At 33.7% G+C, this 57,671-nt stretch carries 47 protein-coding genes, 4 tRNA genes and 2 pseudogenes (1 of these 53 running past the window's edge); 14 read left to right on the forward strand and 39 right to left on the reverse strand.

Annotated elements, in window-relative coordinates:
- The first annotated feature begins 464 nt into the window (after positions 1 to 464).
- Positions 465 to 1,907, forward strand: a pseudogene (locus FNW38_RS11140) (alpha-amylase).
- Between the two features lie 191 nt (positions 1,908 to 2,098).
- Positions 2,099 to 3,688 (forward strand): peptide chain release factor 3, encoded by a 1,590-nt coding sequence (locus tag FNW38_RS11145; RefSeq protein ID WP_143386198.1) that lies wholly within the window; start codon positions 2,099 to 2,101, stop codon positions 3,686 to 3,688.
- 416 nt (positions 3,689 to 4,104) lie between these two features.
- On the opposite strand, the gene FNW38_RS11150 is transcribed toward FNW38_RS11145, so the two are convergent.
- Positions 4,105 to 5,631 carry a RagB/SusD family nutrient uptake outer membrane protein gene (locus FNW38_RS11150; RefSeq protein WP_143386197.1) on the reverse strand — a complete coding sequence of 509 codons (1,527 nt, stop codon included), beginning with the start codon at positions 5,629 to 5,631 and terminating at the stop codon, positions 4,105 to 4,107.
- Between the two features lie 18 nt (positions 5,632 to 5,649).
- Positions 5,650 to 8,673 (reverse strand): SusC/RagA family TonB-linked outer membrane protein, encoded by a 3,024-nt coding sequence (locus FNW38_RS11155; RefSeq protein WP_185963130.1) that lies wholly within the window; start codon positions 8,671 to 8,673, stop codon positions 5,650 to 5,652.
- Between the two features lie 392 nt (positions 8,674 to 9,065).
- Here FNW38_RS11155 and FNW38_RS11160 point away from each other — a divergent pair.
- Positions 9,066 to 9,737 (forward strand): annotated as a pseudogene (locus FNW38_RS11160) (IS256 family transposase); the annotation flags it as partial.
- A 157-nt stretch (positions 9,738 to 9,894) separates the two neighbouring features.
- Here FNW38_RS11160 and FNW38_RS11165 read toward each other — a convergent pair.
- The 21 genes from FNW38_RS11165 to FNW38_RS11265 all read right to left on the reverse strand — a co-directional run bounded on the left by FNW38_RS11165 (position 9,895) and on the right by FNW38_RS11265 (position 32,430).
- On the reverse strand, positions 9,895 to 14,055 hold the full coding sequence (locus FNW38_RS11165) for a hybrid sensor histidine kinase/response regulator transcription factor (RefSeq protein ID WP_144064848.1): 4,161 nt from the start codon (positions 14,053 to 14,055) through the stop codon (positions 9,895 to 9,897).
- A gap of 247 nt (positions 14,056 to 14,302) precedes the next feature.
- Positions 14,303 to 14,662 (reverse strand): hypothetical protein, encoded by a 360-nt coding sequence (locus FNW38_RS11170; protein WP_143386195.1) that lies wholly within the window; start codon positions 14,660 to 14,662, stop codon positions 14,303 to 14,305.
- 342 nt (positions 14,663 to 15,004) lie between these two features.
- Complete coding sequence (locus FNW38_RS11175; RefSeq protein ID WP_143386194.1) at positions 15,005 to 15,316, reverse strand: DUF3467 domain-containing protein; 312 nt, start codon at positions 15,314 to 15,316, stop codon at positions 15,005 to 15,007.
- Positions 15,317 to 15,319: 3 nt separating this feature from the next.
- Positions 15,320 to 19,627, reverse strand: a complete 4,308-nt coding sequence (gene rpoC, locus FNW38_RS11180) for a DNA-directed RNA polymerase subunit beta' (protein WP_143386193.1) — start codon at positions 19,625 to 19,627, stop codon at positions 15,320 to 15,322.
- Between the two features lie 287 nt (positions 19,628 to 19,914).
- On the reverse strand, positions 19,915 to 23,727 hold the full coding sequence (gene rpoB / locus FNW38_RS11185; protein WP_143386192.1) for a DNA-directed RNA polymerase subunit beta: 3,813 nt from the start codon (positions 23,725 to 23,727) through the stop codon (positions 19,915 to 19,917).
- 123 nt (positions 23,728 to 23,850) lie between these two features.
- Positions 23,851 to 24,219, reverse strand: a complete 369-nt coding sequence (rplL, locus tag FNW38_RS11190; RefSeq protein WP_143386191.1) for a 50S ribosomal protein L7/L12 — start codon at positions 24,217 to 24,219, stop codon at positions 23,851 to 23,853.
- A 91-nt stretch (positions 24,220 to 24,310) separates the two neighbouring features.
- Complete coding sequence (gene rplJ, locus FNW38_RS11195; RefSeq protein WP_073203487.1) at positions 24,311 to 24,823, reverse strand: 50S ribosomal protein L10; 513 nt, start codon at positions 24,821 to 24,823, stop codon at positions 24,311 to 24,313.
- Positions 24,824 to 24,845: 22 nt separating this feature from the next.
- Positions 24,846 to 25,535, reverse strand: coding sequence for a 50S ribosomal protein L1 (rplA, locus tag FNW38_RS11200; RefSeq protein ID WP_143386190.1), 690 nt, complete (start codon positions 25,533 to 25,535; stop codon positions 24,846 to 24,848).
- A gap of 13 nt (positions 25,536 to 25,548) precedes the next feature.
- Positions 25,549 to 25,986 carry a 50S ribosomal protein L11 gene (rplK, locus tag FNW38_RS11205; protein ID WP_066082293.1) on the reverse strand — a complete coding sequence of 146 codons (438 nt, stop codon included), beginning with the start codon at positions 25,984 to 25,986 and terminating at the stop codon, positions 25,549 to 25,551.
- Between the two features lie 68 nt (positions 25,987 to 26,054).
- Complete coding sequence (gene nusG, locus FNW38_RS11210) at positions 26,055 to 26,606, reverse strand: transcription termination/antitermination protein NusG (protein WP_039109060.1); 552 nt, start codon at positions 26,604 to 26,606, stop codon at positions 26,055 to 26,057.
- A gap of 10 nt (positions 26,607 to 26,616) precedes the next feature.
- The gene (secE, locus tag FNW38_RS11215) at positions 26,617 to 26,814 is read right to left on the reverse strand and encodes a preprotein translocase subunit SecE (RefSeq protein WP_039109059.1); all 198 of its coding nucleotides are present in this window, start codon (positions 26,812 to 26,814) and stop codon (positions 26,617 to 26,619) included.
- Positions 26,815 to 26,832: 18 nt separating this feature from the next.
- Positions 26,833 to 26,903, reverse strand: a tRNA-Trp gene (locus FNW38_RS11220).
- A 58-nt stretch (positions 26,904 to 26,961) separates the two neighbouring features.
- Positions 26,962 to 28,149, reverse strand: coding sequence for an elongation factor Tu (gene tuf / locus FNW38_RS11225; RefSeq protein ID WP_143386189.1), 1,188 nt, complete (start codon positions 28,147 to 28,149; stop codon positions 26,962 to 26,964).
- 59 nt (positions 28,150 to 28,208) lie between these two features.
- Positions 28,209 to 28,280: transfer RNA gene (locus tag FNW38_RS11230), tRNA-Thr, on the reverse strand.
- Positions 28,281 to 28,347: 67 nt separating this feature from the next.
- Positions 28,348 to 28,428 (reverse strand) — tRNA-Tyr (locus FNW38_RS11235).
- Positions 28,429 to 28,460: 32 nt separating this feature from the next.
- Positions 28,461 to 28,534, reverse strand: a tRNA-Thr gene (locus FNW38_RS11240).
- Between the two features lie 91 nt (positions 28,535 to 28,625).
- Positions 28,626 to 28,928 (reverse strand): ribosome hibernation-promoting factor, HPF/YfiA family, encoded by a 303-nt coding sequence (hpf, locus tag FNW38_RS11245; RefSeq protein WP_143386188.1) that lies wholly within the window; start codon positions 28,926 to 28,928, stop codon positions 28,626 to 28,628.
- Positions 28,929 to 28,962: 34 nt separating this feature from the next.
- On the reverse strand, positions 28,963 to 29,859 hold the full coding sequence (locus tag FNW38_RS11250) for a tyrosine-type recombinase/integrase (RefSeq protein ID WP_144066689.1): 897 nt from the start codon (positions 29,857 to 29,859) through the stop codon (positions 28,963 to 28,965).
- A 70-nt stretch (positions 29,860 to 29,929) separates the two neighbouring features.
- Positions 29,930 to 30,124, reverse strand: a complete 195-nt coding sequence (gene rpsU / locus FNW38_RS11255) for a 30S ribosomal protein S21 (protein ID WP_035670421.1) — start codon at positions 30,122 to 30,124, stop codon at positions 29,930 to 29,932.
- Positions 30,125 to 30,385: 261 nt separating this feature from the next.
- Positions 30,386 to 31,528: an acyl-CoA dehydrogenase family protein gene (locus tag FNW38_RS11260; RefSeq protein ID WP_143386186.1), complete on the reverse strand. Its 1,143-nt coding sequence runs from the start codon at positions 31,526 to 31,528 to the stop codon at positions 30,386 to 30,388.
- Between the two features lie 17 nt (positions 31,529 to 31,545).
- Complete coding sequence (locus FNW38_RS11265; protein WP_143386185.1) at positions 31,546 to 32,430, reverse strand: ComEA family DNA-binding protein; 885 nt, start codon at positions 32,428 to 32,430, stop codon at positions 31,546 to 31,548.
- A 314-nt stretch (positions 32,431 to 32,744) separates the two neighbouring features.
- Between FNW38_RS11265 and FNW38_RS11270 the strand changes: the two genes are divergently transcribed.
- Complete coding sequence (locus tag FNW38_RS11270; RefSeq protein ID WP_143386184.1) at positions 32,745 to 34,196, forward strand: amino acid permease; 1,452 nt, start codon at positions 32,745 to 32,747, stop codon at positions 34,194 to 34,196.
- 76 nt (positions 34,197 to 34,272) lie between these two features.
- On the opposite strand, the gene FNW38_RS11275 is transcribed toward FNW38_RS11270, so the two are convergent.
- The 8 genes from FNW38_RS11275 to FNW38_RS11305 form a co-directional block, all read right to left on the reverse strand.
- Entirely contained in the window at positions 34,273 to 34,500 is a 228-nt protein-coding gene (locus FNW38_RS11275; protein WP_131916712.1) for a PspC domain-containing protein, read from the reverse strand.
- Between the two features lie 47 nt (positions 34,501 to 34,547).
- Positions 34,548 to 35,849 (reverse strand): DUF2851 family protein, encoded by a 1,302-nt coding sequence (locus FNW38_RS11280; protein ID WP_143386183.1) that lies wholly within the window; start codon positions 35,847 to 35,849, stop codon positions 34,548 to 34,550.
- 176 nt (positions 35,850 to 36,025) lie between these two features.
- Positions 36,026 to 36,508: a 3'-5' exonuclease gene (locus FNW38_RS11285; protein ID WP_143386182.1), complete on the reverse strand. Its 483-nt coding sequence runs from the start codon at positions 36,506 to 36,508 to the stop codon at positions 36,026 to 36,028.
- 54 nt (positions 36,509 to 36,562) lie between these two features.
- Complete coding sequence (locus FNW38_RS11290; protein WP_449404046.1) at positions 36,563 to 36,706, reverse strand: hypothetical protein; 144 nt, start codon at positions 36,704 to 36,706, stop codon at positions 36,563 to 36,565.
- A gap of 42 nt (positions 36,707 to 36,748) precedes the next feature.
- A complete protein-coding gene (locus tag FNW38_RS11295) occupies positions 36,749 to 37,189 on the reverse strand; it encodes a hypothetical protein (protein WP_143386180.1) in 441 nt (146 codons plus the stop codon).
- A 150-nt stretch (positions 37,190 to 37,339) separates the two neighbouring features.
- Complete coding sequence (locus FNW38_RS17495) at positions 37,340 to 37,504, reverse strand: hypothetical protein (RefSeq protein WP_185963131.1); 165 nt, start codon at positions 37,502 to 37,504, stop codon at positions 37,340 to 37,342.
- 135 nt (positions 37,505 to 37,639) lie between these two features.
- On the reverse strand, positions 37,640 to 39,001 hold the full coding sequence (locus FNW38_RS11300) for a pyridoxal-phosphate dependent enzyme (RefSeq protein WP_143386179.1): 1,362 nt from the start codon (positions 38,999 to 39,001) through the stop codon (positions 37,640 to 37,642).
- Between the two features lie 218 nt (positions 39,002 to 39,219).
- Positions 39,220 to 41,178 (reverse strand): putative porin, encoded by a 1,959-nt coding sequence (locus FNW38_RS11305; RefSeq protein ID WP_143386178.1) that lies wholly within the window; start codon positions 41,176 to 41,178, stop codon positions 39,220 to 39,222.
- Positions 41,179 to 41,354: 176 nt separating this feature from the next.
- Between FNW38_RS11305 and FNW38_RS11310 the strand changes: the two genes are divergently transcribed.
- Positions 41,355 to 42,014 carry a ribonuclease HII gene (locus FNW38_RS11310; protein WP_143386177.1) on the forward strand — a complete coding sequence of 220 codons (660 nt, stop codon included), beginning with the start codon at positions 41,355 to 41,357 and terminating at the stop codon, positions 42,012 to 42,014.
- 227 nt (positions 42,015 to 42,241) lie between these two features.
- Here FNW38_RS11310 and lipB read toward each other — a convergent pair whose 3' ends face one another.
- The 3 genes from lipB to FNW38_RS11325 are packed head-to-tail and all read right to left on the reverse strand — an operon-like array spanning position 42,242 to position 44,465.
- Complete coding sequence (lipB, locus tag FNW38_RS11315; RefSeq protein ID WP_143386176.1) at positions 42,242 to 42,940, reverse strand: lipoyl(octanoyl) transferase LipB; 699 nt, start codon at positions 42,938 to 42,940, stop codon at positions 42,242 to 42,244.
- 10 nt (positions 42,941 to 42,950) lie between these two features.
- Positions 42,951 to 43,700: a hypothetical protein gene (locus FNW38_RS11320; protein ID WP_143386175.1), complete on the reverse strand. Its 750-nt coding sequence runs from the start codon at positions 43,698 to 43,700 to the stop codon at positions 42,951 to 42,953.
- A 33-nt stretch (positions 43,701 to 43,733) separates the two neighbouring features.
- Positions 43,734 to 44,465 carry a hypothetical protein gene (locus tag FNW38_RS11325; RefSeq protein ID WP_143386174.1) on the reverse strand — a complete coding sequence of 244 codons (732 nt, stop codon included), beginning with the start codon at positions 44,463 to 44,465 and terminating at the stop codon, positions 43,734 to 43,736.
- Between the two features lie 207 nt (positions 44,466 to 44,672).
- Here FNW38_RS11325 and lysS point away from each other — a divergent pair, with 207 nt between their 5' ends.
- From lysS to FNW38_RS11340, 3 genes are all read left to right on the forward strand, one after another.
- A complete protein-coding gene (gene lysS, locus FNW38_RS11330) occupies positions 44,673 to 46,382 on the forward strand; it encodes a lysine--tRNA ligase (RefSeq protein WP_143386173.1) in 1,710 nt (569 codons plus the stop codon).
- Between the two features lie 111 nt (positions 46,383 to 46,493).
- The gene (locus FNW38_RS11335) at positions 46,494 to 46,730 is read left to right on the forward strand and encodes a hypothetical protein (RefSeq protein WP_143386172.1); all 237 of its coding nucleotides are present in this window, start codon (positions 46,494 to 46,496) and stop codon (positions 46,728 to 46,730) included.
- Positions 46,712 to 47,023, forward strand: coding sequence for a type II toxin-antitoxin system RelE/ParE family toxin (locus FNW38_RS11340; protein ID WP_143386171.1), 312 nt, complete (start codon positions 46,712 to 46,714; stop codon positions 47,021 to 47,023). Before FNW38_RS11335 ends, FNW38_RS11340 begins: the two co-directional genes overlap by 19 nt.
- 35 nt (positions 47,024 to 47,058) lie before the next feature.
- Here FNW38_RS11340 and FNW38_RS11345 read toward each other — a convergent pair whose 3' ends face one another.
- From FNW38_RS11345 to FNW38_RS11360, 4 genes are all read right to left on the reverse strand, one after another.
- Positions 47,059 to 48,030, reverse strand: a complete 972-nt coding sequence (locus FNW38_RS11345) for a transporter (protein ID WP_143386170.1) — start codon at positions 48,028 to 48,030, stop codon at positions 47,059 to 47,061.
- A gap of 4 nt (positions 48,031 to 48,034) precedes the next feature.
- Entirely contained in the window at positions 48,035 to 49,072 is a 1,038-nt protein-coding gene (locus FNW38_RS11350; protein WP_143386169.1) for a cytochrome-c peroxidase, read from the reverse strand.
- A 169-nt stretch (positions 49,073 to 49,241) separates the two neighbouring features.
- Positions 49,242 to 50,039: an MbnP family protein gene (locus tag FNW38_RS11355; RefSeq protein WP_143386168.1), complete on the reverse strand. Its 798-nt coding sequence runs from the start codon at positions 50,037 to 50,039 to the stop codon at positions 49,242 to 49,244.
- A 112-nt stretch (positions 50,040 to 50,151) separates the two neighbouring features.
- Complete coding sequence (locus FNW38_RS11360; protein WP_235890190.1) at positions 50,152 to 50,526, reverse strand: hypothetical protein; 375 nt, start codon at positions 50,524 to 50,526, stop codon at positions 50,152 to 50,154.
- A 409-nt stretch (positions 50,527 to 50,935) separates the two neighbouring features.
- Between FNW38_RS11360 and FNW38_RS11365 the strand changes: the two genes are divergently transcribed.
- The 5 genes from FNW38_RS11365 (at position 50,936) to nadB (ending at position 55,185) form a co-directional block, all read left to right on the forward strand.
- Positions 50,936 to 51,499: a murein L,D-transpeptidase catalytic domain-containing protein gene (locus FNW38_RS11365; protein ID WP_235890191.1), complete on the forward strand. Its 564-nt coding sequence runs from the start codon at positions 50,936 to 50,938 to the stop codon at positions 51,497 to 51,499.
- 167 nt (positions 51,500 to 51,666) lie between these two features.
- The gene (locus tag FNW38_RS17765; protein WP_235890192.1) at positions 51,667 to 51,870 is read left to right on the forward strand and encodes a hypothetical protein; all 204 of its coding nucleotides are present in this window, start codon (positions 51,667 to 51,669) and stop codon (positions 51,868 to 51,870) included.
- 8 nt (positions 51,871 to 51,878) lie between these two features.
- Entirely contained in the window at positions 51,879 to 52,541 is a 663-nt protein-coding gene (locus FNW38_RS11370) for a pyridoxal-dependent decarboxylase (protein ID WP_235890193.1), read from the forward strand.
- 176 nt (positions 52,542 to 52,717) lie between these two features.
- Positions 52,718 to 53,647, forward strand: coding sequence for a quinolinate synthase NadA (gene nadA / locus FNW38_RS11375; RefSeq protein ID WP_143386166.1), 930 nt, complete (start codon positions 52,718 to 52,720; stop codon positions 53,645 to 53,647).
- A complete protein-coding gene (gene nadB / locus FNW38_RS11380) occupies positions 53,647 to 55,185 on the forward strand; it encodes an L-aspartate oxidase (RefSeq protein ID WP_144064846.1) in 1,539 nt (512 codons plus the stop codon). Before nadA ends, nadB begins: the two co-directional genes overlap by 1 nt.
- A gap of 107 nt (positions 55,186 to 55,292) precedes the next feature.
- Here the strand turns inward: nadB and FNW38_RS11385 are convergent, their stop codons facing one another.
- Positions 55,293 to 57,107 carry a hypothetical protein gene (locus tag FNW38_RS11385; protein WP_143386164.1) on the reverse strand — a complete coding sequence of 605 codons (1,815 nt, stop codon included), beginning with the start codon at positions 57,105 to 57,107 and terminating at the stop codon, positions 55,293 to 55,295.
- A gap of 230 nt (positions 57,108 to 57,337) precedes the next feature.
- On the opposite strand from FNW38_RS11385, the gene FNW38_RS11390 reads away from it, so the two are divergent.
- Positions 57,338 to 57,671, forward strand: the 5' portion of a protein-coding gene (locus FNW38_RS11390) for a hypothetical protein (protein WP_143386163.1). The gene runs 38 nt beyond the window's last position; only the first 334 of its 372 coding nucleotides appear in the window; the start codon lies at positions 57,338 to 57,340; its stop codon lies off the right edge, out of view.

The raw sequence follows: 57,671 nt of genomic DNA on the forward strand, positions 1-57,671 counted from the left end.
GTACAATCTGTGGGCTAATATTTATGCTTTATAAATGTACAAACGACGAAAATTATATTCGAAATGATTTTAGTCCGCATTACGGATAGTCATATTTTATTTAATACAGAAAAAATGATTAAACAATGACCTCAAAAAGCTACTAAAATTCTCATTTTAAGGACCGTATTCAAAAAGTTTTCAACACTACAACGTTTTCGCAAAGAATTAAAAGAGCTCCCATGTGGGTCGCGTAAGAATTTGCATAAATTAGCTAAAAAAGTGCCATTTTATATAAAAAATGAGTATAAAAATAAATTTATGTTATTTTTTTAATTCATTTATTTCGATTTTAATAAAAACAAAATTCATTTCAAATTTCACAACAAGCAGATAAACAAAAAATCAACCCTAGAATTTAAATCGCATTCTATTTTTAATTGCTACTATTATCTAACCTATATCTAACCTAAATTATTCATTTTATGAAAAACCAAAATTTTAAAATTTATCTATTATCCGCTTTACTCGTTGGCTTGTACTCGTGTAATTCAAATGACGATCTGGCAACCGATTCCGCAGCAGCAGCCTCACAATTCAAAGTAATTGACGTAACCCATCATGATGGACATCCATTCAACACTGGAAAAACGACCACTTCTGTCACAGGAAAGTATGTCGCAAATCCTGGGGGAGGCGTTATGATGCAGGCTTTCTACTGGGATGTCCCAGCAGGTGGAAACTGGTGGAATACCATCAATACCAAAGTAACGGAATGGTCGAATGCAGGTATTGGATCTATTTGGCTTCCTCCAGTATCAAAAGCACAAAATGGAGCATTTTCCATGGGATATGATCCTACTGATTATTTTGATTTTGGTGATTACAATCAAAATGGTTCTGTAGAAACCAGATTTGGTTCCCGTACCGAATTGGAAAGTCTGATAACCAAAGTACATACTGAAAACATGCAAGTATATGCTGATATTGTAATTAATCACAATAGTGGCGGCCAATTAGAAAACAATCCCTTTACAGGAACACAAACTTGGACAAATTTTACTGGTGTAGCTTCAGGAAAATTCCCTAGAACCAGCGCTGATTTTTATAAAAACTCCTATGCCAATAATGACGAAGGAGCTTTTGGAGGATTTCCAGACTTAGCGCATGTTGTACCAAATGTACAAGATTGGCTTTGGAAAAGAGCAGATGGCGTGGGAAAATATTATAAAAACACCATGCATTTTGATGGCTGAAGATTTGACTACGTAAAAGGTTTTGGTCCTTGGGTAGTGAAGGATTGGAATACCAATGTTGGCGGCTTCTCTGTTGGAGAATATTGGGATTCAAACGTAAACACATTGGAATGGTGGGCGAATAATGCCAATAGTTCAGTTTTTGATTTTGCTTGTTATTATAAAATGAACGACGCATTTGACGGAAACAACCTTAATCTTTTGAATGATGACATGATGTGGAAAAGAAACCCGTACAAAGCGGTTACTTTCGTTACCAACCACGACACCGATGAAATTTGGAAAAAAGAGTTAGCCTATGCTTATATTTTAACGCATGAAGGGTATCCTACTATTTTCTACAGAGATTATGAAGAATGGTTGAATAAAACAAAAATGAACAACCTAATTTGGATTCACAATAACAAAGCTACAGGAACCACTTCTATTTTATATACCGGTACCGATGAATATATCGCCAGAAGAAATGGCTATAATGGAAATCCAGGATTAATAGTTTATATTAATAACTCATCAACTTGGCAAGAAAGATGGATTCAGACGAACTGGGCTAATGCCCAAATCAAAGATTTTACAGGTAATTCAACTTGGTTTCCTACAACGCAAGGAGACACATGGGTAAAAATTCAGTGCCCTCCAAATGGATACTCCGTTTGGTCGATTAACATGTAAAATATAAATACTCTAGAGGCTGTCCGAAAAGACAGCCTTCTTTTTTATCAGTCATTCAATCTTTAGTAATTCCAATATTGATTCAAAATTTACCAGAAAACCATTCTCATAATTCACATAATCAATTAAGAGTATACTATTTTTTTAATTGGCATTTATAAATAGTACTTTTGCAAGCTATTTATATAAATATGGGCTTTTTAGAAGAAATACAACGCAGAAGAACTTTCGGGATTATCTCACATCCTGATGCCGGAAAAACAACACTTACAGAGAAACTCCTCCTTTTTGGTGGTGCTATTCAAGAAGCGGGTGCTGTAAAAAACAACAAAATCAAGAAAGGTGCTACCAGTGACTTTATGGAAATTGAACGCCAAAGAGGAATTTCGGTTTCCACATCCGTTTTGGCATTCAATTATAAAGACAAAAAAATAAACATACTCGATACTCCCGGACACAAGGATTTTGCTGAGGACACTTTTAGAACCTTAACAGCTGTTGACAGCGTTATTGTTGTAATTGACGTTGCCAAAGGTGTTGAGGAACAAACAGAGAAATTAGTAGCAGTTTGTAGATTGCGTAAAATTCCAATTATCGTATTTATTAATAAATTAGATAGAGAGGGAAAAGATGCTTTTGACTTAATGGATGAAGTGGAGCAAAAACTGGGCTTAACCGTTACTCCGCTAAGTTTTCCTATAGGAATGGGTTATGATTTTCAAGGAATTTATAATTTATGGGAAGAAAACATCAACTTATTTAGTGGTGACAGCCGCAAGAATATCGAAGAAACAATTGCTTTTTCAGATGTTAAAAATCCAGAATTAGAAAAGATTATTGGTGAAAAACCAGCATATAAACTACGTGAAGAATTAGAACTGATAGATGAAGTATATCCTAAATTTGATCGTCAGGATTATTTAGACGGGAAATTACAACCTGTATTTTTTGGTTCGGCATTAAATAATTTTGGAGTAAGAGAATTATTGGATTGTTTTGTTGAAATTGCTCCATCACCAAGACCTAAAGAATCAGAAACACGATTAGTTGATCCGAAAGAAGAAAAAATGACTGGATTTGTTTTTAAAATCCATGCCAATATGGATCCAAAACACAGAGACCGTTTGGCCTTTATAAAAATTGTTTCGGGAACTTTCGAAAGAAACAAACCCTATTATCACGTTCGTCAAAAAAAGAATTTAAAATTCTCCAGTCCGAATGCTTTCTTTGCCGAAAAGAAAGAAATCGTAGACATCTCTTACCCTGGCGATATTGTAGGTTTGCATGATACTGGAAATTTCAAAATTGGAGATACTTTGACAGAAGGGGAAATCATGAGTTTCAAAGGAATACCAAGTTTCTCTCCAGAGCATTTCAGATATATTAATAATGCTGATCCTATGAAAGCCAAACAACTTGACAAAGGAATTGATCAGTTGATGGACGAAGGTGTCGCGCAGTTATTTACACTGGAAATGAACAACAGAAAAATTATTGGAACTGTTGGTGCGCTTCAATATGAGGTTATTCAATATCGCTTAGAGCATGAATACGGCGCAAAATGTACGTATGAAAATTTCCCGGTTCACAAAGCATGTTGGGTGAAGCCAAATGATCCAAAAAGTGATGAGTTTAAAGAATTTAGAAGGATTAAACAAAAATTCTTAGCACATGATAAATACGGGCAATTGGTATTTCTAGCTGATTCAGATTTTACCATTCAAATGACACAGAATAAATATCCAAACGTTAAATTATATTTCACTTCGGAATTTGATTAAGGTACTTATAAAAAAAATGTCTATTCCTGAGAAAGTGATACCGGGTTAATAAAAAATAAAAGTACAATTTTAAAGAGGCTGTCCAAAAATAGACAGCCTCTTTAAAATTGTATTTTTATCTTCATTTTAGGAAACAACTCGATATGTCTCCGCCTTTGTATTGTGAAATAATATCAGGAATCTCTATTTTTTCAACTACAGAATTTATCAGTCTTGCCGAATGATTTTCTGGAATTAAAACATTTAAATCTAAATAAAAAAAATATTTATTGATGAACAGAATGGGATTTAAATACAGCTTGCATTCTCAGTTTTTATAATGCCTAAAAATACAAAATCCAACCATTTTATAAAAAAACTGCCCGAAAATCACTTTTCGGGCAGCCACCATTAACAAACAAACTTAACAAATTATATTAATAACCTGGATTTTGATCTGCACTTGTTAGCGCTTTATTTTTAGCAATTTCTGATGCAGGAATTGGATATAAATTATTTTTAGAAGTATATCCTTTACTTGATAACTCTGCAGTAGCTCTTCCCCATCTAACTAAATCCCAAAAACGCTGTCCTTCAAAAGCTAACTCCAAGAATTTTTCATTTACAATAGCGTTAAACAAATTCGCACCTGTTAAGGACGAAGACACATCAGCTAATCCAGCTCTATTTCTAATTTTGTTTAATTCTATTCTCGCTTTGTCATCTTGACCTTCCTTATTATAAGCTTCGGCTGCAAGCAACAATACTTCAGCATATCTAAATAATCTCAAGTTTGTACCATAATTTAATGCTGCAACACCACCACTGCTTGTTTCTGAAGTACGTGCAGCATATTTTGTTCTGATACCTCCTTCATAGTCCCAAGGGGTGCCAGTTAAACTTCCCCCAAATGCATTAAGTTCCGCTTCACTCATTACTGTAGCTGCTTTACGATTTACATCTCCTGCAGTATCAAAAGCATTTAATATTTTTGCTGTTGGCAAGTTAAAGCCCCATCCATTTCTCAATCCAGTACCTGTCAAATTAAAGTAACCATCACCACGAGCACCCATTAATTGTATAAATATGTTACTTTCAAAACGACCACCAATAGTTTGATTACTCCAATCGTAACCTTTTGTAGTAATAAAACCTACTTCGAATAAAGACTCTTTTCCAAATTCTGAATCTTTTAACCAAACTTTTGAAACGTCTGATTCTAAACCATGAGCGGGATTATCTATTACAGCTTTTAAATAAGGAATTGCTTCTAGCGTTTTTCCTTCAAAAACCAACACTTTCCCTAATAATGCTTGAGCAGCCCCTTTTGAAACTCTAAAATTATGTTTAACCGCGGTTTTATCCGGCAAACCAGCAATAGCATCAGTTAAATCAGCTTTTATTTGAGTATAAATTTCTGCTCTTGTACTTTTTGGTTTAGCAAAAGCTTCAGCGCTAATTGTTGTGGGATTTTCTAAACGCAAAGGCACATCACCCCACATAGTAGTTAGCTCAAAATAACACCAAGCTCTCATAAACTTTGCTTCAGCAATTGCAAAGGTCTTATTGCTTAAGTTTCCTGCTTCAACGTTCTCTATAATAGTGTTTGCAAGTGCAATTGTTTTATATTCCTTATTCCAAACAGCTTCCAAAGAGGGATTAGAAATAGATATATTTGCATAATCATCAATTTCTTGTAATTGTTTTTGATCTGTTGCATTACCACCACCGGCATTAGCCTCATCACCTGGCAGTACTTTAATAAAAAAAGCTGAATGAAAGGCCGCATTATTATTAAATTGTACAAGGTCATACAATCCAATTAAAGCTTCTTCCGTATTACTTTCACTATTAAAGAAAGTTGTACTCTCCAGCACACCTACCGGAGCAACCTCCGTAAAATCTGAACTACATGATACAGTCATAAAAAATATAACCATAACACTACATATTATTTTTTTCATATTTAATGTTTTATTTTATTAAAATTCAAGTGATAAACCAAGTAATATTTTAGCAGCTATTGGATAAAATCCTCTATCTACCCCTATACTATTATCAGAAAAACTTCCTGCTTCAGGATCCAAACCATTATATTTAGTAAAGGTAAAATAGTCGTCTAAAGACACATAAGTTCTTAGTTTTTTCAATTTCAATTTATTAGAAACTTCACTAGAGAAATTATATCCTAATTGAATTTGTTTAATTCTCATATAAGAACCATCTTTTACTATTAAATCAGTATCATATGCAGATGTTGCATATTGCGCAGCAGGATAAGACGCAATATCTCCTGCCTGTTGCCATCTACCTGTAAAAAATTCAATTGGTTTATTGGTGATCGGTCTTGAAGTCTGGTGGTAAGCTTCAAAAATATCATTCCCTTGCGTACCTTGAAATCTAATGTTTAAATCAATACCTTTATATCCAAATTGAATATTTCCTCCATAAAGAATATCAGGGTGAGGAGAACCGATTTTTGTTTTATCGTTTGATGTAATTCCAGATACACCATCGGTGTCTACAATATTTATTTTTCCTGTTGCAGGATCTATACCGTCAGTTTTGTATCCATAGAAATACCATAATGGTAATCCTTTTTGAAAACGAGTTACACCGTCATTGTTTTGTGGTGCAAGTGCGCCTATTATAAAACCATTATCACCTACATAATTAATTTCGGTAACTTCATTATGCAAGGTTGACAAATTAAGGTCTATACCATAACTAAAACCACCCACTGTTTTATCACTGTACCCCATTTCAAATTCAAACCCTTTATTTTCTACTGTTCCAGCATTAATAGAAGGAACTCCTACACCTAAAGATGGAGGTGCAATGATATTTCCATTTACAAGAAGTAAATTTTTAGTTGTTTTAACATAATAGTCAGCTGAAAAATTTAGCCTACTATTTAATGCTCGTAAATCAAAACCTAAATCCAATTGTTCAGAACGTTCCCATTCTAAATTAGCATTTGGTAAATTCCCCGGAGTAATACCACTTACGCCTTCGTAAACAACTGGAACTGTTGTAGCGACTTCTGTTGCAACAGTTTGAAATATTAAGCTGCTTATGTAAGTACTTAAATTGTTATCACTACCATTTTGTCCCCAACTAGTTCGTAGTTTTAAATAATCAATTTTCGAGCCTTCTCCCCAAAAATTTTCTTTAGATACTAACCAACCTGCAGAAGCTGCAGGGAATAACCCCGATTTTTTTGAAGTCGGAAAATAACTAGAGGTATCGTTACGCAACGAGCCTTCTAATAAATATTTACCCATATAATCATATGAAATTCTTCCAAAAACTGAGCTTCCTTTTTTTTCAACAATACTACCACCAATTACATCATTATCTCGGTTTGCATAGTCAAAGTATGCAAATTGGTCTGTTTGATCATGAATTTCCGATCCGCGTAAAGAATAAAATGGACTCTTAGTTTTCTCAGATGAATACCCCAATAATCCTGTTATATTATGATTTCCAAATTCTTTAGTGTAGCTCGCAAAATTTTCCCATAACCATTTTGAACTTCTTGAAATCTGATTGGTTAATGTTACAGTAGAATTTTGAGCTTCTGACGATACAACCCAAATAGGACTCCATCTATTATCAAACGTATTTGTTCTTTCATATCCGAATCTAGACGTAAATGATAAACCTTCTGCTAAATTCAATTTAGAATACACCGATGTTAAAATTTTATCCGTATCAATACCTCCTCTAAATCTGAAATTTGCAGATGCCACAGGGTTGACAGCCTCACCCGTTGCATAAGTTGGGTATCCGTAAACATTCCCTTTACTATCTGTCATAGCTGTTCCTGCAGCTACTCCATCTAAAGCTCTTTGTGGTAAAGTTCCTGTATAAATTACTGGCGTTAATGGATCTATAACTAAAGCATTAGTTACAACTCCACGTGTTGAATCATCTTCAGCAATTGGTGAAGACCCTATATTTGAATAGGTTATATTAGAACCTATTTCTAGCCAATTATTGACTTGACTTTTAAGATTAAGTCTTCCTGTAAATCTTTTATAGTTTGAATTCTCTCCAACAACTCCATCTTGATCCATATATGAGCTTGAAAAATAGTAAGACGTTTTCTCGTTAGCTCCAGAGATACTTAAATCATGCCTTTGTGTAGATGCATTTTGAAAAATTTCATCTATCCAATTTGTATTAACACCGTTATCAACTACATGGGTTCTTCCTGCCTCTTGGAAATAGGTTACAAATTGAGACGCATTCATCAACTTCATACCAGTCCTAACTGATTGAGTTCCTAATTGCGTGCTGTAACTAACTACTGCTTCTCCAGGCTTACCTTGTTTAGTTGTAATAATGATAACTCCATTTGCTCCTTGTGTACCATAAATTGCAGAAGATGCTGCATCTTTTAAAACCTCCATGTTAGCAATGTCATTTGGAGAAATATTATCTATAGAACTTACTTTCATTCCATCAACAATATATAATGGATCTGAATTTCCATTAGAACCAGCGCCTCTAATTCTAACTTTAGAACCAGAACCTGGGGCCCCAGAAGAAGAAACAACGGTAACACCTGATGTTTTACCCTGTAACACGGACTCAACACGTGCTGATGAAGAATTTTGAATATCAGCAGAACTAATACTAGAAATTGCCCCTGTTACTAAACTTTTCTTTTTAGTACCATAACCGACAACTACTACTTCATTTAATTCAGCTGAATCATCTTCCAACAATACATTAATTGGAGATTTCCCTTTGTAATTAATCTCTTGGGATTTAAAACCTACAAAAGTGAAGACTAAAACATCTCCATTCTTAGCATTGATTTTAAAAGCCCCATTAAAATCTGTTTGTGTTCCTACAGCAGTACCTTTAACCGATACATTAACACCTGGAATAGGACCTGTTTTATCGGATACAGTACCCGATACTGATTGAGCATAAATAATACTTCCAAATAATAAGAATACTGGAAGTATTAGTTTTTTTAGCAGTTTGTTTTTCATAAAATATTTTTTTTGGTTAGTTTTAGCACTATGAGATTTAATTTAAAAAAAAGGATCAATGTGAATAATTAAAAAGTGCAATGAGAGCATCTAAATAGTAGTATTTCAACAAATTAATTCAATTTAGAAAATTTAAATTCCATAGTTTGACAAATCAAAAGAAAATACAAGAATTTAAATATCAATTTTAAAGCAAAGACTATAATTTTTAAAGCTATTACGCATTTAATTAACCTTTAAGCGATATTTTTATAAACGATGCAACAATTTTTATAGTCTTAAATTCCATTTTAACTATAAAATATCCCTTTGCAAACGACCTTCTATGATATTTCGATCCTATAATTGATTTATTTACATATCCAATAAACCATTAGAAGACCTTTAATTAATTGGTTTGGATGGATGGCATTGTTTTTAAAGTTAGAGAAGGCTCAAAAGTCATCAACAAAACCATCTTTTTAACCTTAGGCCCCAACAGAAAAGGATAAAAAAGAAGATTTGGGGATGCGGCTCGGCAAATACGAAAGCAGCAGTTTTTGGATGAGTATCTTAACCGATTTAAAAGCTTGTGTTGTTGAAGACAGAAGTGTTTTTCCGAAATCCCAAACACAAATATGCGTGGTTCATCAAATTAGAAACGTTTGTAAACACATTGCTTGGAAGGACCGTAAGCAATTTACTGCCGATATGAAACTATCATACGCTCCAACCAACCAAACAAGCCGCAGAGCTGGCTTTAAAAGATTTTACCGACAAATGGGAAAATAAATATTTTTATGCTCTCAAATCCTGGCACGATAACCGGGAGGAGCTAGCGGTATTTTTTGACTTTCCAATTGTAATCCGAAAAATCATTTATGCCACAATTTAATTGAAAATCTTACTGGTAAAATCCGAAAATACACCAAAAACAAATTGTCATTCCCCACGGATGAGGCAGTTCTAAAATCAGTATTTTTTTGGCTTTAAGAGAAGCAACCAAAAAATAGTCCATGCCCATTCAAAATTGGGGAATTGTTTTAAACCAATTTACCCTTATATTAAAAAAAAAGGCTCCGATTATAAAATCGAAGCCTGACTTTTTAACTTACACACTTTTGGGGAGAGCGTCGTTTTTATTACATATCCATTTCAACTTACACACTTTTTGGAATAGTGCACTTGGTGGGTTTAAAAATGAGGATTCTACACTGATTTTCTAATCGACTAAACCAATCATCAGAGCTCGTTTTTTTTGATTTTAACATCTGTAGGTAATATTCCAAAGTAACTCTTAAAGCATTTTGTAAAATAAGAAGGAGAAGAAAATCCAGTTTTATAACATACTTCGCTTATACTTACATTGTCCTTTTCTAAAATTTGTTTTGCTTTTTGAAGTCGAACATTTCTTAAAAACTCATTAGCGGTCTGGTTGGTGAGCACTTTAATTTTTCTATAAAACTGGCTTCTACTCAATTTTAATTGAGTTGCAAGTGATTCTACATTTAAATCCGGATTACTTATATTCTCTTTAATATAGTTTAACACTTTCTCAATAAATTCTTTATCTAAGGATAATGTTTTAATTCCCTCAGGCACTTCACTAATTAAACTAAAATATTTATTAAAAATTAACTGCCTGCTGGTTATTAACTGGGACAAGCGCAACCTTAACAACCTCATATCAAAAGGTTTAACCATATAAGCATCTGCACCCACTTCAATACCTTCTATTCTATCTTCGATTTCAGTTTTGGCAGTAAGCATTAATACAGGAATATGACTTGTTCTTAAATCTCTCTTTATATTTTTACAAAAATCGAACCCATCCATTTCTGGCATCATGACATCTGTTAATATAATATCCGGAAGGAACTCATTAGCTAAATCAATTCCACTTTTTCCATTATTAGCAACTAAAACCTTGTACTCATTTTCAAGTTCTTTTTTTAAATAATCTCTAAGTTCGTAATTATCTTCTACTATTAACAATGTATATTTATGTAGATTTTCATCTATATCAATTCCCTTTTCTATTTCAAGATATGTAAGTGCTTGTTTCTTTTTAACTTGAACCTCTATACTATCTAAAAGTATTTCATTATCATCAAAATGAGACTTGCCCATTGGCAATATAATTGTAAAAGTAGTTCCTTCTCCTACTTTACTGTCAACTTCAATTTCGCCTTTATGTAACCTAACAAAATCTCGAACCAATTCTAAACCAATTCCTGTACCTCCGTAATAACTTTTATTTAAATTTTCAACTTGATAAAAACGCTCAAATATTTTTTCCACTTCTCCTTTTTCAATGCCCGGCCCCGTATCAGAAACAATAATCTCTACCGCTTTTACCCCCTCAGTTTTACTTACTAAAGGTAAATGGAATAACTTATCCGTTGATTGAAGGTTGATATTGATTGTCCCACCATTTGGTGTTACCTTAATAGCATTTGATAGGATATTGAAAATAATCTTTTCCAACATATCTGCATCACTCCAAATTGATAGATCTGCTACATCTGAATCTAGATCAAATTCTATTCCTTTGATAGATAATTCTTCTCTAAAATGGATTACAACATCTTTAATAAAATCCACTAAATTTAATTTCACAGCTTTAACCTTTAATTTATTTGATTCAAGTTTTTTAAAATCTAATAGCTCGTTTATCAACCTATAAAGTCTATTGGTGTTTTTATGAACAATATTAAGCTTTTCTTTTGTTCGTGTTGCGAGGTTTAAGGTATCATCTCTAATAATATCGTCAATAGAGTTCATAATTAAGGTAAGAGGTGTTCTTAATTCATGGGATATATTAGTAAAAAACTGAAACTTTTTTTCATTTAAAGCCTTTTCTTGCAATCTTTTATTTTGTTCTAGAATTATTTCTTTATTTTTATTCAACCTAATAAGCATCATCTTATTAAAATAATAGCCCCCCAAAAGCAACAAAACAACATAAGAGAACAAAGCCATATTTGACTTCCACCAAGGTGGTAAAACAGTTATTTTTAGTTCTAATATTTCTTTATTCCATTTACCATCACTATTGGCAGATTTTAATTTGAATATATAATTACCCTGTTCCAAATTTGTATAAGTGGCACTTCTTAATCTACCAACATAATTCCATGATTTTTCTAAACCTTCAAGATAATAAGCATATTGATTCTTTTCGGGTCTTGTATAGTTAATGCCTGTATATTCAATAGTAAATACAGATTGGGTATTATTTAAAGTAATACTCTTCGTTTCACCAATAACACTTTGAAGGGGCGACCCTTTCTGATTGGTCGTAACCGTTTTATTAAATAACTTAAAGCCTGTTAAATATAACGATGGTAAAACATTATTAACTATAATATTTGAAGGGTTGAAATAATCTAATCCAAAATAATTACCAAAATAAATGATTCCTTGTTCATCTCTAAAAGTAGCATTTCGGTTAAAATCATTAGAAAGGAGTCCATCATTTTTTGTAAACCTAGTAAACGTATTGGTTTTAACGTCTAATCTTGCAACCCCTGAATTTGAACTTAGCCAAATATTCCCTTCTAAATCTCCAATAATACCCACTATATTATCGGCTTCTAAACCATTTAGTTTGTTATACCATTTAAAACTATCTGTTTTACCACTGTATTTACACAAACCAGCACCTTTTGTTCCAATCCATATTGAACCGTCTTCTCCTTCATATAGTGACCAAATAAAGTTAGCTTTCGCATAATTTTTAAATTCTTTAGACATCCTATTAGCCATAGATACAATAGAAAACGTATTCCCTGCTAACTTTTTAATCTTAAACAAACCTATATTTGTTGTCGCTACCCAAAGATTACCTTTTTTATCAACCAATACTTTAGACACATAACTATCTGAAATACCATATTTTAAAAATGGCCCTGATCTGTAATTTATAAATTTTCCTGTATCCGGATTGAACGAATGCAGACCTTTATCCCGACTAGCAAACCAAATAGTTCCTTCTAAATCTTCCGTAATACTTATAATATTATTGGAGGTTAAACCTCCACCTGAATTCTTTACAGTGAAATTAATGAATTTTTTATCGCCATTCTTTAAAAAATATACCCCTCCGTTCCAAGTACCAGCCCATATATTTTGTTTACTGTCAATAAGTAATGCTTCAACATAATTATTGGTCAGTCCCGAAAACACCTTATTTTCTGTAGAACCAATATGAGTATACTGACTCGATTTAGGATCAAAAACATCAATACCTCCTCCATCCATAGCTATCCAAAATCTATTAAAACGATCTTTTACAATAGCAGTAACAGAGCTTATTTGTAATGAATTAGGAATACCAGGTATACTTTCTAGATTTTCAAACTTATCATATAACTTGTCGTAAACACCAATTCCTGCATTATAATACCCCATCCATATACGTTCATTACGATCCAAAAATAAAGACCAAATAGAATTAGATAGAATGTTTTTTCTTTCGGATTTGCTTGATAGATAATGATTTAAAATTTGCCCATTGGAATCAATATGAAATAACCCTTCATTCTCCGTACCACACATTAAGGTTTTGTCGGGTAAATTAATAATTGATAAAAGACGATTTTGTGAAATTTGAAAATGATTTATCTCTAATAGATGATCTTTACTATTATCATTGCTCTTAATTTTAAATAAGCCTGTAGACATAGTTCCAATCCATATATTATTTTTTTCTATTAATAAACATTGAATAGGGTCATTAATGGACTTAATCCCTTCTTTATTTTTAAAAACAGAACGTCTAAGTGTATTTGTTTTAGCGTCAAACTCTTTAAGACCTCTATCAGTTCCAGCATATACCTTTCCCTTAGAATTTACCTTAAGCGCATTTATCGTAATAGTTGAAGTTAAGTTAGATTCTTGACATAATATTTTTTCAACCTTAAAATTATTTAAATCCATCTTGAATAATCCTAGTTCTAAAGTACCAATAAATAAGTTCCCCTTCTTATCTCCTATCAAACTCTTAACCACTACATTTCTTTTATCTTTTTTGAATTCAGATAAAAGAATTCTTTTAAAACAATCATTCTTGTAGTCGTATAAGTTGAGTCCTTCGTCTGTACCAAACCATAATCTGTTCTTATTGTCAAGATAAGAACAATTGATAGTATTATTACTTAATGAGGTAGGATCGTTTGGTTTAAATTTATATGTCTTGTAATCACTACCGTCAAATTTATTTAATCCAGCTCCACCGGTACCAAGCCAAATAAAACCGTAATGGTCTTGAATTATTGTAGGTACGCCAATTTGGGAAATGCTTTCTTTTATATTAACAAATCTATACTTTTCAATTGGTTTTTGAGACCAAATAGCTATGGATAACAACACTAAATAACAAACAAAAAAATTTTTTTTCATATTACAACACCCCTTTTTCAAACTAAATATAGCTAAAATTACCACTTTAAATTTTATAAATCATTTAAATTATAGTAACAAATTAAAATTATTATCTTTAATGACTATTTTAGTCTATTAACTGTATCAATTATTTAGGCTAGACAAATTAAATTGTGTATCGCTATTTCAGGACGGGACACATAAAAAAAACGCTAACTTATTAAAGTTAGCGTTTTTTTTATGTGGGTTAAAAATCAATTTAATCTTAAGTTAATGAACTCTCTAAATTTACTGCTTTTTTCAAAAAAGCTTTAATTAACAATCTATTTGGAGCCATTCCTGAAGTCATAATTTGTTTCTTTGTGTTCATTCCCTCTGTTGAAATCGTACCGTTAGGATCTTGTTTTGAACCCATGAACCAAAGCACAAAATTCATATTATTAGAAGAAGTACTTGTTGAAACATTTTCTTGTTTTGTATTACCGTTAACTTCAATTGTAGTTATATCAACCACATTTTTTGTAGCTTGAGCAAAAACAGAAGTATTTGATACTAAAATAAAAACAAACAAAATGACACCGTTCATAACGGATTTTTTATTTGATTTTAAAGAAAAATATTTCATAACAATTTGTTTTTATTAAATTTAATAAGATGTTTCCCTTATTCTTAGACGAAACTAAATCATTAAATTTTCAATAAAAAATATTTTCGATGAAGCACCTTAATAATCGTTTAAAGCACAAATTTGTTATTCATGCATGAGATTTAATGGTCAGTTACTATCAATTTGTAAATAAAATTTAAAAAATAAAAATTGTGTGTTATAACAAGGACAATAGGGACTACAAAAGAAGAAACCATATAAATTCCCTATTATTGATTTTAAAAAAACAATAGTAATATCCAAATTTACATTTTGATAAAATAAAAAAGGCTCCATTTCTGGAGCCTTTTTTAAAGAATATTATGCTTGACCCGCAGGACCAAAATTAAGCGGAATTGGTGCTTGTTCAGTGTCTTTTATTTCGCCATTAGCGACTTCAAAACGGTGAATGTTTTCTCCAATTGCTTTCAACAATCTTTTAGCATGTTGTGGTGTCAAGACAATTCTTGATTTTACCTTAGCTTTAGGAATACCGGGCATGATGCTTACAAAATCTAAAACAAACTCTGATGAAGAGTGATTTATTATTGCCAAATTGGAATAAATTCCTTCGGCAATTTTTTCGTCTAACTCAATGTTAATCTGTTCTTGTTGTTGATTTGAATTACTCATATCTTAATAAATATATTCCTCTTTGTTAGCCATCATATCATTGTAATCTTCTTTTGAACCTACAATCGTATTGTCATATTCTCTCATACCTGTTCCGGCAGGGATTCTATGTCCTACAATTACATTTTCTTTCAATCCTTCTAAGTAATCGATTTTACCTGCAACAGCAGCTTCGTTCAATACTTTAGTCGTTTCTTGGAAAGATGCGGCAGATATAAACGATTTTGTTTGAAGTGATGCTCTTGTAATACCTTGTAAAACTGGTGTTGCAGTTGCAGTAACAACATCACGAGCTACAACAAGATTTTTATCTGTACGTTTCAAAAGAGAGTTTTCATCACGCAACTCACGAGGCGTAATAATTTGTCCTTCTTTTAAAGCACTAGAATCTCCAGCATCTTCAACTACTTTCATACCATATAAGTTATCATTTTGAACGATAAAGTCTTTAGTGTGAATTAATTGATCTTCTAAGAATAAAGTATCACCTGGATCTTGCACTCTTACTTTACGCATCATTTGACGTATTACTACTTCAAAATGTTTGTCGTTGATTTTTACCCCTTGTAAACGGTATACTTCTTGAATTTCATTAACCAAATACTGTTGAACAGCTGCTGGTCCTTGGATTCTTAAAATATCGTCCGGAGTAATTGCACCATCAGATAAAGGCACCCCTGCTCTTACGAAGTCATTTTCTTGAACTAGAATTTGGCTTGATAATTTAACCAAGTATTTTCTAACATCCCCAAATTTAGATTCGATAACAATCTCACGGTTTCCTCTTTTGATTTTTCCAAAAGAAACAACACCATCGATTTCAGAAACAACAGCTGGGTTTGAAGGATTACGAGCTTCTAACAACTCTGTAATTCTAGGTAAACCTCCTGTAATATCTCCTGATTTAGAAGAACGACGTGGAATTTTTACCAATACTTTACCTGCTTTAATTTTCTCACCGTTTTCAACCATCAAGTGGGCTCCAACTGGTAAGTTATAAGAACGAATTAATTCATTGTCTTTACCGTAAACCAATAAAGTTGGAATTAATTTTTTAGCTCTAGATTCAGAAATTACTTTTTCTTGGAAACCAGTTTGCTCATCAATTTCAACCATGAATGATTGACCTTGCTCTAAATCTTCGTAAGCAATTTTACCAGTAAACTCAGAAACGATAACTCCATTATATGGATCCCATTTACAAATCACGTCTCCTTTAACAACAGACTGACCGTCTTTAACGAAGATACTAGAACCGTAAGGAATATTATTTGTACTTAATAAGATACCAGTTCTTTCATCGATTAATTTCAATTCAGATGAACGAGATACTACAATATCAACTGCATTACCTTCACTATCTTCCCCTTTAACCGTTTTTAAATCTTCTATTTCTAGTTTACCATTAAATTTGGTAACAATACTAGACTCTTCAGATATACCACCCGCAACCCCACCAACGTGGAATGTACGTAATGTTAACTGTGTACCAGGTTCTCCAATAGATTGTGCTGCAATAACACCAACTGCTTCACCTCTTTGTGTCATTTTACCAGTAGCTAAATTTCTACCGTAACATTTTGCACAAATACCTTTCAACGCTTCACAAGTCAATGGAGAACGAACTTCAACTTTCTCGATAGGAGAAGCATCAATTGCTTTCATTATAACTTCAGTGATTTGCTGTCCAGATCTAACTAAAACTTCACTGGTTAAAGGATTAATTAAGTCTTGTAATACAACACGTCCTAAAATTCTTTCTCCAAGAGATTCAACTATTTCCTCATTCTTTTTCAATGCTGAAACTTCAACACCTCTTAATGTACCACAATCTTCGATATTAACAATAACATCTTGAGATACATCATGCAATCTTCTTGTTAAATATCCTGCATCGGCCGTTTTCAAAGCTGTATCCGCAAGACCTTTACGCGCACCGTGAGTAGAGATAAAGTACTCAAGGATAGAAAGACCTTCTTTAAAGTTAGAAAGAATCGGGTTTTCAATAATTTCACCACCACCAGCAGTAGATTTTTTTGGCTTGGCCATCAAACCACGCATACCGGTTAACTGACGAATTTGTTCTTTGGAACCCCTCGCTCCAGAATCAAGCATCATATACACTGAGTTGAAACCTTGTTGGTCTTCTCTAATGTTTTTCATTGCTAACTCTGTAAGTTGAGCATTCGCTGAAGTCCATACATCAATAACTTGGTTGTAACGTTCGTTATTAGTGATAAGACCCATGTTATAATTAGCAGAAATACCTTGAACTTGTTCTCTGGCGTCTGCAATTAATTTTGGTTTTTGATCTGGAATTCTAATATCTCCAAGAGAGAATGACAAACCACCTTTGAAGGCAAATTTGTAACCCATGTCTTTCATGTTATCCAAGAAAGCCGCAGTTGTAGGTACATCAGTAGAACTTAAAACGTGCCCAATAATGTCTCTAAGGTTTTTCTTAGTCAATACATCATTGATATATCCAGCTGCTTCCGGTACTACTTCATTAAATAATACACGACCAGCAGTTGTTTTGATGATTTGGTAAACCAACTCACCTGCTTCATTAAAATCTTTTGCTCTAATTTTCACAGAAGCATTCAATTCTAATCTACCTTCATTCAAAGCAATATTTACTTCTTCAGCAGAATAAAAAGTGATTCCTTCTCCTAAAATTTTAAGCTCAGGAGTAGACAAACGTTCTTTGGTCATATAATATAGACCCAAAACCATATCTTGAGAAGGTACCGTAATTGGAGCTCCATTTGCAGGGTTCAGAATATTGTGAGAACCCAACATTAATAGTTGTGCTTCCAAAATAGCTTCTGGTCCTAATGGTAAGTGAACTGCCATTTGATCCCCATCAAAATCCGCATTAAATGCAGTACAAACTAAAGGGTGCAATTGGATTGCTTTTCCTTCAATTAATTTTGGTTGGAATGCTTGGATACCTAATCTGTGCAAAGTAGGAGCACGATTCAGTAATATTGGGTGACCTTTGATTACATTTTCAAGGATATCCCAAACTACAGGCTCTTTCTTATCTATTATTTTCTTAGCTGATTTAACCGTTTTTACAATTCCTCTTTCTATCAATTTACGGATAACGAAAGGTTTGTACAATTCTGCTGCCATATCTTTTGGGATACCACATTCAGATAATTTCAATTCAGGTCCAACAACAATTACCGAACGAGCAGAATAATCCACACGTTTTCCAAGTAAATTTTGACGGAAACGCCCTTGTTTACCTTTAAGGGAATCAGATAATGATTTTAATGGTCTATTTGATTCTGTTTTTACTGCAGAAGCTTTACGCGTATTATCGAAAAGTGAATCTACAGATTCCTGCAACATACGTTTTTCGTTTCTTAAGATAACTTCTGGAGCTTTAATCTCCATTAATCTTTTCAAACGGTTGTTACGTATAATTACACGACGGTATAAATCATTTAAATCTGAAGTTGCAAAACGACCTCCATCAAGAGGCACAAGTGGACGTAATTCTGGTGGAATAACTGGTACCACTTTCATAATCATCCATTCTGGACGATTCTCACGGTTTAAGTTAGACTCACGGAAAGATTCAACAACTTGTAATCTTTTTAACGCTTCCGTTTTACGTTGTTTAGACGTTTCGTTGTTAGCGTTATGTCTTAATTGGTAAGACAATGCATCAAGATCTATTCTTGCTAATAAATCCATAATACACTCTGCTCCCATTTTGGCAACAAATTTATTAGGATCAAAATCATCAAGATACTGATTGTCAGCAGGAAGTGTATCTAAAATATTTAAATATTCTTCTTCTGTCAAAAAGTCTAGTCTTTGCAAAGATTCACCTTCTGCATTTTTAGCAATACCTGCTTGGATTACTACGTATCTTTCGTAGTAAATAATCATATCTAATTTCTTAGATGGAAGACCAAGGATATAACCAATTTTGTTTGGAAGAGAACGGAAATACCAGATATGAGCAATTGGCACAACAAGATTGATATGACCTACTCTGTCTCTACGTACTTTTTTCTCCGTAACTTCAACACCACAACGGTCACAGATGATTCCTTTGTAACGTATTCTTTTATATTTACCACAAGCACATTCAAAATCTTTTACCGGTCCGAAAATACGTTCACAGAAAAGTCCATCACGCTCTGGCTTGTGCGTTCTATAGTTGATAGTTTCCGGCTTCAATACTTCACCTCTTGATTCTTTCAAGATAGATTCAGGAGAAGCAAGTCCTATTGAGATTTTATTAAACCTTTTTATTGGGTTTTTATCTTTATTATTTCTATTATTCATCATAGTTTTTACTATTGATTTATTTGCAATTAAAAATTGATTTTAGATTTATGATTACTTTTAACTATTAAGCGAATCGCTCAAAAAAAGATTTAAATCATTAAACTACTACCTCGAATTACTTCTCTAAACTTCAAATAAAAATTTTGAAGTGCTATTTATAAAACCTATTGGGTCTAAATAAAAAATCGGAACGGGTTACGGGTATAAATCCTGAAAACTAATTTAAAAAAGTGATCAGTGTTCAGTGTTCAGTTTGAAACTGACAACTGATCACTGATCACTGAGTACTATTCTTCTAAACGAATGTCTAGTCCAAGACCTTTCAATTCATGCATCAATACATTGAATGATTCCGGTAAACCTGGTTCTGGCATAGATTCTCCTTTTACGATTGCTTCGTAAGTTTTTGCTCTACCGATAACATCATCAGACTTCACAGTCAAGATTTCTCTAAGTGTACTTGATGCTCCATAAGCCTCAAGTGCCCAAACCTCCATCTCTCCAAAACGTTGACCTCCAAATTGAGCTTTACCTCCAAGTGGTTGTTGCGTAATCAACGAGTATGGACCTATAGAACGTGCGTGCATTTTATCGTCAACCATGTGTCCAAGTTTCAACATGTAGATAACTCCTACTGTTGCTGCTTGATGGAAACGTTCTCCTGTACCACCATCATATAAATGTGTATGTCCAAAACGTGGTATTCCAGCTTCATCAGTCAATTCATTGATTTGATCAAGAGTTGCTCCGTCAAAAATTGGTGTAGCAAATTTTCTACCCAAGTTTTGTCCTGCCCAACCAAGAACAGTTTCATAAATTTGACCAATGTTCATACGTGAAGGTACACCAAGTGGGTTCAACACGATATCAACTGGAGTTCCATCTTCAAGGAAAGGCATATCTTCATGACGAACGATACGAGCAACAATACCTTTGTTACCGTGACGTCCCGCCATTTTATCCCCAACTTTCAGTTTACGTTTTTTGGCAATATATACTTTCGCTAATTTCAAGATTCCTGCTGGCAATTCATCTCCAACAGTAATAGTGAATTTCTCTCTACGTAATGCCCCTTGTAAATCGTTCAATTTAATTTTATAGTTATGAATTAAATCATTAACCATTTTATTAGTTGCATCATCAGCAACCCATTGACCTTTACTTAAGTGAGCAAAATCTTCAACTGCATAAAGCATTTTTTGAGTGTATTTTTTACCTTTTGGTAAAACTTCTTCACCCAAATCATTCATTACACCTTGAGATGTTTTTCCGTTAACGATTAAGAAAAGTTTCTCTACTAATTTGTCTTTTAATTCAACGAATTTAGTTTCGAATTCCATTTCTAAAGCGCCTAAAGCATCTTTGTCCTGCGTACGTTTGCGTTTATCTTTTACTGCTCTTGCGAACAATTTTTTGTCTAAAACAACACCATGCAAAGAAGGAGAAGCTTTCAATGAAGCATCTTTTACATCACCTGCTTTATCCCCGAAGATTGCACGAAGCAATTTCTCTTCCGGAGTAGGATCCGATTCCCCCTTTGGAGTAATTTTTCCGATAAGAATGTCACCAGGTTTAACCTCGGCTCCAATTCTGATCATTCCGTTTTCATCTAAATCTTTAGTAGCTTCTTCAGAAACGTTTGGTATATCGTTTGTTAATTCTTCGTTACCTAATTTAGTATCTCTCACTTCTAATGAATAATCATCAACGTGAATAGAGGTGAAAATATCGTCACGAACTACTTTTTCAGAAATTACAATCGCATCCTCGAAGTTGTATCCTTTCCATGGCATAAAGGCCACTTTTAGGTTACGACCTAAAGCTAATTCACCATTTTGAGTCGCATATCCTTCCGATAATACCTGACCAAGAACCACTCTGTCTCCTTTTCTTACGATAGGTTTCAAGTTGATACTTGTTCCTTGATTCGTTTTTCTAAATTTGATTAGATTGTATGTTTTTTCATCTGGCTCAAAACTTACCATTCTTTCTTCCTCAGAACGATCGTATTTGATAGTGATGATATTGGCATCTACATATTCAATAACTCCATCTCCTTCAGCATTAATCAACACTCTTGAATCAGAAGCCACTTGACGCTCTAAACCAGTTCCAACAATTGGAGCTTCAGGACGAATTAACGGTACGGCCTGACGCATCATGTTAGATCCCATCAGGGCTCTATTCGCATCATCATGTTCTAAGAAAGGAATCAAAGAAGCTGAAATAGACGCAATTTGATTTGGAGCAACATCAGTATAATCAACTCGCGTTGGTTCAATTACTGGGAAATCACCTTCTTGACGCGCAATTACGTCTTCGGCAGTAATTTTTCCGGTAGCATCCATTTGGATATTTGCCTGAGCAATCATCATTCCTTCTTCTTCTTCTGCGCTTAAGTAAACCGGAGTAGACTCTAAATCTACGGTTCCGTTAGTTACTTTACGGTAAGGTGTTTCGATGAAACCCATTCCATTTACTTTAGCATAAACACCAAGAGAAGATATCAAACCAATGTTTGGTCCCTCAGGAGTTTCAATTGGACATAAACGTCCGTAATGCGTATAGTGAACGTCACGTACCTCAAAACCTGCTCTTTCTCTCGAAAGTCCACCCGGTCCTAGTGCAGATAATCTTCTTTTGTGTGTAATCTCGGCAAGTGGATTCGTTTGATCCATAAACTGAGACAACTGGTTTGTTCCAAAGAAAGAGTTGATAACAGATGATAATGTTTTAGCATTAATCAAATCTATTGGTGTAAACACCTCGTTATCTCTAACGTTCATACGCTCTCTAATAGTTCTAGCCATACGAGCTAAACCAACACCGAATTGTTGAGACAATTGTTCTCCAACTGTTCTAACACGACGGTTTGATAAGTGATCAATATCATCAATCTCCGCTTTAGAGTTGATCAATTCAATCAAATATTTTACAATGGTAATGATATCTTCTTTGGTAAGCACTTGCTTTTCCATTGGAATATCTAAACCAAGTTTTTTGTTCATTCTATAACGACCTACTTCACCTAAGTTGTAACGTTGGTCAGAGAAGAATAATTTATCTATAATACCACGAGCAGTTTCTTCATCAGGCGGTTCTGCGTTACGCAATTGTCTGTAAATATGCTCAACAGCTTCTTTTTCAGAGTTTGTTGGATCTTTTTGTAACGTATTGTGAATGATGGCATAATCACCTTGATTAGCATCTTCTTTATGCAACAAAATAGATTTAACGTTAGAATCGATGATTTCCTCCACATTATCTTTGTCGATAATTGTATCTCTATCAAGGATTATTTCGTTACGTTCGATAGAAACTACTTCACCAGTATCTTCATCTACGAAATCTTCATGCCATGTATTCAATACACGGGCAGCTAATTTTCTACCGACATATTTTTTAAGACCTGTTTTAGAAACCTTAATTTCTTCAGCAAGATCAAAAATTTCTAGAATATCTTTATCTCTTTCAAAACCAATTGCTCTAAAAAGAGTGGTAACTGGTAATTTTTTCTTTCTATCGATATAAGCATACATTACGCTATTAATATCTGTAGAAAATTCTATCCAAGAACCTTTAAAAGGAATTACTCTGGCAGAATACAATTTTGTACCATTTGCATGGAATGATTGACCAAAGAAAACACCCGGCGATCTGTGTAATTGAGATACAACTACACGCTCAGCACCATTAATAACAAAGGTACCGCTTGGTGTCATATAAGGAATTGTACCAAGATATACATCCTGAACAATTGTTTCAAAATCTTCGTGTTCTGGATCTGTACAATATAGTTTTAACCTTGCTTTTAAGGGCACACTATAAGTAAGACCTCTTTCTATACATTCTTGAATTGTGTAACGTGGTGGATCTACAAAATAATCAAGGAATTCCAATACGAAGTTATTTCTTGTATCAGTAATTGGGAAATTTTCCATGAAGGTATTGTAAAGCCCTTCGTCGCCTCTTTCGTCAGATTTAGTTTCTAATTGAAAAAAATCTTTAAACGATTTAACCTGAACATCTAGAAAATCCGGATAATCAGGAATATTTTTTGTTGAGGCAAAATTCAATCTTTCAGTCTGATTTGTTATCATCAATGGACAAAATTTTGATTAAAAAAAAAGTAAAATAAACGTATAAATTTATTATACGAAAAATGGTTTAGGTCTTTGGATGTGTATCCAAGACCTAAACCTAGTTCTCAAAACCGAGTTTAACTATTTAAGCTCAACTACAGCTCCAGCTTCTTCTAAAGATTTTTTAAGCCCTTCAGCTTCTTCTTTAGAAACACCTTCTTTAACGTTGCTTGGTGCGCTATCTACTACATCTTTAGCTTCTTTCAAACCTAAACCTGTAAGTTCTTTTACTAATTTTACAACAGCTAATTTAGAAGCACCAGCTTCTTTTAATACAACTGTAAATTCAGTTTGAACATCTTCAACAGCAGCGTCTCCACCACCTGAAACTACTACTGCAGCAGCAGCTGGTTCGATACCGTACTCGTCTTTTAATATTGTTGCTAATTCGTTAACTTCTTTTACTGTTAGGTTAACTAATTGTTCTGCGAATTGTTTCAAATCTGCCATTTTTTCTATCGTTTTAAAATGATTTGTAAAAATATAATTTATTTATTGTGCGCGTTTTTTTTAATAAAATTAGAGTAAGACCCTATTTTCATTATGCTTCCACTTCTTCTGTAGCCTCTTCGCTTTTTGCGAATTGGTTTTGAAGAGCAGAAATAACTCTTTGTGCTGGTGACTGCAATAATCCAATAAGTTCGCCAATAAGCTCTTCTTTAGATTTAATAGTTGCTAATGCATCTAATTGATCGTCTCCAATATAAATTTCAGCGTTAATATAAGCTCCTTTTAATACAGGTTTAGCTGATTTTTTTCTGAAATCTTTTATTATCTTACCAGGAGCGTTTGCTATGTCAGAAATGAATATAGCGCTATTACCAGTCAAAACTGAAGGTAAATCTCCATAATCATTAGCTGAAGCTTCCATTGCTTTTGCAAGCAAAGTGTTTTTAACTACTTCTAATTTTATACCTGCTTTAAAGCAAGCTCTTCTCAAGTTTGAAGTTGTTTCTGCATTCAGTCCAGAAATATCAGATACATAAACAATGTTTGTACCAGCTAACTGTGCAGTTAAAACTTCAATCGCGATTGATTTTTCTTCTCTAGTCATACTAAAAATTTTTAACTACCAATTATACTGCTTTAGGGTCCAAAGCAATTGCAGGACTCATAGTGCTAGTTAGGTAAATACTTTTGATGTATGTTCCTTTAGCAGCAGTTGGTTTAAGTTTGATTAATGTTTGAATAATTTCGTGTGCATTGTCAACAATTTGCTCAGTTCCAAATGAAATTTTACCAATTCCTGCATGCACAATACCAGTTTTATCAACTTTAAAGTCAATTTTACCAGCTTTAACCTCTTGAACAGCTTTTGCAACATCCATAGTTACAGTACCTGTTTTAGGGTTTGGCATTAAACCTCTAGGTCCTAAAATACGACCTAATGGACCTAATTTACCCATAACAGAAGGCATTGTGATAATTACATCAACATCTGTCCAACCGTCTTTAATTTTTTGTAAATAATCGTCAAGACCTACATAGTCTGCACCAGCTGCTAAAGCTTCCGCTTCTTTATCTGGAGTAACCAATGCTAATACTTTAACGTCTTTACCAGTTCCATGAGGTAATGTCACCACACCTCTAACCATTTGATTCGCTTTTCTTGGATCTACGCCCAAACGAACTGCGATATCAACAGACTCATCAAATTTTGCAGAAGCAACTACTTTTATCAATGCCGCAGCATCTTTAAGAGAATATAGTTTGTTCTTTTCAATTTTTGAAGCAGCCTCTTTTTGCTTTTTTGTCAATTTTGCCATGTCTTTCTCTTAATTAAAAAGGAGCGTCTCCTGATACAGTTATACCCATAGATCTAGCTGTTCCAGCAACCATACTCATTGCAGACTCCATAGTGAATGCATTTAAGTCTGGCATCTTGTCTTCAGCAATAGCTCTAATTTGTTCCCAAGTAACACTAGCTACTTTTTTACGATTAGGCTCACCAGAACCAGATTTTAGCTTTGCAGCTTCCATTAACTGAACGGCTGCAGGAGGAGTTTTTACAACAAAATCAAAAGATTTGTCTTTATACACAGTAATTTGTACTGGGCATATTTTGCCGGGCTTATCTTGAGTTCTAGCATTAAATTGCTTACAGAATTCCATGATGTTTACCCCAGCAGCTCCTAAAGCAGGTCCAACCGGTGGCGACGGGTTCGCAGCACCTCCCTTAACTTGTAGTTTAACTACTTTACTAATTTCTTTAGCCATTTTTTAAAAAATTTAACACTACAATCATTGGAAGCGATTGTAATGGATATTATAGATGTAACAAAAAATTATACTTTTTCAACTTGCATAAAACTTAACTCCAATGGTGTTTTTCTTCCGAAAATTTTCACCATAACTTCTAGTTTACGCTTTTCTTCATTTATTTTTTCAACTGTTCCATTGAAACCATTGAAAGGCCCATCAACAACTTTAATAGTCTCACCAATATTGAAAGGTATAGAACGAGTATCTGTATTTACAGCCAACTCATCTACTTTACCTAACATTCTGTTAACTTCAGAAAGTCTTAATGGCACAGGCTCACCGCCTTTGATTTCACCTAAAAAACCAATAACACTTGTTATAGACTTAATAATATGAGGTATTTCACCTATTAGATTTGCTTCAATCATAACATAACCAGGAAAATAAACTTTATCCTTGATTATTTTTTTTCCTTCTTTTACAGTAACTACTTTCTCAGTAGGAACCAGAACTTGCGAAACATAATCACCCATTCCTAATCTTGCGATTTCGGTTTCGATGTATGCTTTCACTTTATTTTCTTGTCCGCTTACCGCTCTAACTACATACCACTTTTTAATATTATTATCTGCCATAACAAAAAAATTATGCTTTTATCCAGTTAAAAAATCCAGCCAAAGCTTTTGCGAAAATTTCATCTACTCCCCAAGTTGCCAAAGCGAATAATACTGAAAAAACAGCAACAACAATCGTTAGACGTTGCACCTCAGCCCAAGCCGGCCAAGTTACATTTGACTTTAATTCTTCAAATGCTTCTGATATGTAATTAACAACTTTTGTCATTATGATTTAGTTTATTTGCACGGGCGGAGGGATTCGAACCCCCATCAACGGTTTTGGAGACCGCTATTCTACCCTTGAACTACGCCCGTTTATTAAAAACCAGTAACAACCCAAGGCGTTACTGGTTTTAAAAATTATTTTATAGGATTAAGCTACAATCTCAGTTACCTGACCTGCACCTACTGTTCTACCACCTTCACGGATAGCGAAACGTAAACCAACATTTAATGCAATTGCACTAAGCAATACAACATCAATAGTTAAGTTATCCCCAGGCATAACCATCTCTACACCTGCTGGCAAAGTAATGATACCTGTTACATCCGTTGTACGTACGTAAAACTGTGGACGGTAGTTATTATGAAATGGTGTGTGACGACCACCTTCTTCTTTTTTCAAGATATAAACCTCAGCTTTAAAAGTAGCGTGTGGTTTAACTGAACCTGGCTTACAAATAACCATTCCTCTTTTGATGTCTTCTTTTTGAATACCTCTTAAAAGAATACCTACATTATCTCCAGCTTCTCCTCTATCAAGGATTTTACGGAACATCTCAACTCCTGTAATAGTAGAAGTTAATTTTTCAGCTCCCATACCAATGATTTCAACTGCATCTCCAGTATTAGCAACACCTGTTTCGATACGACCTGTAGCAACAGTTCCACGACCAGTGATTGAGAATACATCTTCAACAGGCATCAAGAAAGGTTTCGCAACGTCTCTTACCGGCTCTTCGATCCAAGCATCAACAGCTGCCATTAATTCAAGAATTTTTGGTACCCAAACTGGATCATTATTCAATCCACCTAAAGCTGAACCCTGAACAACAGGACCATTATCTCCATCATATTCGTAGAAAGATAACAAGTCTCTGATTTCCATCTCAACTAATTCAAGTAATTCCTCATCATCAACCATATCCACTTTATTCATGAATACAACCATTCTAGGAATACCTACCTGACGTCCTAAAAGAATATGCTCACGTGTTTGTGGCATTGGTCCATCAGTAGCAGCTACAACAAGAATAGCACCATCCATTTGAGCAGCACCTGTAACCATGTTTTTTACGTAATCCGCGTGACCTGGACAGTCAACGTGAGCGTAATGACGATTAGCAGTTTCATACTCAACGTGAGATGTATTAATTGTAATACCTCTTTCCTTTTCTTCAGGAGCATTATCAATTTGATCAAATGATTTTGCTTGACAGTAACCAGCATCAGATAATACTTTCGTTATTGCTGCAGTTAAAGTAGTTTTTCCGTGATCTACGTGTCCAATTGTACCTATATTTAAGTGCGGTTTGGAACGATTAAAATTTTCTTTTGCCATTTTACTTAATTTTTAATCTTAGTTATTATAATTTATTAGTGTTCAAATATTACATTTTGAGCCAATGTCGGGAATTGAACCCGAGACCTCTTCCTTACCAAGGAAGCACTCTACCCCTGAGCTACACCGGCAGAGAAATCTTTATTTCCAGTTCAACATTTCAAATTTTTAAAATCCGAATTTTTAAACTTCATTTTGTGGGGAGAGCAGGATTCGAACCTGCGAAGTTTACACAGCAGATTTACAGTCTGCCCTCGTTGGCCGCTTGAGTATCTCCCCTAACCATTAATTATCAATATTTCAAAAAAAAGAGCCGGTGGAGGGACTCGAACCCACGACCTGCTGATTACAAATCAGCTGCTCTAGCCAACTGAGCTACACTGGCATTATCAATAAAAAAAGTCCGCTATTTCTAACGGACTGCAAATGTAGAGATTTTATCTCTCAATCAAAACATTTTTTCAAAAAAATTTATATTAAATGTGCGAACTTATTTTTTCTTTCCTTTTTACCAACAATCGTTCTAAAGATTCCGCACAAAGTTCCACTGCTTCTTCAAAAATTTTACACTGCTTTTTAACTACAAAATCATCTCCAGGGACATTAATTTTTATCTCGGCAATTTTATTCTCCTTATCACTTGTCTTTTCAACTTTCAAAAAAACATCTGCCGAGACTACTTTATCGTAATATTTTTCCAATTTGTCCATTCTTTCTTGAACAAAATCTACTAGCTTTTTGTCAACAGTAAAGTTAACTGCATGAACATTTACCTTCATAATCATTATTTTTTAATAGTTAAACATTTCCGAATTACTTCTGATTCCTTGGATGCGCATCTTCATATACTTTTTTTAGCTCTGATAAACTATTGTGTGTGTATATTTGCGTTGATGCCAGACTAGAATGTCCCAATAATTCTTTCACTGAATTCAAATCGGCTCCATTATTTAATAGGTGAGTAGCAAACGTGTGTCGCAATATATGTGGACTTTTTTTTACTTTCTCGGAGACAGCACTAAAGTAAGAATTTATTAATCGATACACAAAGGAATCATTTAATTTTAACCCTTTTTTTGTGAGAAAAAAATAATCACTATCTACAATAGATAACAAGCACGCCCTCTCTTTTAAGTATAAAGAAAATTGATCTATTATTATCGGCAAAACCGGCAATATCCGCTCCTTATTCCTTTTTCCCAACACTTTGACCGTACCGCCAGATAAATTGACATTAACTACTTTTAAATGAATCAACTCCGTTCTTCGCATACCGGTAGTATAAAACAAATCAACTATAAGTTTATTTCTTATTTCCTCGAAACCTACTGGATTTTGCATATGACTTAACGCATCTACAACTTCTTTTTCAGAAAACGGGATTTGTAATATCTTAGGAGTCTTTAATGCTTTGTGCTTCAATAGCGGACTAACTTCTATTTGTTTTGTTTTTAACAGAAATTTGTAAAATGCTTTTAAGGATGCAATTTTTCTATTGACTGAGGTATTTGATATATTATCATCAACAAGAGAAACAATCCAACTTCTTATTTGACTATAATTAACATGTTCTACATCCTCTTGATCGAAATGAATCGTATTGAATGATTCAAAAGAAGTAATGTCATTGCAATACGCTGTAACGGTATGTGAAGAATATTTTTTCTCCAACTGCAGATAATCCCGAAATGCATCTTTATTATTAGCCATAAAAAAACCGTTAGCATCAAAGTTATAAAACTTTTAATGACTAACGGTACTTTATTTTAATAGATATTGACTAACTCTCTAAGTTATCTCTCATATTTTGGATATAAGCCGCTTTTTGAATTTTGATTCTATTTGTAACTGAAGGCTTAATAAAAGCAGTACGTGCTCTTAATTGACGAACAGTTCCTGTTTTATCAAATTTTCTTTTGTAGCGTTTTAACGCTCTATCGATATTTTCTCCGTCTTTAATTGGTATAATTAACATAATATAGACACCCCCTTTCTTTAAGTGTGCAAAAGTAAACATTATTTTGAATTACGAGTCATGAATTATGGATTATTTTCGGGCGTGCCGGCGGACACCACTTTTGTTGTCATCAAAACATCTTTTCATCCGCCGTCAGGCTGTCCGTTGCAAGTCCTCATTGCATTCCGGGCTTTCCTCTTCCATCCTTCACGCAAAAAAAAGAGCCAATCTACAATTTAATGTGTCTTGACTCTTTATTCTATTTTTTAATTTCAAAAACTATTCCTTCAACAAATTTCTTGAAATTACTATTTTTTGAATCTCCGTAGTTCCTTCACCAATAGTACATAATTTAGAATCTCTATAGAATTTTTCCACTGGATAATCTTTAATATAACCATATCCACCGTGAATTTGCACCGCTTCGTTAGCTACTTTCACACACACTTCTGAAGCAAACATTTTAGCCATAGCTCCCATCGTAGTCACCGGTCTGTGTTCTTGTTTCAAGAAAGCTGCTTTATGCAACAATAATTCCGAAGCTTCAATTTCAGTTGCCATATCAGCTAACTTGAATGAAATTCCTTGAAATTCACAAATTGGCTGTCCAAACTGATGTCTTTCTTTCGAATATTTCAATGCCGCTTCATAAGCTCCTTTGGCAATTCCTAATGACAATGCTCCAATGGATATTCTTCCACCATCCAAAATTTTCATCGCTTGAATAAAACCTTGCCCTACTTCCCCTAATCTGTTAGCATCAGGAATACGACAATTATCAAATATCAATTCAGCAGTTTCACTGGCGCGCATTCCTAATTTATTTTCTTTTTTTCCAGAGGTAAAACCCGGCATTCCTTTTTCGAAAACAAAAGCAGTCATTCCTTTCGAATCTCCTTTTTCACCTGTACGAACAATTACAACAGCGATATCTCCAGAAATGGCATGCGTAATAAAATTCTTAGCTCCATTAACAATCCAGAAATCCCCCTCTTTTTTTGCAGTAGTATTCATTCCACCAGCATCCGATCCCGTATTGTGCTCTGTCAATCCCCAAGCACCTATATGTTCTGCGGTGGCTAATTTAGGAATCCATCTTTTCTTTTGCTCTTCGTTTCCAAATGTCAAAATATGATTGGTACATAAAGAATTATGTGCCGCAACAGACAACCCAATCGACGGATCTACTTTTGATATTTCTTCTACAATAGTAATGTATTCATGATATCCTAATCCAGAACCTCCGAGTTCTTCTGGCACCAAAACACCCATAAAACCCATTTCACCTAATTTTTTAAATAATGGCACGGGAAATGTTTGTGCTTCATCCCACTCCATTATATTCGGGCGAATTTCTTTTTCAGCAAAATCTCTTATAGATTGTGCAATCATCGATTGTGTTTCGTTGTAGTCAAAGTTCATTGTAATACTGTTTTATTTTAAAAGTCCAAATATAAGTCAATTATTTTTGCTTTATCAACAGGAAATCCCTTAATTTTTATTAAATCCTCAATATCCTTAATATCTCCTTTCATACTTCTATAGGTCACAATTTCTTTTGCTAGAGCATATCTAAAATAAGAAAACTGAGAAAGTTCCTTTAATGATGCATTATTAATATCTATCTTCTTGAAATTCGGGAGCACTGAGACTTTAAAATGAGCATTCAAATTTTCAATAACTTCGGGAGATAATCCCCAAACATCTTTCATTTGTTCCATCGAAACAAAACCTCCTAAACTTTCTTTTTGTTTTAAAATCCGCAAAGAAATGGCCTCGCCTATCCCATAAATTTTTATCAAATCTTCTTGAGTTGCCTGATTGATATCGATTAAAACAATTTTCTCTTTTTTGGCGAAAGCCTGATTTGAATAATTTTTATACGCTTTGAATTCTTTTTTATTGTTCACCCATTCTGGGAATTTAAAATAAGGAGCTATAGCATTTAATAGTGAATCAGAAATTTTAGTCACATTTTGAAATTCTTTTGGAGAATTCACATATTTATTTTCTTTTCTAAAAGAAAGCAACCTATCTATTTCTTCAACAGACATTCCAAGTTTATATCCTTTATAATCTGTAATAAAATTAGGATTGAAGAGATATATTTTAGGAAGTTCCGCTTGATTCTCCGTTTTCATGGAATCAATTTGAGATTGTAGTGAAAGCCACTTTTGTTTCTCTGGATAATTTTTTGCTACAACACTAAAATCAACAAAAAAATAAATCAATTGTAAAACAATTATAATCCCAAACAACAATAAAATACCATTGCGTTGCTCACGAGAAAATTTAAAATAAGTAACTATCGTTCTGAAATCCATTATTTTAATTTGATTAAAAAAACTTATTTTAATAGCTAAAAATAAGAAAACTATTTAAATTTAAAAATATAATAAAAATCAATTCAATTTGCATTTTCTTAATGAAAGTTTCACAACTTTAAAATAAGAATTTAAAAAAATATAGTTAAATTTTTTACACAATTCACAAAAACAAGTCGTTAAAATAATTATTATGTATTTATTGAAATATTGTTAGTTTTTTTTTATTTTAAAAGTTTATTTAAATTATTGTTTTTATTTTTTATAAAAAAGAATACATTTGGAGCTTAATAACAAACAAAACCATATAACCCATGTCAATTTGGAAAACTAAACCACTGTCGGTATTGCTAAATGAAGCATCAGAATCTGAAAAAGGATTAAAAAGGACTTTGTCCTCACGTTCACTAGTAGCACTTGGAGTTGGAGCAATTATTGGAGCAGGATTATTTTCATTAACAGGTATTGCAGCAGCGGAACACGCAGGTCCTGCAGTTACACTCTCCTTTGTTTTAGCCGCCGTAGGATGTGCTTTTGCAGGACTTTGCTATGCAGAGTTTGCATCAATGATACCTGTAGCAGGAAGTGCCTATACGTATTCCTATGCAACTATGGGAGAATTTATGGCTTGGATTATTGGCTGGGATTTAGTTCTTGAATATGCATTAGGAGCCGCTACAGTAGGTGTAAGCTGGTCGCGATATTTACTCGAATTATTAAATAAATACGGTATTCACCTCCCCCATAATTTGATTTGTTCACCCTGGGAAACGTTAAAATTAAGTGACGGAACTATTATAGAAGGCGGAATGATAAATCTTCCAGCAATTTTTATAGTTTCCATGTTATCGTTATTGCTGATAAGAGGAACTAAAGAATCTGCATCTATAAATAACATACTCGTTATTGTAAAAGTAATCGTAGTTATTATGTTTATTGTTTTAGGTTGGAGTTTTATTGACACTGCAAACTACACACCATACATCCCTGAAAACACAGGCGTTTTTGGAGAGTTTGGATGGTCAGGAATTGCTGCTGGTGCAGGAACCGTTTTCTTTGCTTTTATTGGTTTTGATGCCGTATCTACAGCAGCTCAAGAAGCAAAAAACCCACAGAAAGGGATGCCAATTGGTATTTTAGGATCATTGGTAATTTGCACCATACTTTATGTATTATTTGCACACGTAATGACAGGACTTGTTCCTTATAATGAATTTGCCGGTGATGCTAAACCAGCTGCAACAGCATTTGCCAGAACTGGGTATACCTTTTTGCAAACAGGTTTGATTATAGCTATTTTAGCCGGTTATACTTCTGTAATGTTGGTAATGTTAATGGGACAAAGTCGTGTTTTCTACACGATGAGTAAAGATGGTTTATTACCTTCATTCTTCAGCGAAATTCACGCTAAATTCCGTACCCCATGGAAAACAAATATTTTCTTCATGATTTTTGTGAGCTTTTTTGCTGGGTTTGTACCTGTAAGTGATTTGGGTCATATGGTAAGTATTGGAACATTATTAGCATTCGTTTTAGTTTGTATTGGAGTATTGGTAATGCGTAAAAGAATGCCGGATGCACCAAGATCATTCCGTACGCCTTTAGTACCATTTGTACCTATTGCCGGTATTGTAATCTGTTTAGCTTTAATGTATTCATTGCCTAACGAAAGCTGGGTAAGACTAGTTGTATGGATGGCATTAGGTGTTGTTATCTATTTTGTATATGGAAAGAAAAATAGTAAATTAAACAATCCAGATAAATAAATTTCTATCCTAATTTAAAAAGGGATTATAAAGTATTTCAAGTACTTTATAATCCCTTTTTAAATTTATATTATTTTTACAAATCAAAAACTGAGGTACGTTTCGCTCGAATTAAATCCTTCAGACGAATCCAAAAAGCCAATGTCAAATAAACCGCAAACCACAATCCAACAGTAACAAACGACAAGTAGATAAAAAATAATCGTACACTACTGGCACGCATCCCTAATGTATCCGCCAAACGAGAAGAAACATGAAAACCGTGTTTCTCAAAAAAAAACTTAAGTTTTATAATTACTGACATTCTTTAGCTTATTTGGTTATTCTTTTTTAGAATACAAATTTACAATATTATCTTATTCTCCCATTAACGGACACCAAATTATCCTTTTTGAGTAATTCCATCCCTACGGCACATTCTAAACATTTGCTTTTATTACAATATTCATTCTTGAGTTGTAACAAAGATTGAGTTTCAAAAGCACTTTTTGATTGTATACCGAAAGAACTAAATTTATCTATAACCGCATTTTTCTCTGGAGCAACTTCATTTAAAAGGCGTATTAAATCCTCCGAAATTTCTTTTCCCTGACTTTTTGCGAAAGCAAACTGAAGTGGAATTATAGTATTTATAACAATCAAATCGATGAAAGATTTAGAAAGCGGTTTCTTTTTCTTCGGGCTTTCTTTGTCAAATTGATAATGATTTAACCAATATTCTGAAGCGGACACTTGGAAAACTTCATAAATATCTTTTAATGAATTTAATGTACTTATTTTCGAAAATAAATTTTGCTGACTGTGGTATAAATTAGCCAATTGAGAAAGTCGTATCGTTGGAAAATTATCAGGACGATGCTTGAAAAACTGAACGGGCTCTATACAACTTTTCTCCATTTGATATTTGTGGAGCAAATAGAAATACCTGAATTTTAAATCTTTGAAATAATTATCTTCCTTTTCAGAATCCAACAAACCAGCATTTCCAAAAATTAATGCTTCCAGATTCTCCACTTCAAAACTTTCTTTTCTTATGATTGAAAAAGGAATGGATCGGGCAATTTTCAAAAAGATTTCTCCATTCGTATTTAAACCAAAATTCTTGGCCAAAAGACAAAACAAAACTGCTTCCCAATCTTGATTGGTTTGTTCCAACAAATCAAATATAGGTTTGGATTTTCTTTCTAAACGTTCAAAAAACAAACGTTCTTGCCAGTTTTTTAGCGTAAATTCATCAATATCTTTTAACTGTTTTTCGCAAAAAATCCATGATTTTGGAGCCATTAAAGATTGGTAACTTTCAACAGTCTCTTTTTCTACATATTTTTTTAATTCCAAAACCGGAATTTCAGTATTATCACTTCTAAAAATCTCCGCATCATGTTCCCAAACTACATGTAGAATTACGTTTTCATACCCTGCATCTCTTTCGTGATGATGCACGTACCAATCAGAAGATTTGAGATGAATTTCGACGTTTCCAGCCCATTTTTGATCACCAATAGTAATTTGAGCATTGAAAAAATCAGGACCTGCCAATTCAAGGTATTGCCCTACATTGGCAATTGTGATTTCCTCATCGTTAAACGTTTTTAAATTCAAAGTATCAAACTTCTTGAATTTCCAGAGATAATGGAGGAAATCTTCTTTCATATTTTTTTTCAGATAATAGAGTATAGACTTGAAGATAATAGACTTCTAAAGTAAGAAAAAACAACAACTTACCTTACAAAATAAAAAAAATATTCTTCAATTCACCAAAAAATTGCTATTTTTGGCAGTAATGATAGTTCCTTCTCACCATAGGATTGCTTCGTTCCTCGCAATGACTAGCGGAGTAAATACAATTTGGCGCAAGCCCGAGCATCAGATAAAGCTTCATGATGATTTAATTGTATTTTCATTTCCCTACAACAATCGCTTAATTTTGTTGGTTTCAACCCTTTGGCTTTGTAAATTTTCACGGTGCATTCCCAACGAGACGCCAAATTCAATTCATCATAATCCAAGTTATAAAGTGCCATTGATTTAGCAAGAACATTTCTATCGAAACTCTCATTATGAGCCACAATCACCCTATTTTGCAGCCGTTTTTGTATTTCAGGATATACTTGCGCAAATGATTTTGCATTCACCGTATCACGCGGATATATTCCATGCACTTGAATCGTAAAAGGAGAATATAAATTATTTGGTGGCTTGATTAAACTGACAAATTCATCTACAATTATTCCGTTTTCTACGGTAACAATACCTACGGAACAAGGATGGAATGCGGTTGCGGTTTCAAAATCTATAGCGGTGAAAGTCAATTTGATTTCAGATTTAGGATTAATGATTTTGATTTCAGATTTACAAAAATACTATCAATTATACAAGTTCAAAGCATTCAACAACTTTTTTTTCATTTCGTCTTGTAAAATTCTGGGTTCCAATACTTTTACTTCCGCGCCCATTGACAGTAATTCCATGACAAAATCGTAAGTGGGACTCATATATAATTCTATTATACATACAGTTGCATTTTGGTTTTCATAAACTACTGTATAAAATTAGATTAATGAATATTGATAATCACCATTTTTTTTCAACTCATTATAAGAAGTAGTAATTTCATTAGCTTCATATTTAGCCATATAATAATCTGCAACATTAATTAACTGACTTAAAACAAATGGTTTATTACAATCTCTAGGAATTTCACTTTTAAACTTTTCTAATATTAGTAATATCAAATCCTTAAAATTATCAAAATACAGATTTATTTTCTCATTTTGTAGCCAAACAGCTAAATAATTTAAAACAACTTCTGTAAAAAAGTTTTCCTCAAATATTAAGCGATTAAGTAATAGAGATAAATTGGTTTTATCATCAATTTCAACTTTGTCATCATATAATTTCAATGATAATTCTGCCAAAGATTTTAAAACTATATTCTTATCCTTAAATAATAATCCTTCTTTAATTGTTCTATAACCACGTTCCTTTATCAATTCAGAAAATATAAATTATATATAGTATTGTAATCCTCAAAACTCTCAAGTCTTCCCTTTTCAAAATCCAAAAAGTTTATCATTTCCTCATAAATAAAGTCAAATTTAGTTTCTCTATCTTTCTTATTCCATTCCGTAATTAAATCTAACTCACTTTTTTGGACATGCTATATCATAAATTAGTTGTGACCAAGAAGGAAACAAATTTGGATCAGCATTTTTACTAAATCCAGCACCAATTAATGCTGACATATGGTGAGAATGCAATTTTCGTCTTAATTCTTTTAGAAATTCAATAGTTGAAGTTAAAGGCATGAATTTTTATTTCAAATATAAAATTATTTTTTAGTACTACTATCAAAAAAAACAAACTTAACCTACAAAACAAAAAACCCACAAGATTAAAAACCTTGCAGGAGTTAAGTATAAAAATAAATTCGTGTTGTAACCTTATTTTATCGACCCAATAATATCATATTTAGTAATAATATGGTGATTTCCATTCTCTAATTCAACCAAAACCGCATCGTTTTCTTTGGTAAATAATTTAGAAACTTCTTCTATTGAGGTTCCTAATTTTACGATTGGAAATGGTTTTCCCATAATTTCTTTAATGGGTCTGTCCGCTACATTTTTATCGGCAACATAACTTTGGAACAAATCACTTTCATCAACAGAACCTACGAATCCTGTGACGTCAATCACCGGAATTTGAGAAATCTTGTATTTACGCATTCTTTCTATAGCGTGTGAAACTAATTCTTCTGTACGAACTACAATCAATGGTTTGTCGATATGATCTTTGATAACATCTTCAGCTTTTTTGATTTCTTCATCCAAAAATCCTCTTTCACGCATCCAATCATCATTAAACATTTTACCTACATAACGACTTCCTGAATCGTGGAATAAAACAACAACCACATCTTCTGGTTTGAAATGTTCTTTGAGTTGCAACAATCCTTTTACAGCTGCACCAGCTGAATTCCCAACAAATATTCCTTCCTCAAGTGCAATTTTTCGGGTATAAACCGCTGCATCTTTATCAGTTACTTTTGTAAAACCATCAATCAAAGAAAAATCAACATTCTTTGGTAATATGTCTTCGCCAATTCCTTCTGTGATATAAGAATAGATTTCATTTTCGTCGAAAATTCCTGTTTCATGGTACTTTTTAAACACAGAACCATAGGTATCGATTCCCCAAATCTTAATATTTGGGTTTTTCTCTTTTAAGTATTTTCCAACTCCTGAAATCGTCCCTCCAGTTCCTACCCCAGAAACAAAATGAGTGATTTTACCGCCGGTTTGCTCCCAAATTTCAGGCCCGGTTTGCTCGTAATGCGCTAAAGAGTTGGATAGGTTATCGTATTGATTTACATACCAGGAATTAGGTGTTTCTTCAGCCAATCTTTTAGAAACTGAATAATAGGATCGTGGATCAGTAGGCTCAACATCCGTTGGACAAACCACCACTTTTGCACCTACCGCACGAAGAATATCCATTTTTTCTTTGGATTGTTTATCCGAAATTACACAAATAAGTTTGTAGCCTTTTATGATGGCTACTAATGCCAATCCCATTCCTGTATTTCCTGAAGTTCCTTCGATAATTGTTCCTCCTGGTTTCAATCTTCCGTCAGCTTCGGCATCTTCAATCATTTTAACGGCCATTCTGTCTTTTACAGAATTTCCCGGATTGAAGGTTTCTACTTTGGCAAGTACCAAAGCATCTATACCAGCAACAACTTTATTTAGTTTTACTAATGGCGTGTTGCCTATTGTCCCTAATATATTTTCTGCGTAGTGCATTTTATTATTCATTTAAGAGTGTTCGTTGTTATAAATCACAACACAAAGATAGCATTTTGTTACAAAATAATCTTGGTTCCTGGATTATGCGTTCGTGATTACTTCACTATACTTTTATTTCAATGGGAGTTCAGTGAATTTCATTTAAAGCGGCATCCTTTACTTGCTTGCTGCCAAGCAAGTAAAGATATAACATACACGATAAAATATCCAGAAAATTATTGGAAGAAATTCCAAACCAATCCAAAACGGATTGTAAAATCACGAGAAGGATTATTAGGTGAAGAATAGAAATTATTCCCCGATAAGTCCGAATTAAAATGCTCTACTTTTAGGTAAATTCTGGTTCTTTGAATCTTTGCATTGATAAAAAAATCAAAATTAGGATGATTTCCAATTTCTTTTTTATTTTGAACAAAAAACTCACCAATCACCGGATTGTAATCATTGGCAAAATATTTCGTGAAATAATTTAACGAAACTCCTGTCTGCAAAAACAAGGCGTTCTTTTTGAAAAAATAACCCGAGTAATAAAAGGTATTTCTCGTTACAATTTCAGGCACATTTATGATGTTATCCTGTTGATCTACTTTTTGATATAAAACGGTATTATCTAATGCAAATCTCCCAAATTTTAATTCTTTGCTCACTTTAACCGACAAGTAATTTATCGTGTTCTCATATTGCGTTGGCGCAACAATCTGGGTACGTGCCAATATCTGCGCGTCAGTTGAAATATCATTAAAATACAAATGATCATTTAGGACAGAAACCTGTAATGACGCATTAGCCCATGGTGTGATGGCATTGGCACTAATTGAGTTTATTTTTTCATTCTTGAAATCATTTGACCAGTTGTACTGGACATAGCTGCTTTGATAGAGATTGTAATTATTATTAGGCAACTTATTTATGTTTTGATATTGAAATGACAATTCCGTTTCATCATTAAAATCATATTTCACTTTGGCGTCCAAATTTGATAGGGATTGATTGGTAATCGATCTTGAATACAAGAATTTTCCATTCCACTTGTTTTTTTGGTACTCATACTGCCCTCCCACATTATTTATGTTTTGACTTAAAGAGCTGCCAACCGTTTTATCATCAAAAATTAATATCTGATTGTAGTAGTAATTAGATCTGAAATCATCCACAAAAAATTGAAATTTCCCTAAGGTTGTATTCTCATAAATTAGTCCCGCTTTATTGTACATTTTATTGTAATGGGTTTGGTCATTGATTCCACTATCTTTAAAAGAATCCCCAAATCTGTACACTATAGTTCCGCCTACACTTGATGGAACTGTCGTCTGATTGTATTCAAAAAATTTATTTTCGTAATTAAATTGATGGGTAACATATAAATTATTAGCACCCTTATTCACATTGATTCTAAAATTGTGATCTAAGAATATTCTTTTTCCTTTCAGAAATGATTTAGCATCCGAAAAATAGACCTCAAGTCGTTGCCTGTTATTGTAATTTGGGTCTTCACTTTCGAAATCACTAATTGTTGTAATTCCACCATTTTCCTCATTTAGAATATCCTGAGAGGTAAAATGTGCATTGGAATAATAGCGTTTGTTTTTAGTATTATAGCTTACGGTGAACCTGAAATTTCCTGTGCTTGACAATTGATTTATATATTCTCCCTGAGACCGTAATCCTCTGTAAGCTATAGAAAAATTAAGGTTTTCAGAAGTGTTTAAAGTAACAAATGCATCTGTCGATTGTCCTTTTTGTATGGTAGTTTTAAAATATAATTCAGTAACAGGGGTGGCTACAGAGCTGTATCGTATTTGGTTTGCTTCCAAAAAATTAAAATGCTTTGCTTTGAATCCGAATTCTGGAAGAGGCGAAAAATCAGTTAAACTATATTGCAACGTATTATATGTTTGTCCGTCATTTGGAAAAGGCAAAAGTCCAAAAATGTCTTTTCGTAAATAATTGTGACTGTATTCTTTTTGTATGGTAAGCGAAGTATCAATATAAGTCGTATCCCGATCTAAGGTAATCACCCGATACATATCTATGGTAGCAACTGGTTGTTTTTTTTTGCTTATTGAATCCGAACTGTTGTATTTACTATTGGAATCTAAATTTTTACTGTTCTTTTCCTGAGAAAATAGTAAACTGGAGAATGATATAAAAATAAAAAAAAAGAAAATTCTCATTTGAAAAGGGTATAATTAGGCTAATTATTTTTACAATTTTAATCAAGCAAAGGTAATTTATAAAAACATATAAATAAAAAAACACAGCATTTTATAGGATTGTTATAACAAATAGAAATATAACGGTTTTTTACAGAGAAAATTTTATAATATTTGTTTCTTCAAAACAATACTATATGCTCGAAAACAATTTTTCGAAAATTATTCTCGAAAGCGGAACTGATGAAGCAGGTCGTGGCTGTCTTGCCGGTCCTGTTACTGCAGCTGCTGTAATATTACCATTCGATTTTGAAAACGTAATCTTGAATGACAGCAAGCAATTATCAGAAAAAACTAGAGAAAAGTTAAGACCTATTATTGAGCAACAGGCTATTTCATTTGCGGTAACGCATCTTGAGCCATTGGTAATTGACGAGATTAATATTTTGAATGCATCGATAAAAGCGATGCAGGAAAGTATTCTAAAACTCCATCCAAGACCCGAATATATTATTGTGGATGGAAATGCGCCACTAATCCACAAAAGAGGAATAAAAAACCGTGGAGGAAAAATTTTTACTGATGCTGAGCTCGAAATTCTTAATTCTATTCCAAACACTAGTATCGTAAAAGGAGATTCTAAATTTATGAGTATTGCGGCCGCCTCAGTATTGGCAAAAACATATCGGGATGATTATATGAATCGCATTCATGAGGAGTTCCCCATGTACAATTGGAAACAAAACAAAGGCTATCCTACCAAAGAACATCGTGAAGCAATACGAAAATACGGGATAACGAAGTATCACCGAATGACGTTTAGGCTGTTGCCGGAACAGTTGAAGTTAGAAATTTAGATTTACTTAGGCAACAATATTAAAACACACCCCTAACCCCTCTCAAGAGGGGAATTAAACCCTGCTATCATGAACCCTTTGGTTTTCATAACAAAATCCGAGACGTTCTTATAATTCTTTTTATTTGATGTCTTTTTAGAATTCATCAGATATCGTTTAGCAAAACATTCCTTTTACGCACTCCTAACTCCCCTCTTGAGAGGGGCTGGGGGTGTGTCTTTAGTTTTTTATTCAAATTTAGATTCAAATAAATCAGCAAAATGACGTAGGATTTTTTCTTTCACTTCTTCTTCATTTACTCTTTCAACTCCGAGTTCTACGTTTAACGTAGTTACTGCTTTACCGCGAATCCCACATGGAATAATATTGTCAAAATAACCCAAATCCGCATTTACGTTTAAAGCAAATCCATGCATGGTTACCCAACGGGAAGCACGAACGCCCATAGCACAAATTTTTCTGGCAAATGGAGTTCCTGCACCCAACCAAACGCCGGTTTCGCCATCGCTTCTGCCACATTCTAATCCGTATTCTTGTAACGTTAAGATAATGGATTCTTCCAGAAATCGTAAGTATTTATGAATATCAGTAAAGAAGTTTTCTAAGTCGATTATAGGATAACCCACAATTTGCCCCGGCCCGTGATAGGTAATGTCACCGCCACGATTGATTTTGTAAAAAGTTGCCCCTTTGGTTTCGAGTTGTTTTTCGGATAAAAGTAAATTACTCAAATCTCCGCTCTTTCCCAAAGTATACACGTGGGGATGCTCGACAAAAAGAAAATAATTTGGAGTTTCAAGATTAAGTTCTTCTCTCCTATTTTTAATTTTTAAATCCACAATTCCTTTGAACAATTCTTCTTGGTATTCCCAAGTTTCCTTGTAATCTTTGTTTCCTAAATCTTGAAGTTGGATGGTTTTGTTCATTTTATTTCTTTTATTCAAATTCAACTTCTATGTTCAATTTATCAGGATTCTCCATGTATTCTTTAAATGGATATTGAATCGTAATTGTTTTCCTGTCTTCACTAAACAAGGCGGTAGTGTTTGATATTTTTTTAACTCGTCTAGGAAAATGATATTTTAAGATATAATTGGAAGAGGCAAAAATCGCTTCATACGCTTGTAAAGAATCTGTTGCCGTTTTATTCATCTGGCTCGCCTTTACAGTAGCCTTTCTGATGAATTTTTTACCATTATAAGAATAGTTTAAAACAGAGTTATTTGTTCCAAATCCACTACTTGGAACGAACTGATTTGTTACTGTTTTGCTTTTATTGGTATTTTGAATCGCATTAATGGTATTCATGGTTGCCATTACATCCTGAAGTTCTGCAACACTTTTAAAATCTGTATTCATTGAAAACAGGAATTGCTTTGCATCTGAATTCATGTTCATTCTTATATTGAAATTTTCAAGCTTTTTTAATTGTTCCTGCTCTGCTTTTGGAAGTTTGGCAATGCTATCCTTATTTTCAATAAATAACTGCTTGAATGAAAAAGTTGAGTCAATATTCTTTTCCGATTTTAAAGAATCATTTGGCATCATAGCCATTAGACTTGAAGCATCCATATCAACGGAAAACTTTCCTGATCCGTCTTTATTGATATAAACATTTTCTGTCAAGGTACAACTAACCAGCGTTGCCAATATAGAAAAGACTAAAAATAGCTTTATTAACTTCATGATTTTATTTTTTTCAAATATACTAAAACATTATTAATCCAAAATCACCTCAAGATTAGTGCTTTCGGGGTTTTGTAAACAATCGGATAACAGGAATTGCAATTCTAATGCTTTTTTGTCTTCGCTTATTTTTGCATTTGCATTCGAAACTGATTTTATTTTTCGAGGAAAATGATATTTTAAAACATACGACTGATTGATTTTAATATTAGCTACTCGGGTTTTCAAGTCTGAGATTTTATCTTGTTGTTTTTTAAATTCGACTTCATCTGTAATTTTCACTGTTCTTTTAAAAAGACTTCCGTCAAAAGTGTAGCTGACTTTATAATAATGTTCTTCGGCAGTCAAGGCATAATTATGTTCTAAATCATCCGCATATTCCTGGGTTTTGTATAAATCCGGAACTGCTGAAATTTTATCGAAGTTTTGATTGATTGTTGTTCGAAATTCTTTCTCATAGGAACTTTTCTTGATGTGAACGTTTACGGTTGCATATTTTTGAAAAATAGCTTTTTCGGATGCTGGAAGTTTCGAAAAAGTCTCCGAATATTTCGTTATAAAATCCTTGAAAACGTAAGTTGTATCCTCGAATTTTTCTTCTTTGGAATAATTTTCTCCCGCTAATTGCATATAACTGTGTTCATCGCGAAGTGATTCGGTTTCTATTTTTCCCGTTCCGTCCTCATTTAAATAGATGGTTTCGGTGATTTGGCAGCTTGTAACGAGTAGCCCTAAAAGCAAAAAAGCGTAAATTTTATTTTTCAATTATTATGATTTTGAATGGTGATTTTTTTACCAAATGTAAAATAATAACTACAATCCCTAGCCCAGATTACAGTGGAAATCCTTTTTATTTTTTCTTTAAAAATAAAAAGATTATAACGGAAAGCTGGAAATAGCTCCAAAAAACCTTTAGCACTTTGCTACTTTGCTACTTATACAGTATCTTTGCGCTCTTAAAAACAGCATAAAATGGCATTATCCGAACAAGAAATATTACGTAGAGAAGCACTTACCGAATTACGCAATTTAGGCATTGAGCCTTATCCAGCAGCCGAATTTATCACAACCGCTTATTCGAGCGAAATCCTAGCCAATTTCGAAAAGTACGAAGGAAAGGAAGTTGTTTTAGCAGGACGTTTGATGGGGAAGCGTATCATGGGGAAAGCGTCATTTGCAGAATTGAAAGATGCTGAAGGACGTATTCAAATCTATGTTTCGAGAGATGATATTTCGACTGATGAGGAAAAAACGATGTACAATGTAGTTTTCAAAAAACTATTGGATATTGGCGATTTTATTGGGGTTCGCGGAACGGTTTTCAAAACACAAGTAGGTGAAATCTCAGTTCATGTGTATGGATTGACGGTCTTGGCAAAAGCCTTGAAACCGCTTCCTGTGGTAAAAACGGATGCTGACGGAAAAACACACGATGCTTTTGCTGATCCAGAACAAAGATACCGTCGTCGTTACGTGGATTTAACCGTGAACGATCACGTGAAAGAGACTTTTATCAAAAGAACTAAATTGTTCAATGCGATGCGTAGTTTCTTTAATGATAAAGGATATCTTGAGGTTGAAACCCCTGTTTTACAACCGATTCCTGGCGGAGCAGCAGCACGTCCTTTTATCACGCACCACAACTCGCTTGATATGCCTTTATACATGCGTATTGCAAATGAATTGTACTTAAAAAGACTGATTGTTGGTGGTTTTGATGGTGTTTATGAGTTTTCGAAAAACTTCCGTAACGAAGGAATGGACCGTACACACAACCCGGAATTTACTGCCATGGAAATATATGTAGCCTACAAAGACTACAATTGGATGATGAAATTCACCGAAAACTTGTTGGAACATTGCGCCATTGGTGTAAACGGAACTTCAGAAGCGACTTTTGGAGAGCATACCGTGAACTTCAAAGCGCCTTATGCAAGAGTTACGATGACAGATTCCATCAAACATTTTACTGGTTTTGATATTTCAGGAAAAAATGAAGCGGAACTGTTTGAAGCTGCAAGAGGAATGGGAATTGATGTGGATGCCACAATGGGTAAAGGGAAATTGATTGATGAGATTTTTGGCGCTAAATGCGAAGGAAATTATATTCAGCCAACATTCATCACGGATTATCCAAAAGAAATGTCGCCACTTTGTAAACAACATCGTGACAATCCGGAATTGACAGAACGTTTTGAATTAATGGTTTGCGGTAAAGAAGTAGCAAATGCTTATTCTGAATTGAATGACCCAATTGACCAAAGAGAACGTTTTGAAGAGCAAATGAGATTGTCTGAAAAAGGGGATGATGAAGCTACAGGAATAATCGATGAAGATTTCCTTAGAGCTTTAGAATACGGAATGCCTCCAACATCTGGATTGGGAATTGGAATGGACCGATTGATGATGTTCCTGACTAATAATGCATCTATTCAAGAAGTATTATTGTTCCCACAAATGCGACCAGAGAAAAAACAAGTTCAAATTGAATTGTTAGACGAAGAGAAATTAATCCTTGATCTTTTAAAAACCAATGACAGCAAAATGGATTTGGGACTATTGAAAGTAAAATCGGATTTGAGCGGAAAGAAATGGGATGCTGCGATGAAAGGTTTGGCAAAACATGGCTTAGTGAAAGTCGCTTTAGTTGATGATCATAAAATTGTGGAATTAGCGGAATAGTATTATCAATCCATTTATTAAATATAAATCTACTCTTTCGGGCAGATTTTTTTGTTTTCATTTAATCTGATCTAAAAATTCCATAACTTTGTTATTCAAAATCACCATGCCATGAGCACTTTAGAAATAAAATTGGAAATATTTGACAAACTAAAAGAGGTCGAGGATATCAGTTTACTCAAAAAAATTCAAAAACTTTTAAAAAGTATTCCTGCCGAGACATCATACATTCTTTCTGAAGCTGAAATAGAAATATTAGAAATGAGCGAAGAAGACATAAAAGCAGGAAGAGTTATTTCACAGGAACAACTTGACAAAGAAGATTTAGAATGGTTATCAAAACTGTAGTTTGGACAGATACAGCTGTTCGTCAAAGAAGAAAAATATTGAGTTATTGGACCAAACGAAATAAATCTTCTACTTATTCTAAAAAATTGATTTATGAAATTTTAGAAAGAGTCCAGTTTCTAATCAAAAATCCTGAAATCTATATTACCACAAACCTCATTGACATAAGAACTTCAACTTTGGGCCATTATAATATTTTTTATAAAACAACCAAAAAAGATTTGATTGTTGTTGCATTTTGGGATAATCGACAAAATCCGAAGAAGCTTTTGCAACTTCTAAAAAAATCATAAAAAAAGGAGCTTCGATTGAAGCTCCTTTTTTATCGTTATAAAGTATAATTCAAATTGACACTCCAACGGTAATTGGCTTCGATTTTTGAATTGGATAAATGTTGATTGATGGGAAGCATCGCGTTAACCCCGATGGAAAGGTCCCCTTTTCCAGCTTCAATCCCAAATTTACTGAAAAGAATATCTCCCGAAGTATCCGGTAATTTTTCTCCATATTGTTTATTGGATTCATAGACTTCACCAGCCAAACCCAATTGCGGAACCAATTTCACAACAGGTAAATCAAAAAGATAAAACAGCGTACTGCCATAATTAAATTGATTTCCAAATTGATATTTCTTTTGGTTTTCTGTTTTGAAAGTATAATTCAGCATCGTACTTAATCCTAAATTTTTCTTTTTAATAACATATTCCGATACCAAAAGATAATCCCAACTGCCTGTTCCCACTTGGAAACTTTGGTTAACACTTCCAGTATTGTTGGCTTCATCAAATTTTCCTGTTGGTACTTTTACTCCTCCGCCCAATTGCAGTTTATGGGTAAAAACCGTGCTGTCTTTATGCGTTTGATACACGGAGTACATCGCCATAACGGAGATATCGCCGATTCCTTTAATGTTTTCTGTCCCAGTGGAACGTTCCCGATTGTGAAAATGATAAGGAACCAATGCAGAAATCTGGATTTTTTCTGTAATTGGTATTTTTGTCCAAATTTGGACCGTATTGAAATTTTCGTCTATCCAAGGTGAGTTGGCAAAAATTCCGTCTCTACTGGTATAACTTTGATTGAAATAGCGCAAGCCTACAAAATTATTATTCAGCATGGAACTAAATCCCATACTACCTCCACTGGCTGAACAGCCACAGGCATCACAATCATCTTCGAAATCTTCGAGCAATTGCATTTTCTGGAAGGTAAATCTCGAAATGCTGTCTTTTTCTATTTTGGCAGCAACAAACTGGTTTACAAAAAGAACTAAAACAATAATTAAAATTTTATTTTTCATGGTTTTAATATTCTGAGAATCGTTTATCTGTGAGATATTGATTATCGGTTACTGTTTTTAGGAAGGCAATCAATTGTGTTTTTTCAGTATCAGAAAGCGGAATTCCTAAATTTCCGTTTTGATTTAGAATCGGGTCTAAAGTTGCAAAACTTACAACTCCTGAAGCATAATGATTCAAAACGGATTCTAATGTCCCGAATCTTCCATCGTGCATGTAAGGAGCCGTTTTTTCAACATTTCGCAAACTCGGTACTTTGAATTTATAATAATCCGTTGCTACTTGTGTCACACGAAATCTTCCCACATCATTTATTTGCGGATTGACCGCTAAGCCATTATTCCGATATGAATTATCAGTCATCAAATCTGTGGCGTGACACGAAGCACATTTTGTATTAAAAAGCGCATAACCAACTAATTCCTCCGAAGTTAAAGTACCGCCCGTTTCATTACGTCGGTATTTATCAAATTTGGAATCAGATGAAGTCACCATCAACATAAATTGAGAAAGTGCTTTCAGCATATTTTCGGTATTTATGGCTCCATCTGTAAACGCTTGCTGAAAAAGCCTTTGATAGGTTTTATCCGCTTTCATCATGGCAACAATTCTCGTCAGATTGCCATTCATTTCAATCGCACTTGACAATGGAATAATAGGTTGCAAATCCAGATGTGTTGTTGCACCATCATACATAAATGCCGTTTGGTAGCCTAGATTTTGAATCGAAGGCGTATTTCTGGTTCCTATATTATCACCCACGCCGTGGCTGAAAGTATGTCCATGATGTGTAAATGCATTTTCCTGAATGTGACAAAAACCACAAGAAATAAGACCATCCGAAGATAATCTTCCGTCGTAAAATAGTTTTTTACCCAGTTCAAATCCTTTCTCTGTTGGCGGATTGAGCGTAATATTGTATGCCAAATCCGGAAAATTAGACGGCACTTCGAAATCTAACGGTTTATTGACATAAACATCGTCTTGATCCGAACAACTGGACAGCAAAGTCAAAAAGAAAAATACCAAGATTAATTTGTACATCTTCACGTTTTTTAGCCCTGATAGCAATGGAAAGCCCGCAGCAGAAAAATGTAGTTTTTCTTGCTGGAAAAAAGCGACCAAAGGAAGCTCTTTTTCTGGCTTAGAAAACCACATTTTTTAGCGAGGACTTGCAATGTATAGCAGGAAATAGCTTCTAATTCAACACGAATTAATCGTTATGAACGTGAGCTACCGTAAACATTCCGTTAAGGTTTGCTGTGATTAAAGGCAAATTTGTACCACCCATAATCATGGCTCCCATTCCGCCCATGTTATTATCAGAAAGTTTGATTTTGTTTGTTCCGTCAATAATCTTAGACAAATCAGCTACAACATGAATTTCCGGAGCAATAGTAGTTCGCACCATCGCTTTTGTTGGCAAATCAAGTGTTACTTCGGTATAGTTATAATTTGTTCCCGTTTGTCCTGTATGAACCATAAACGATGTACTGTTAGCCACTGTTGGGGACGTAAATGTACCTTCGAAAGCCAGGAACTTATACCCCGCAGACCAACTCCACAACATATCGGCAGCTTGAGCTGTAGCCAGGAAATTTCCCTGACCCGCTGCGCCCAATTCCCATTGCGCTTTGTCAACTCCTATTCCAAATTTTACTTTGGTATAATTTGCCGCAGGAACATTCGTTAATTCCAATAAATGACTGGCTTCAGTAGCTTCATCAACGATAAAATAGCTTTCGCTTTTTGGATAGGTAAAAGTAGTTCCATCCTCTTTTGTCAAGACGATGTTGCTGATAATGTATTTAATAGTGCTGATTTTTAAAACCTCGTTGTTTGAAGTCGTGTTGGCTTGCGTACTTAATATCAGGTCATTTGATCCAAATGCATTATCGAATTCCAGTCCAAGGTTTCCAGTTCCCGAGATCACCTCATCATTATTCGTACAGCCTGCAAACACAGCGCTTAATGCAATAATTGCTATTGCTTTATTCAGTAAATTTTTCATTTATATGATTGTATATTTCTTATTGTTTGTTTTGAAATAATTGCGCGTACAAACGGTTTCAATTGACATTTGTCAAATGAAAAGTAAACGCAAAAAGTGTTTCAACTAAAATTTAAGAAATAGAAATCGGAGGATGAAAAATAGAATATAAATTCAAATGAGAATATAAATTTGAATAGACCGGGTTTATTTTTTCTTTAGTGCCAAAACAAACCAGTGTGATTTTGAAAGATTGGATTTCTTCAAAAAACAATACTTCAAGTACTTGAGCGGTAACTTTTTTATCTGAAGAAACTGGTTTATCGGCATCGGAAGCTTTAGCCAATTCTTTCATCAAATGACATTTCCCCTTACATTGCATTTTGGGTTTGTCTTTATTAATACAAAGTACTTTTGAAATATATTCATAATTCACCACGTATTCTAAAACCGGAAGTACTGGTTTTACAAGCATGATTAGTACGATTATGAATATGATTTTTTTCATGGGACAAAAGTAAATATATTTTTCAGATTCTAAAGAGATTAAACGCAACAGTTATAAAAGAATATTTTTAGTATTTATTTTTAAACACACCTGATTTTTTTATGATTACCGAGGGCAAATGCACATTCCAATCTTTGATTTCCATATTTAATAGAATTCATATATAACTTATTTCTTTTCATTTGTTAATAATACACTGAACACCAACACAGTAAAAAATAAAAGCTTATTTTTGTACAATAATAGTCTTGACATTTTATGCAAATTCATCCTCTTTGGATGGACATTTGTATCTGAGTTTCCGGCAGTCCTACTAAAAGACAAAAAACCTATATCTAAGAACACTGAAATGAGAAAATTAATTTTCGTTTTAATCTCAATGGGGGTATTATTTTTTAGTATCAAAATTTTGTCAAAAAATACTAAAAATAAATCTTCCGTAATTTCTGTATCAGATGATTCAACAGAAGAAAAACTTTTGAGCCGAGCTGGTGTTATTAAGAAATTCATTACTAATAATTCTAACTATAATAATGAAATCGCTTTTCTTATTGACATGAAAATTATGTCTGGAAAAAACAGATTCTTTGTTTATGACTTAAAAAACAACAAAATAATTGACCAAGGTTTAGTTGCTCACGGTTTTGGCTCAGAGACTCCAATTCAAGGCCAACTAAAATTCAGTAATATAAACCAATCCCTTTGTACATCATTAGGCAAATACTACATCGGAAATAGTTATACAGGTAACTTCGGCAAAGCTTACAAATTATACGGATTAGACGAAACCAACAATAATGCTTTTATCAGAAATATTGTTCTTCATAAATACGATAAAGTCCCTTATGAAGAACAAGATAAACCAATATGTAAAAGTTTTGGCTGTCCAATGATAAATGCAGACTTTTATAAAAGAATTGAAAAACTAATTGACAATTCAAAAGGCAAAATCATTTTAGAAATTTACTATTAAAAAGTACTACTATGACCGATAACCATTACTCCACTTCTTTCAAAATCTAAAGAACAAACAACCTAAAAAACTTTTTTTAACCAATATAAAGGAGTTTCATTTTAAACTAAATATTCTCGGACTAAAAGAAAAACATTCAGGCAATTTGGATGTATCGCAACTATTTCATGGACAAACTGAATACAAGCCTGTCCGAAATAGTCATTATTGCTTCAGAAGATACCCATTATTCCATTCCCAAAGCGGCCAATTTACTGATGCTGGATTGGTTAAAAATTCCTGTTGATTTTGAAACCCGTAATATTGATGCATTCTCGCTTGAAAACATCATTATCAATGCAAAAAAACGAGAAAAAAATATTTTATTGTAGTTTCTAATATGGGAACCACTATGTTTGGCGCAGTAGACAATCCGGAGGATTATATTCAAATCCTCGAAAAAAATCATTTAAACTATAAAATTCATATCGATGCTGCTTATGGCGGTTTTGTATATCCATTTAGCAATAAAGCAAGCGCTATTAATTTTGAAAATCAAAAGATCAGTTCAATAACCATCGATGCACACAAAATGCTTCAGGCACCTTACGGAACGGGTGTGTTTATTTGCAGAGAGGGATTAATTGAAAATGTTTTGACTAAAGAAGCCGAATATGTCGAAGGAATGGATTTGACACTCTGCGGAAGCCGTTCAGGCGCAAATGCCGTAGCCGTTTGGATGATATTATTTACGTATGGGCCTTTTGGATGGTGCGAAAAAATTCGCATTTTACAAATAAGAACGGAATGGTTGTGCGAACAATTAGAGGCTTTAAATGTGAATTATTTCAGGGAACCTTTTATGAATATCGTAACCATTGAAGCGCAAAATATCAACCAAGAATTAGTAAAAAAATTCGATTTAGTTCCTCAAAAACACGACGAAAATAATCAATGGTATAAAATTGTAATTATGGATCATGTTGAAATAGACCATTTTATGACTTTTATAACTGACTTGAAAGCTACAATTCAGAAAAATATTGAAACTATTAAAGTATAATTCAACACAAATTCGCATTTTGAATAGGAATGTTGCAAATTATTACGCTATTAAATAGATTATTAATACTAATACAAACTTCCAAAATAGAGCTTATTGGAATTTAGTAAATGTGGGTACTTGAAGGATTATTTACTAAATTTGCCAAATCTATAGAATAAATAAAATTACTAAAAATGAAAAGTCTTAAAGAGCGCATATTGGAATTGAAAAAGGAGAAAAATGCGGTTATTTTAGCACATTATTACCAAGAAGCCGACATTCAGGATATTGCTGATTATGTGGGTGACAGTTTAGGATTGTCACAAGAAGCCATGAAAGTGGATGCCGATATTATTCTTTTTGCAGGCGTGCATTTTATGGCCGAAACGGCAAAGATTTTAAACCCAACCAAAAAAGTAATCCTTCCCGATTTGAAAGCTGGCTGCTCACTTGCCGAATCCTGTCCGCCGGATTTGTTCAAGAAATTTACTGATGAACATCCCGATCATATTGTTATTACCTATGTAAACTGTTCTGCCGAAATTAAAGCATTGAGCGATATTGTCTGTACCTCATCGAATGCTTTGAAAATTGTGGAATCCATTCCTAAAGAAACGCCCATTATTTTTGCACCGGATAAGAACTTAGGAAAATACATCATCAGCGAAACAGGCAGAGACATGCTACTTTGGGACGGCTCTTGTGTGGTTCATGAAGCTTTTTCATTGGATAAATTAATTGAAGTACACAAGCAATACCCTGATGCAAAAATTATTGCGCATCCCGAATCGGAAACGCATATTCTACAAACGGCAAGCTATATTGGTTCAACAGCCGGAATGATTGAGTATGTAAAAACAAATCCGAACAATAAATTTATTGTCGCTACTGAAGCAGGAATTTTGCACAAAATGCAACAGGAAGTGCCTCATAAAATATTAATTCCGGCTCCCGCTAAAGATGATAATACTTGCGCTTGCAGCGAATGCGGTTATATGAAAATGAATACACTTCAAAAGGTTTATGATTGCTTGCTTCGAGAAAGTCCGGAAATTGATGTCCCTGAAAACATTAGAAAAAAAGCGTTAATTCCTATTGAAAGAATGCTTGAATTATCAAAATAATGATTAAAACCAATTATCTAATCATCGGTTCTGGCGTGGCAGGATTGACTTTTGCCATAAAAATAGCAGATCGATTTCCCAACAGAAAAATCACGATAATTACCAAGTCGAACGAAGATGAATCCAATACAAAATATGCTCAGGGCGGGATTGCCATAGTCACAGACAAAACCGAAGATTCCTATAAAAAACACATTGACGACACCCTAATTTGCGGAGATGGTTTATGTGATTCGTCAGTCGTTGAAATGGTCGTTACCGAAGGTCCAAAACGATTAAAAGAACTTATAGAATGGGGTGCCAAATTCGATAAAAACACCAAAGGTAATTTCGATTTGGGTAAAGAAGGCGGCCATTCCCAAAACAGGGTGGTGCATCATAAAGACCAAACCGGTCATGAAATTGAACGTGCTATTTTAGCGCAGGTTCATCAAAAAGAGAATATTACCGTTCTGGACCACCATTTTGCACTTGACTTAATAACCCAAAATAATTTTTGTTTTGGTGCCTATGCATTGGATGAAAAAACAAAAGAAATTATTACTTTTAAATCTGATTTTACGGTATTAGCCACTGGTGGAATTGGACATCTTTACGGTCACACGACCAATCCGGTTATTGCAACCGGAGATGGAATTGCCATGGCTTTTCGTGCGAATGCCTCCATAAAAGACATGGAATTCATCCAATTTCATCCTACCGCTTTATATGATTCTTCTGCAGGATCTAAATTTTTAATTTCAGAGGCAGTTCGAGGTTTTGGAGCTTATTTACGCACCAAGAAAGGACATCGTTTTATGCTGGATTATGATAGCAGAGGCGAACTGGCTTCCAGAGATATTGTTTCGCAAAGCATTGATTTGGAACTAAAAAAATCAGGTGACGATTGCGTTTATCTGGACTGTACTCATTTGGATTTAGACGTTTTTATAAAACATTTCCCCATGATTTATGAACGTTGCAAAAGCATTGGAATTGATATTGCAAAAGACTGGATTCCCGTAATTCCTGCACAGCATTATCTTTGTGGCGGAATTATGGTGGACAAAAATGGGAAAACAACTGTAGCCAATTTATTTGCTTGTGGGGAATGTTCTCAAACAGGATTGCATGGTGCCAACCGATTAGCATCAAATTCATTATTGGAAGCGCTCGTATATTCGGACAAGATTTATAATTATTTGGCAAATATTTCTATTGGAAACAGTCAATTCAATGGAATTATTTCGAATTGGGAATCAGTTGAAAAGCCTGAAATTAATTCGGATTATTTAGCTAAAATGAAAACAGAATTACAGCTTTTGATGCGTCAGAATGCGGGTATTGTGCGCTATGATTCGGATTTACCCAAAGCCAAAGAACAGCTTTTGCATTGGCAAAATGAAATGGAAGAAATCGGTAAAACCCATCAAATTAGCGTTGCGTTTTACGAATTGCTTAACATGATTACAATTGGAAATTTAATTGTTCAGCAATCCATTGAAAGGAAAGAAAATCGTGGCGGTTTTATGAAAGTTAAAGCTACTGGAAGCAACTAAATTATTTTTTAAAGCACAAAAAAGAGTACCTTTTCATTCTCAAAAAAAACATTTCGCACAACTAAAATAAAAAAATCGGCTTAAAAAAACTTCAAGCCGATTTTGTATTAAACCAAAACCAATTCCGGAATTTCAATCTCAATTAGTTCCGTTTTATAGAAATTAAATTGACTTTGAATCTCCTTTTTAGTGATTTCGAAAAAAGGAGTTGATGAAAATAAATCTTCATAATATCCAATTCCTTGTAGCAAATTATTTTTAAATGAATGCCATTTTTTTATTTGTGCAGCTGTAATCTCATCAGAAACTGCTGTGATTTCATTTTTCAAATAATCAAGATACATTTTCAATTCTTTTACAAATAGATTCGGACGATCCGTAACCGTTAACACTGACGCGTTTCCATAAATATGCTGTACCATTTTAGAAAGGGAAACTTCCTGATCAAAATAGGCCATATTGGGTCCGGGGCAAATGATTACACCCTGAGCCTGTCCTTTAATTTTAATATCATTTTCAAGATAAGAAGCATTGGCTAAACCCACGCAAAGGCAGGCTTTTTCAGTAATACTGTTTTTCTTTTTTTCGAAAATTTCAGCAGATAAAATATCTTTTTGTTGCAATAACTCCTCTAGTTTTAGGTCTTGGTATTTTTTAGAAGACGTACAAATTCCTTTTGCATCGTATTCTTTGCTTAATGCCAAAAATCGTTTTGGACAAGAACTTCCCGCTTTATTTTCCTGAATACGTTTTTGCTTGAGAATTTCGTTAGTCGTTCCTCGCAAAGTATTGAAAGGAATTCCCAACGGCGAAATATGACTCAGATACAAATCTTCTTCTTTGGCTCCAGCCAATAATGCTCTGGTGTGTTTATCTACCGAAGTAGCTTCAGGAACCAATAAAAATGGAGAACCCCAACCCACAGAATCAACCTTATAATAGTCCAATAGAAAATCGTGTTCTTCGGCAGTTCCTACACCGCCTTGCACGGTAATTTTTAAACCCAATGGTTGTTGCGGAACATGTAATTCCTTTTGCCCCAGAACTTTCACCATCAAATCATGAGCAGATTGAATCAATTGCTCTTTTTTCTGTTTGAATTCTTCTAAAATTGGTCCCAACAAATAACCATCGGTAGCAAAAGCATGTCCGCCACAATTTAATCCGGATTCGATTCTATATTCAGAAACCCAAAGCCCTTTTTTGGCTAAAAAATTTCCTTGAATCATAGCCGAACGGAAATCGCTTACTTTAAGTGTAATTTTCTTTTTCAGTGTGTTATTGAAATCCGGGAAGAAAGCCGAAAAATTTTCAAAATAACTGTATAATCTTGGATTCATCCCAGCCGATAAAACTACTGATGATTCTAAAGTGCTATTGACAAAACCGCGAAGAGCGGCATGTGCATCATTGAAAGTAATTGGTAATTGTTCGTCTTTAATAAAATTATCCTTATCGAGTTTGGTCATAATGTTCACATCGATAGCGCCTGGAGAAAGGTTGTTTTCAAGATAATTTTTGATGTTTTCTTTAAAAGCAAAGCCGTCTTCCAATAAATTTTGTAAGCCTAATTTAATCTCCGATTTGTTCGGAAGCATGGCAATATAATTTTCCAATGCCAATTTGCTTTCGGATAATTCGATTTTAAAATTTTCGAATTTTTCTTTTACGATTTTGTCGACCAAATTTAAATAGGAAGTAATACGTTCCGCGCGATAATCATGTATTTTTTGAGTAATTTCCTGATAAGGAAGATCGAATTTCTTGCTGTAAAAAACATTCATTTTTTCGATGAGTTCATCATCCATAATTGAAATTACGGAAGATATTCCATACTTCGCTACTCTTATTGGACTATCAATCGTATATGCAAGTCCCATAACGGGAATGTGAAATGTATGAAGTGGTTTAATTGCTGTCATGCCCTTAATGATTTAATAAATAAACCACAAAAGTCGGTAAACAAAACGGTATAAAAACTGATAAATATCATGCGCTATAAATTTCTGCACTAGATAATAATAATAATAATAATCCTTTTGGATAGCCTAACAATGAATCTCTTTTCATTATGCAAACGATAATCTTTTGTTAACGGTCAAACTTTTGATTCCTTTCATTGTCTTATAACCATAACTTAAAAACAATACAAATGAAAAAATTATTTATCGCCGCATTATTAATTGTTGGAATGACAAGCTTTGCACAAGAAAGAAAAGGAAGACCGGAAAGATCTGAAATGGAGCAATTAACTCCCGAACAAAGAAACCAGTTGCATTTAAAAAAAATGACTTTAGAATTGGATCTGAATGCCTCCCAACAGAAAGAAATGAGTAAAATTATTGCTGAACAAAGTACCAAAAAAGAGGCTCGAATGGCGGAGAGAAAAGCAAATAAAGATTCGGTTAAAAAACTTACTTCAGACGAACTTTTTGCTAAAAAAAGCAAAATGCTAGACGAACAAATTGTTATGAAAGAAAGAATGA

This window comes from Flavobacterium gawalongense (genome assembly GCF_007097265.1).
In the GTDB taxonomy this organism is placed as follows: Bacteria; Bacteroidota; Bacteroidia; order Flavobacteriales; family Flavobacteriaceae; genus Flavobacterium; species Flavobacterium gawalongense.

What these genes read in the sequence shown, in the direction of transcription:
- FNW38_RS11145 (WP_143386198.1), top strand. Translation starts at nt 2,099, where the DNA reads ATGGGCTTTTTAGAAGAAATACAACGCAGAAGAACTTTCGGGATTATC.
- FNW38_RS11150 (WP_143386197.1), bottom strand. Translation starts at nt 5,631, where the DNA reads ATGAAAAAAATAATATGTAGTGTTATGGTTATATTTTTTATGACTGTA.
- FNW38_RS11155 (WP_185963130.1), bottom strand. Translation starts at nt 8,673, where the DNA reads ATGAAAAACAAACTGCTAAAAAAACTAATACTTCCAGTATTCTTATTA.
- FNW38_RS11165 (WP_144064848.1), bottom strand. Translation starts at nt 14,055, where the DNA reads ATGAAAAAAAATTTTTTTGTTTGTTATTTAGTGTTGTTATCCATAGCT.
- FNW38_RS11170 (WP_143386195.1), bottom strand. Translation starts at nt 14,662, where the DNA reads ATGAAATATTTTTCTTTAAAATCAAATAAAAAATCCGTTATGAACGGT.
- FNW38_RS11175 (WP_143386194.1), bottom strand. Translation starts at nt 15,316, where the DNA reads ATGAGTAATTCAAATCAACAACAAGAACAGATTAACATTGAGTTAGAC.
- rpoC (WP_143386193.1), bottom strand. Translation starts at nt 19,627, where the DNA reads ATGATGAATAATAGAAATAATAAAGATAAAAACCCAATAAAAAGGTTT.
- rpoB (WP_143386192.1), bottom strand. Translation starts at nt 23,727, where the DNA reads ATGATAACAAATCAGACTGAAAGATTGAATTTTGCCTCAACAAAAAAT.
- rplL (WP_143386191.1), bottom strand. Translation starts at nt 24,219, where the DNA reads ATGGCAGATTTGAAACAATTCGCAGAACAATTAGTTAACCTAACAGTA.
- rplJ (WP_073203487.1), bottom strand. Translation starts at nt 24,823, where the DNA reads ATGACTAGAGAAGAAAAATCAATCGCGATTGAAGTTTTAACTGCACAG.
- rplA (WP_143386190.1), bottom strand. Translation starts at nt 25,535, where the DNA reads ATGGCAAAATTGACAAAAAAGCAAAAAGAGGCTGCTTCAAAAATTGAA.
- rplK (WP_066082293.1), bottom strand. Translation starts at nt 25,986, where the DNA reads ATGGCTAAAGAAATTAGTAAAGTAGTTAAACTACAAGTTAAGGGAGGT.
- nusG (WP_039109060.1), bottom strand. Translation starts at nt 26,606, where the DNA reads ATGGCAGATAATAATATTAAAAAGTGGTATGTAGTTAGAGCGGTAAGC.
- secE (WP_039109059.1), bottom strand. Translation starts at nt 26,814, where the DNA reads ATGACAAAAGTTGTTAATTACATATCAGAAGCATTTGAAGAATTAAAG.
- tuf (WP_143386189.1), bottom strand. Translation starts at nt 28,149, where the DNA reads ATGGCAAAAGAAAATTTTAATCGTTCCAAACCGCACTTAAATATAGGT.
- hpf (WP_143386188.1), bottom strand. Translation starts at nt 28,928, where the DNA reads ATGAAGGTAAATGTTCATGCAGTTAACTTTACTGTTGACAAAAAGCTA.
- FNW38_RS11250 (WP_144066689.1), bottom strand. Translation starts at nt 29,859, where the DNA reads ATGGCTAATAATAAAGATGCATTTCGGGATTATCTGCAGTTGGAGAAA.
- rpsU (WP_035670421.1), bottom strand. Translation starts at nt 30,124, where the DNA reads ATGTTAATTATACCAATTAAAGACGGAGAAAATATCGATAGAGCGTTA.
- FNW38_RS11260 (WP_143386186.1), bottom strand. Translation starts at nt 31,528, where the DNA reads ATGAACTTTGACTACAACGAAACACAATCGATGATTGCACAATCTATA.
- FNW38_RS11265 (WP_143386185.1), bottom strand. Translation starts at nt 32,430, where the DNA reads ATGGATTTCAGAACGATAGTTACTTATTTTAAATTTTCTCGTGAGCAA.
- FNW38_RS11270 (WP_143386184.1), top strand. Translation starts at nt 32,745, where the DNA reads ATGTCAATTTGGAAAACTAAACCACTGTCGGTATTGCTAAATGAAGCA.
- FNW38_RS11275 (WP_131916712.1), bottom strand. Translation starts at nt 34,500, where the DNA reads ATGTCAGTAATTATAAAACTTAAGTTTTTTTTTGAGAAACACGGTTTT.
- FNW38_RS11280 (WP_143386183.1), bottom strand. Translation starts at nt 35,849, where the DNA reads ATGAAAGAAGATTTCCTCCATTATCTCTGGAAATTCAAGAAGTTTGAT.
- FNW38_RS17495 (WP_185963131.1), bottom strand. Translation starts at nt 37,504, where the DNA reads ATGCCTTTAACTTCAACTATTGAATTTCTAAAAGAATTAAGACGAAAA.
- FNW38_RS11300 (WP_143386179.1), bottom strand. Translation starts at nt 39,001, where the DNA reads ATGCACTACGCAGAAAATATATTAGGGACAATAGGCAACACGCCATTA.
- FNW38_RS11305 (WP_143386178.1), bottom strand. Translation starts at nt 41,178, where the DNA reads ATGAGAATTTTCTTTTTTTTTATTTTTATATCATTCTCCAGTTTACTA.
- FNW38_RS11310 (WP_143386177.1), top strand. Translation starts at nt 41,355, where the DNA reads ATGCTCGAAAACAATTTTTCGAAAATTATTCTCGAAAGCGGAACTGAT.
- lipB (WP_143386176.1), bottom strand. Translation starts at nt 42,940, where the DNA reads ATGAACAAAACCATCCAACTTCAAGATTTAGGAAACAAAGATTACAAG.
- FNW38_RS11320 (WP_143386175.1), bottom strand. Translation starts at nt 43,700, where the DNA reads ATGAAGTTAATAAAGCTATTTTTAGTCTTTTCTATATTGGCAACGCTG.
- lysS (WP_143386173.1), top strand. Translation starts at nt 44,673, where the DNA reads ATGGCATTATCCGAACAAGAAATATTACGTAGAGAAGCACTTACCGAA.
- FNW38_RS11335 (WP_143386172.1), top strand. Translation starts at nt 46,494, where the DNA reads ATGAGCACTTTAGAAATAAAATTGGAAATATTTGACAAACTAAAAGAG.
- FNW38_RS11340 (WP_143386171.1), top strand. Translation starts at nt 46,712, where the DNA reads ATGGTTATCAAAACTGTAGTTTGGACAGATACAGCTGTTCGTCAAAGA.
- FNW38_RS11345 (WP_143386170.1), bottom strand. Translation starts at nt 48,030, where the DNA reads ATGAAAAATAAAATTTTAATTATTGTTTTAGTTCTTTTTGTAAACCAG.
- FNW38_RS11350 (WP_143386169.1), bottom strand. Translation starts at nt 49,072, where the DNA reads ATGTACAAATTAATCTTGGTATTTTTCTTTTTGACTTTGCTGTCCAGT.
- FNW38_RS11355 (WP_143386168.1), bottom strand. Translation starts at nt 50,039, where the DNA reads ATGAAAAATTTACTGAATAAAGCAATAGCAATTATTGCATTAAGCGCT.
- FNW38_RS11360 (WP_235890190.1), bottom strand. Translation starts at nt 50,526, where the DNA reads ATGAAAAAAATCATATTCATAATCGTACTAATCATGCTTGTAAAACCA.
- FNW38_RS17765 (WP_235890192.1), top strand. Translation starts at nt 51,667, where the DNA reads ATGGACAAACTGAATACAAGCCTGTCCGAAATAGTCATTATTGCTTCA.
- FNW38_RS11370 (WP_235890193.1), top strand. Translation starts at nt 51,879, where the DNA reads ATGGGAACCACTATGTTTGGCGCAGTAGACAATCCGGAGGATTATATT.
- nadA (WP_143386166.1), top strand. Translation starts at nt 52,718, where the DNA reads ATGAAAAGTCTTAAAGAGCGCATATTGGAATTGAAAAAGGAGAAAAAT.
- nadB (WP_144064846.1), top strand. Translation starts at nt 53,647, where the DNA reads ATGATTAAAACCAATTATCTAATCATCGGTTCTGGCGTGGCAGGATTG.
- FNW38_RS11385 (WP_143386164.1), bottom strand. Translation starts at nt 57,107, where the DNA reads ATGACAGCAATTAAACCACTTCATACATTTCACATTCCCGTTATGGGA.